The organism is Verrucomicrobiales bacterium (genome assembly GCA_016793885.1).
Lineage (GTDB): Bacteria > Verrucomicrobiota > Verrucomicrobiia > Limisphaerales > UBA11320 > UBA11320.
The window spans coordinates 115,343-173,013 of record JAEUHE010000042.1; the positions used below are offsets into that span (position 1 = coordinate 115,343).

A 57,671-nucleotide genomic window follows, 5' to 3' on the forward strand; every position below is an offset into this window, starting at 1 on the left:
CGACGATGTGGGGGGCACGATCAACGAGGCCGACGCCCGGAAGCTGTATCCGCAGGGGCATGGAGATTCCTGGGGGCATTACCTCATGGCCGTAAAGAACTATTACCGGCTGCTTCGCAACGACAACTTCAGCTGGGTGCCACGGACGGAGGCGGTGTTGGTGGGCGGTGTCCCGGTCTCGGTTGATTTTCTGGATGAGCGCAAATTCGCGGCGGCAGCCGCGGCTCGTGCGCGCACCGGGGCGGAGATTGTGAACCTCACCTATCGGTCGAAGTTCGTGGAGGATCCAGCCGGGCAATGGCAGGGGTATCAGGACACCAAGCCGGAGCGGGCCTGGGGACTATCAGAATGGGGATTACGCGCGGGGCAAGGTGCGTTGGTCGACTGGGTGGTGGCGAATGCGTTGCTTCCGAGCGTCGATGAAAATCCCGCGCACACGGGAATTCAAAAGATCGATCGGACGACCGTGCGCGAGTTGAACGACATCGCTAGCGCGTTTGTGGACGTCCAGGCCAAGGTGGACATGGCGGATGCCGGGCTGAATCCGTTGGGATTAGCGCAGAACGTGATTCCGTTCGATATCGATCCGACGGGGGTGGCCTCCGGCAAGACCCATTTTGAGCAGATCTTTGATCGTGCCGTGGGCGCCTTGAACAATGCCATCTCGGTCTTCAACCATGCCAACAACAGCTCTCAGCTGCTGCGTCGTCAGGCCGACAGCGTGACCGACTTTCAGGAGACCGTTGAAGCCCGGGAGTCCGATTTCACCAGCCGGCTCATTGAGGCGTTTGGGTATCCGTACACGGATGACATCGGACCCACTGGGGCGTATCCCACCGGTTATGATGGACCGGACATTTATCACTTTGACTATGTGGACGTGTCCGATCTGGCCGGAGTGGTGCCTCCGCTCACCCAGGTTCGGAACTTCCAGCTCACGACGGACGAGGTCAACCCTGACGGGAGTTTGACGAAGAGCACGCGCACGGTGAGTTTTCATATCGCGACCAACGCCTTTGGGTTGGTGAAACCTGCAAATTGGTCGGGTCGGCGGCGGGCACCGGGCGAGATCCAGCTGGCGCGTGGCGAGCTCATTCAGAGTCGGGTGCGGTTCGAGAAAGGGCTTAAGGAGTATGAGAACTTGCTGGCGCAGATCGAGGATCAGGCGCGCTTGGCCGAGGCTCAGTACGGGGTCGGCAACGAAGAGATCAAGATTCTGGATCGGAGCCGCAATACTCAGGTCAGTTTGAACGCGCAGCTGCTGGGTGCGCGTCGGCAGGCGGCGAACCTGCGGGCTATGGCCGCCTTTGCAGTTCTCTCCTCCACCTCCATGGCGGAAGCCATGCCGACCGACGTCGGGTTCGCGGTGGATGCCACTTCCTTCGCTCGTGGCGCCATGCGGCTCATTGGGGCGATCGCCTCGCAACAGTTCACCGCCGACGCGGACCAGCAGGAGGTGGCGGTGACGAGCTATCAGCTCAAGAAGGAGGAAGCGCAGGCCGAAACCAACATCGAGCTTACTGCGCTCAAAAACGACTTTGCGCTCCTGCAGCTGCTCGCCCAAGTGAAGCAATTGATCCGTCAGGAGACGGCCTTCCGGCTTGAGCTGTATGGACTTCGTGAAACCATCCAACAGAACATCAGCCGTTATCAGGCGGCTTTGGCCAAAGGGCAGCGGATTTTGGACGACCGGCTGCGGTTCCGCCAGCAGACGGCGGCCCAAACTCAGGCGTACCGATACAAGGACATGGCCTTCCGGATTTTCCGCAATGACGCGTTGCAGAAGTATCGGGCTCAATTCGATCTGGCTGCCCAGTATGTGTATCTTGCTGCCCGGGCCTACGATTTCGAGACCAACCTCAAGAAGGGTGATCCCCGGGGGCCCGGCAAGGATTTCATGACGAGCATCATTCGGAGTCGCTCGCTTGGCTTGGTTGAGAACGGTCTTCCTCACACGGGCAGCGGGCAGGGTGACCCAGGGCTGTCGGACCCGATGGCCCGCCTCTTCCAGAATTGGAATCTGGTGCTGAAGGGGCAGCTCGGGTTCAATAATCCGCAGACTGAAACCGGGCGGTTTTCGCTTCGATCCGAGTTCCTGCGGGTGCAGGCCGGATCGCAAGGGACAGCCGCTTGGCGCGAGGCGCTTACTCGCTTCGTGGTGCCCAATGTTCTCGAGTTGGAGGAGTTCAAGCGCTACTGCATCCCGTTCACTCCGCAGCTGCCGGTTGAGCCGGCCATCGTGATCCCGTTCAACACCACGATCAACTTCGGGGAGAACTTCTTCGGATGGCCGGCGGGCGGGGGCGACAACGATTATGACTCGACCCACTTTGCGACCAAGATCCGGTCCGTTGGCGTGTGGTTCGCCAACTACAACAATCTGGTGAACAACGGCATGATCAACACTCCGCGGGTTTATCTGGTGCCGGTTGGCGTGGATATCATGCGGTCCCCCACCGACAACACTGGAACGATTCGGGAATGGCGGATCGTCGATCAGGCGATGCCGGTGCCGTTCCCGCTCTCCCTGGGAGATCTGGCCGATCCGAGTTGGATCCCGGGCAACGACACTCTCTCCGGGCAACTGGCTGACATCCGGCGTTACCCGAGGTTCCGGGCCTATCATGACAGCGGGAACTTCGACCCGAGTCAGACCATCTCCGACACTCGGCTGATCGGACGTTCGGTGTGGAACACGCGCTGGCTGCTCATCATTCCTGGAGGGACTCTGCACAGCGATCGGAACGAGGGCATTCAGCGCTTCATCAACGGCAATCTCGTCGGGGTTCGACGCGATGGAAACGGGGTCTCGGACATCAAAGTGTTCTTCCAGACCTACGCCTACTCCGGAAATTAGGGTGCTGACAATGCAGCGGGCCCATCTCCGTCATTCGCATGAAACTGTCACCCTCAGCCTTGATAGGTCCCTCGAGCTTCCGTTGTTCCCGACGGAATGGGTGGGGCCGTTGGGGGGCGGTGCTTTTCGTGGTGTTTGGCGGGTGGGTGGCCGCTTGGGCAGCAGATAAGAGCGGCGTATCTCCCACGGCGATCTCGCTTCCCAAAGGCCCCGGTTCGATCGAGGGTTTGGGTGAGTCGTTTCAGCCAGCCCTCAACAGCGGTCAGGCTCAGTATTCTGTTCCCCTCAAACTCCCGGCCGGTCCGGCCGGGCGCGCTCCGGCTCTCGCCCTGCGCTATGAAGGGGGAGGTGGCAATGGAGTTTTGGGACCGGGGTGGAGCCTGCCTGTTCCCCTCATCCAGCGTCGATCCGACCACGGACTGCCCACCTATGGTGAGCCTGTTGGTTTCGAGCGCGACGATACCTATATCAACGAGGCGCGCGAGGAACTGGTGCCGCGTGGGGATGGCTACTTCCTGAGCAAGAACGAAGGCGCGTTCGTGCGTTACGAGTTTCAGGTGGATCATTGGGTGGGCACTCGACCGGATGGCACCCGGATGGAGTTTGGTCGGACTCCTCAAGGGCGGATCGCGGATGCCGGTCGTATCTATGCGTGGTTGCTGGAGCGGGTGGTGGATACCCGGGGTAACGAGGAGCGCTACCATTATGTTTCCTTTCCAGGCGTTGAAAACCAACGGCAGCGATATTTGCAGCGCATCGAGTATGGTGCGGGTGGCCCCCCGTGGGCTGCGCGCCATTTTGTTCAACTGGACTACGAGGATCGTCCTGATCCCACCGAAGACGCTCGGGCCGGCTTTGTGGTGGGCACGGGAAAACGCCTGCGCGCGATCTCGGTCGCGACGCAGGGGATTGCGCTGCCTGGCCATCAATCCGGAGATGTGGATGGCGACGGAACGTCGGATTCTTTGAATCGCCGGTATCTGCTGGAGTATCTCGCCGAGGCGGCGGCGGTGCCGCCCGTGTCCTTGCTAACCCAGGTGGCCATGGTCGGCGCTGACGGCATCACCCCGCTTCCTCCGCTTCAGCTGGGCTACGGCGTGTGCCGGCCGGCGGCCCGTTTGGATGCGGTTCCGGGCATCGTGGTCAGCAGCAACGAGCCGCCGGCCGTGATGGACAACCCGCTCGTCGAGTTTCTGGATGTGAACGGCGATGGCCTGCCCGATCTGATCAAAACGGATTCAGCGGGCGGGGCTCATCAGGCATTCCTCAATGAAGGCGAGACCACCTCGCTGGCGGGGCGCTCCGTTCGGTGGAGTGATTCTCAGGAGGTTGACGCTGCGTTGGGAGCGGCCTGGAACTTTCACCTGGGGCAGAACGAAACCCACCTGGCCGACATGGATGGGGATGGGTTGGCTGACCTGGTGCACCAGACTGCAACAGGCAGCGCTTTCTACTTCCTAAACCGAGGCGACGTGGGTTGGGGACTGCGTCAGGAACTCGACACCAGCGGCACCCCGCCACCCGCCCCTTTTGGAAGGACGGATGTGCGCACCGGAGATTTCGACTTCGATAAGCGCATCGACATCATTCAAAGCCTGCCCAGTGGGGGCGGGTTCGACTATCGGATCTGGTTCAACCTTGGTTTGCAGACCTATTCCCCTCCCATCACGGTTGCGCAGGAGAGCGGATACTCCCTGGCGGACCCAACGGTTCAGATAGCAGATTTGAACGGGGACCGGGTCCCGGACATCGCCCGCGTGCGGCCTGCGGTTATTGAGCTCACTTTGGGTTTGGGTTATGGGAGGTTCGATGCTCGGAAGGTGCTCGTGCTGCCTGACGGCCCGCTTACGGACGATCAGGTCAACCGTGCCAAGCTCACCGACCTAAACGGTGATGGGCTGGCGGATTTGGTCATTGAGCGGGCGGCGCCGGGGGAGTGCTGGTATTGGCTGAACGGGGATCACGGGCAGTTCGCGGAGCACCGGGTCATTGAGAATTTGCCGGCGTCGGTCGCGCAGAACGCCGCCATTCGGTGGGCGGACCTGAATGGTAACGGGTCGGTGGACCTGGTCTATGCCGACCGCGAGTCCGACCGCCGGCTGGTGGGTTTTGATCTCGCCTCGCTGTTCGCTTGCGCTCCGGCGCCCAATTTGCTCGTGGGGATCACCAATGGTTTGGGGCGGATCACTTCCATCGCCTACGAGTCATCCACCCGGTACTTGTTGGAGGACAAGATGAAGGGCATTCCCTGGCCGGATCGGGTGCCGTTTCCCGTGACGGTGGTGGCCGCGGTCACCACCGACGATAGTCTGGGGCACCTTTACGTCACGCGCTTCCAATATCATAACGGCTATTACGATCCGGTGGAGAAGCAGTTCCGGGGGTTTGCGCGCGTGGATCAGATTGAGGTGGGGGACACGAATGCCCCGACCCTGGTGACCACCTACGATTTTGACACGGGTCGGACAGATGAGGCCATGAAGGGGAAGATCCATCGTAAACGAATCGGTACTGCCGCTGGCGCGCTTTTCTCCGAGGACACGTTTCAGTGGGCCACCCCCGCCCAGGTGCTGGGGACCGCGCCCGATGGCCGGGAGATCCGCTTTGCGTATCCGATTGGCGATCGGCGGGATCTGGTAGAGCTGGGGAAGGGAACCACACGTCGGATGGAGACTTCGAGCACCTATGACGTTTATGGGAATCGCACTCGTTTCGCCGAGCATGGGTTGGTGGAGGCGGGTGATCGCAGCGCGGGCAACGACGAACGGATCACGCTCACGGAATACGCTTTGAACACCAACGCCTGGATTCTTCGCTTGCCGCGACGGACTTCGGTGAGGGATTTTTCGGGAAAGACCATTTCGCGCAGCGAGTTCTTCTATGACGACGAGACGTTTTCCGCCCAGGAAGCGCCTCCGACCATCGGCAATCTCACCTTGGAGCGGCAGTGGAAAAGTCCCGACGATGCGAACTCGGCGATCGCGGCGCGCCGCGCGAAGTTCGATGCCTACGGCAATCCGATCATGGAACTCGATCCCCTGGGAGTGGCACCCGGCGGCGTCGTTGATTTGTCGCGGGGTCATGTGCGGCTGATGGATTTTGATCCGGTGTTCCGCGCTGAGGTGGTGCGCGAGCGGGCTTATGCGGGCAACGAAGCGGATCCCCTGGAGGTCACTGCGGAATATGATCTCGGACTGGGGACCTTGCTGGCCTCGACCGACTTCAATGGCCATCGCTCCGAATTTCGTTTCGATCCTCTGGGTCGGCTTCAGGCCCTGATTCGCCCCGGGGACTCGGATTCCTTTCCTGGGCTCGAATATGAGTATCGGTTGGCGGTGCCGCTGTCCGGTGGGGGTGTGGTGAGCTACGTGGAGACACGAGAGCTGGATCGATCACCGGGCGAGGTGCCCGGTGATCGAGTGGCTCATTACCGGGTCTCGCGGCAGTATACGGACGGCCTGGGCCGTTCCCTTATGACCCGCAGCGAAGCGGAGTCCGAACCTGGAAGCCCAGGGTCTCGCGTGGTGGTGACCGGGGCTCGTCGGTTCAACGCCCGGCAACAATCCTTCGAGGTCCTGCAGCCGTTCTTCGCGAGCGGGAGCGGATCCCTCTCCGACCTGCTGGCATTCGAATCGATTGAGGCTTCGAGTTGGCGGGGCAGGTTCGAGCGGGGCGGGACGAGCGAGCTGCTGCCGTTAGCGGCGGCCCCGAGGACGATCACGCGCCACGACGCCCAGCTGCGACCGGTGGAAATGACCAATCCCGACGGCACTCGCCAGCGCACGGAGTATGAGCCGCTGCTGATTCGCGAGTTCGACGAGAACGATGCCGATCCGGCGTCGCCTCATCGCGAAACCCCCCGGGTGCGAGTTCAGGACGGGCTGAATCGGCTGATCGAGGTCCGCGAGATTGCGCGCCTGACCGATGATGGGTTGCCTGTCGACGAGACTCAGGCACGCAGCAGCCGCTACCGTTACGATGCCAACAGCCAGCTGGTTTCGGCCACCGATCCTTTCGGCAACGAGCGCAAGTTCTTCTACGACGGCCTCCGCCGGCGTATTCGGCTGGAGGATCCCGATCAGGGAACCTTGACGATCACCCTGGATGACGCGTCGAATATTCGTGAGACCCAGGATGGCAAGGGGCAGCGGAGCCTGTTCACGTATGATGGGCTGAACCGGCGACTCACGGAGCAGAGATTGGATGGAAGGGCTTTGCCTGGCTGGCGGGCGGTCGGAAGCCTGAGCGCGGAGGTGATTTACCACTACGACATTCCTGCACCTGGGGTAGACCAGGGGGACGGGACCGTCGCGACGGCTCAGAACACGCGCGGCCGACTGGCCTGGGTGGAAGATCGGTCCGGGGAAGAGCACACCTCGTTTGATTCTCGGGGGCGGGTCGTCTGGGTCGTGAAGCGTGTGCCGATGGATCTGCAGAGCGGAGGCGAGTTGGCGAGCTTTCGCAGCCGATTCGAATACGATCCCGCCGATCGGCTTTCCGGTGTGGGGTATCCGGATGGAGATCATATTACCTACCAGCACAGTCCTCGGGGCTTGATCGCTTCGGTGTCGGGTGGACAGGTTGGATCGATTCTTCAAGGACTGACCTATAGTCCCGCCGGCCATGCCAGCGCGTTGACCTATGGAAATGGCTGTCGCACCCAATATCAATACGACGATCGGCTCCGCATCACTCGCATCCAGGTTCGTCCGCCGGTGAGTGCGGGAGCGGGAGCCGGCCCTCTGTTGGATCTCGGCTACCAGTTCGATCCGGCGGCCAACATTCTGGCGGTTCACGACCTCCGAAGCGCGCAAGATCTTCCCTCGGGGGATGCCCGTCGAAATCATCAATCCTTCCGTTACGACGATCTCAACCGCCTGACCGAGGCGAGCTACTCCTTCGCGACAGCCCCCTCCGGTGGGGGGGCGAATCCTGATACGGAGCGACTGCAATATCGTTATGACGCCGTGGGAAATTTGTTGGAGCAGCGGGGTACACCTGGGTTGACCGGGGTTGACGGGCAGCCGGTCGATTTGGGGGCGCTTTCCTATGGTGGGGCGGGCGGGCGACGCGGCCGATCGGGACGTCGGGTCGGGGACTCGCCCGGACCGCATGCGCTCACCTCTGTCCAGCGCGGCTCCGCAAGCGGGGGCGAAGTGCTGGTTCCGTACGACGGCAACGGCAACGTGACCCGCGTCGATGCGACGGTGTTGACCTGGGACTTCAAGGATCGCCTGATCGCGGCCGAGAATGCGGAGATGCGGGCGGAGTATGTGTATGACTACTCGGATCGGCGGATCGTGAAGCAGGTGCTTCAGAAGCTGTCGGGACCGGCGAGCCTGCGCGTTGTGCACACCATCGACCAGTATTTCGAGCTGCGAGAGGGGCATCAGCCGGTGAAGCATGTGTGGCTGGGCAACAATCGGATGGCGAGGTCGATGACCGATCTCAATTCGTCTGTGCGCGGACGCGTGCAGCGCGTGCCGCTTCGCGCGGGATGGAATGTGTTTGCCTGCCAGTTATCTGGGAGGTGGCAGCCCGGGGCGGGGTCGATTGTTCCTGATCAGGCACTGATTTGGAATCGGGGGTTGGCCCGCTTTGAGCCGCTTCAAGTGGGCGATCCGATGCCGAGCGGCGCGGTTGTTTGGGTTCACACCCGGCGGGCGGGCATTTGGTCCCTGGCTGGAGAGTCGGGGCCTGAGTTTACTGGACAGTGGGGAGCCGGTCCTGACTTCGTGCCGGTGCCGTTGACGTGGACCCAGTCGACGTTGGCTCCGGACGGTTCATCGGTATGGATTTTCGATCCGGAGACACAGGAGTGGCGCACCTGGTCGAGCGGACCTGAGGGCTTGGTTTCCGATACGGCGGTTTCCCGGCTCCCGTGGTGGCGTGGCCAGGCGGCCTTTGTTCGATGGCCCCAAGCGGTCGACTGGCCGATGCCAACCGTTGAGGAGTCGACGGTGTATTACCATGCTGACCACCTAGGGTCGTCCACGGTCCTGACCGACGCCCGCGGTGGGGTGATCGAGGAGCGGGCCTACTATCCCTTTGGAGTGGAGCGGCAGGCGGTTTTGAAACGAGGCCAGCGGAGTCCTTACGGGTTTTCCCAGAAGGAGGTGGATGCGGAGACCGGGCTGACTTACTTTGAGTCGCGCTATTTTAGCAGCGCCTGGGCACGGTTTCTGCGGACCGATCCCTTGTTGACGACCGTGAAGGAGGACTGGCTCACGGATCCGCAAAATGCGAATCCGTATGCCTACTGCAAGAACCGTCCTCTGAACTGTGTGGATCCGGATGGGATGGAGCCCATTTCACTCGGGGGCGGGTTCAAGCTCGATCCGTTGGCGCCGAGCCTGTCCTTCGCTCGGGGCCCCTTCAGTGCATCGGCCGACACCGGCACGGGCAAGGTCGCCTACGATTTTGGCAAGTACAAGGCGGACTTGCTGTTCAATTACAACCTTTCGGGGGGTGGTGGGCTGATGAGCAAAGAGGGCGGCTTGCGTTTCAACGTGGACTTTAAGACCGGAAACTTCACCCTCAGTCCCAGCACACCTTGGTTGAACATGAATTTTGGGTACAACCCGCAGACCAAGGCGTTTTCGTTTGGTGCCTCGACCAAGATCGACAAACTGAGCCTGTCGGCTGGTCTCTCTACCGACAAGAGTTTCTCCGCGAGTGTGAGCTATGGAGCTCCGCTGGTCCCATTCGCCACATCCGACTCCTTCAGCAAATCGATTTATGATGCGGAGGGGGCAGGCCGGGATCTGCTGGGGCTCGCCGGTCGGTTCCAGGGGAACCCGATTGACTTCTACAACGCCAACAAGGATCAGATTACGGGTGGGATCGACAAAGTGAAGGCGGGGGTGGGCAATGTTCAGAAAGTGACGGCCCCAATGCAATTTGGTGCGGGATTCCAGATCCAGGGTAGTTCGAGTACGGGAGTCTCGGGCATTCTCGGCGGGCAGGTGGTGTTCTGAAGTGACGAGTGACGAGTGACGAGTGACGAGTGACGAGTGACGAGTGACACGCCAACACTCGACAATGCAAGGAATTTTAGAGCGTCAATAGCCGCTCTAGAGCGGGGACTGATCTTGGCTCTTGAAATCTGCCGAAGGTTGCTCCCCCTTTAGCGTGGTGCGCGGGTAACCCAGTCCCGTTTACAGGATCCATCCGGTTTGCGGAGATCTACGATGACCTTTGGACTCGTCATTCATCACTCGTCACTTAAAAACTTCCCTAGCCGTTTGACAGAAATCTGGCCTGTGCCACTGTGGGCAGCATGAGCCATCCGCACGACGGTATTCCGACGCCCGAGGAAATGCAGCGCCAGCTCCAAGGGATGCTCCGTCGCAACTTCTCCCCCACCCAATTCCAATCGGGGACTAGGATCAACGCTTCGGGTGACGAGGAGCCTGCCCCTGGATTTGAGGATGGCTGGGACTTCAACCGTCGGCCTCGTGAGGTGAAGGAGCATCTGGATCGATTTGTGATTCGCCAGGACGAGGCGAAAAAGGTCCTCAGCGTGGCGCTCTGTGACCACTATCATCAGGTGCGGTTGGCCCGGGCTGGCAAGGCTTCTCCTCACTATACCAAGCAGAATGTCATTCTGCTCGGACCGACGGGCGTGGGAAAGACGCATCTGATCCGCAGCGTTGCGGATCTCATTGGCGTTCCATTCGTCAAGGCGGATGCGACCAAATTTTCCGAAACGGGCTACGTAGGGGGCGATGTGGAGGACCTGGTGCGGGATTTGATTCGCAAGGCGGACGGTGATGTGGCGCGCGCGCAGTATGGAATCATCTACATCGACGAGATCGACAAGATTGCAGCGCTGGCGAACCATTCGGGACGCGACGTGAGCGGTCGGGGCGTGCAAACCAACCTGCTGAAGTTGATGGAGGACACGGAGGTTCCAGTTCGAGCTCCCAACGACATAGCAGGCCAGATGCAGGCCATGATGGAAGGGATGCGGCAAGGCAAGACGGGCCCCACGACCATCAACACTCGCCATATCCTGTTCGTTGTCAGCGGGGCCTTTGGCGGTTTGGAAAAAATTGTGCAAAAGCGGCTGCGGGAGGCAATGATCGGATTTGCCTCACCTTCACGGACTCTGGCAGGGGAGCAGCCGGCGTTGAATGAAGTGCAGACCCGGGACTTCATCGAGTTTGGTTTTGAACCGGAGTTTATTGGGCGACTACCGGTTCGAGTGATCTGCCATCCGTTGACGGTCGACGACCTATTTCAGATCCTTCGGACCGCCGAGGGCAGCATTATTCGCCAGTACGAACAAGCCTTCGGGGCCTATGGGATTGAGGTTCGGTTTCAGGAAAGCGGTCTGAGGCGTTTGGCTGAGCTGGCCGGGGAGGAGAATACCGGGGCACGTGGGCTGATGACCGTCTGTGAGCGAAGCTTTCGTGACCTGAAGTTTGAACTGCCTTCCACGGCGGTGAAGTCGTTCGAAGTTGACGCGGCCCTCGTCAATAATCCAGCGGCTGCATTGGGTCGACTGCGGGCCTTGCATGCCGATGAGGAGCAGAAGCTCAAGGCGCGTCAGGTGCATGAGTTTGGTGCCCAGTTCAAGGCTGAGCATGGGTTGGACTTGAGGTTTACTGAGAGTGCGGTGGAGTCGATTCTCGAGCGAGCGGCTCAGTCTGACCGGGCTCCGTTGACCGTGTGTCGGGAGTTGTTCAAGGATTTCCAGTTTGGCCTGCGCCTGATCTCCCGAAACACAGGCCAGCAGGAATTTGTAATCGACCGCGAGGCCGTTCTTAAGCCGGACCATGTTCTCAGCCAGTGGGTGGTGGCGAGCTACCGTCAGACACCGGCAGGGGAGTGATGAGGAGTGAAGAGTGAAGAGTGACCTCATTCAGGTGGCCATCCCAAATCGCAAATCCAAAATCCAAAATCTAAAATACTCCTCAATGACAGGCTTGCCCTGTTGAACTTGAAAAGACATTCTCGTCATCATGTCTGACATTCCCAAGCCTGGAAACAAGAGGAAGGCCTGTTTGGTGTACGGTTGTCTCGGCCTGTTTCTGTTCGCCATGATCGGCCTCGTTGGTGCTTACTTTGCGGTTCGGTATGTTCGTCGAGAAGTGGCTGGGGTGGTGGAAAAGTATTCTCAGGCGCAATCGATATCTTTGCCCGAGTTGACCCTGTCGGCCGAGGAGCGCAAGGCGCTCAAGACTCGGGTTGCTGAGTTCGGACAGAAGCTGCGTGAAGGTACTGCTGCGGGTGAGGAGTTAATCCTTACCGGGGATGAAATCAACGTGTTGCTTGCGGAGAGTCCGGGGCTTAGGCCGCTGGGCGATCAGGTGCGGGTTCGGTTGGAGGACACCCGGGTGCTCGGAACCATCAGTTTGCCCTTGTCTCAGTTTGGGCCATCCAAGATGGCCGGCCGTTACCTGAATGGGGAATCGGTCTTGAATCTTTCGTTATCCAATGGGTTGCCTCGGTTGTTTATTGAGGACCTTAAGGTTCAGGGGCAAACCTTGCCGGCGGGGGTGATGTTGGCGTTGCGAGGGGTTAATTTGGCGGAACGGATGGTGGAAAACCCGGAGTTTAAGAAAGTAACGGAGCGCTTTGACTCGGTGAGGGTTTCTGAAGGAAAGCTGATTCTGAAGTCGAAACCGTGAGGGGGGAAGGGGTGGTGGTAGGTGGTAGGTGGCTCGCTCCCCATCACCGAACTCGACGAAGTTTTCGACAAACTTCTTCATTTCGCATGAATCGACAGTTGACCCTTAACGTCGATGCTTTACTGTTCGCGAAACCACCTATCGGTTAACTATATGAACGAAAAACAGTCTTCCAGTCTCTCCGGAACGACCAATCGCCGGAAGTTTATCAAGAACTCCGCCACCGCGGCTGCTGCGGTGGCTGCAGTCAATGTATTTAAGACGCCGGTTTACGGTCAAAATCAGGCTCCGTCCACCGGGCGGGTCATCGGTGCGAACGATCGCATCGTGGTGGCCTTCGTCGGTGTGGGTGGCCAGGGCATGGCTCATGTTCGTTCGATCAAGGAGCATGCGGGCGCGAACAACGTAGCCATTGCGGCCGTTTCGGATGTCTCCAAGCACCGCGTCAGCGAGGCGCAGAAGTATGTGGGCGGCGACTGCCAGGGCTTTGAGGACTACAAGAAGATGATTGAGCGCAACGACATCGATGCCGTTTGCTGCTCCACTGTGGATCATTGGCACACGCGCGTCACCGTCGACTCCATGAAGAGCGGCAAGCACGTGTATGTCGAGAAGCCGATGACTCGCTATTTGGGCGAAGCGTTCGAAATTTACGACACCTGCAAGAGCACCGGCAAGTTGGTGCAGGTGGGTTCCCAAGGCACCTCCGATCTGAAGTGGCATAAGGCAGCCTCCATCATCAAGGGCGGCGGCATTGGCCAAGTCGTGATGAGCCAGGGCTCGTACATGCGGAATGCTCCCAAGGGTGAATGGAACTACGGCATCCAGCCGTGGGCGACGGCGGACGACATCAACTGGGAGAAGTGGATGGGGTCCCAGATCAAGACCCGCAAGTCCTTCGACGCAGACCATTATTTCCGTTGGCGCAAGTACTTCCCGTATTGCGGCGGTCTGCTGGGCGATCTTTTCCCGCACAAGCTTCATCCGTATATGCTGGCGACTGGCAATCCCCAGTTCCCGCTGCGCGTCGCGAGCGTTGGCAGCCGCAAGGTGGAGACCGACAAGAAGACTCCTGGCACCTACATGCGCGATGTTCGTGAAATCGTCCAGATGATCGCCGACTTCCCTGATGGTATGGTGATGCACATCACCAGCAGCACCGTTAACGAGATGGGTACCCAGGAGATGATCCGGGGTCACAAGGCGACTCTCACCATGCAGGGCAATAAAGTCGTTCTGACTCCGGAACGCGCCTTCTCTGAAGAGGTCGAGCAGGCCACATATACCGACATGAATGGCGCTCCGTTCATCGGTGAGCCCCTGCACGTCCACGAAAAGAACTGGTTTGACTCGATTCGCGCTAACAAGCAGCCGAACTGCGGTATCGATCTCGCCACGAAGGTTCAAACCGTCATTTCCCTCGCGGAGATGTCCGATCGTTTGAACGTCATGTGCTTGTTCGACGAGAAGACTCGCAAGATCACCGACGGCAGCGGTCGCGAGCTTGCCCCGATCACCTACGGTTCGATCGAGAATTCCTAGTTTTAGCCATTGAGACCCGTTGGCACACAACCGGCTTCGCCTCGTGCGGAGCCGGTTTTTTTGTCGGATGCCCCGCTCGTGCGCGTGGCTCGTCAAGCCATGGCCACCCGGTTCGAAGTGGTGCTGCCGGGTGCCGATGCGGTGCGGTTGCGCGCTGCGGCGGAAGAAGCGCTGGGGGAGGTGGAACGATTGGAGGAGATGCTTAGCCCGTATTTGGAGACGAGCGAGGTGGCGGGCTTGAACCGTCGGGCGTCGAGGGAACCGGTTCGGGTTTCCCCTGAGCTGTTTCGCTATCTGGAGCAGGCGGCCGCCTTGAGTCGGCTCTCTCAGGGCGCCTTCGACCTTACCGTAGGACCCCTGATGGCTGCCTGGGGTTTTGTGCTCGGGGTGGGAGCTGTGCCCGCAGCCGCCGTCCTGGAGGAAGCGCTTGCTCAAGTGGGCATGCAGTGGGTCGAGCTGAACTCTGCCAGTGGCACGGTTCGGTTTCATCGGCCGGGACTACGCCTTGATCTCGGCGCCTTCGGCAAAGGGATCGCCCTCGATCGGGCGGTGGAACGGCTTCGAGAAGCCGGTGTCACCTCGGCTTTGCTTCACGGAGGTACCAGTTCGATCGTTGCTTTGGGCGTTCAACCAGGCGGGAGCCCCTGGCGGATTGGCTTGGAAGGACCGACCTCACCCACGGATCCTACCCAGCGTCCGATCGAAGTGGTGGAGCTGCACGAAGAATCCCTCGCGGTCTCAGCGGTTTGGGGTCGCGTGCTGCAGACCGGAGCTGCTTCCTATGGACATGTGATCGATCCCCGGGATGGGCAGCCTGTGGGTCATACTCAGCTGGCGGCAGTGGTCCTGCCATCGGCCGCGGAGAGCGACGCATTGTCGACTGCCTTGCTGGTGTTGGGGAGGGATGGGCTGGCAAATTTGCAAGCCGCCCGTCCGGGGATGCGGTGTGTCCTTTTGGGGCGGTGAGGGGTGAATAGGGTGGGGCTTGGTCTGGCCGCGTCAGCGGCAAACCTGACACCCCAGCGAATCAGACCCTCTCGCTGCATGATCCCACGCGAGTCATAGCGCCTCCCCGTAATTGTAGTAGCCGATGAACATCTCCTCGTAGGTTTGTTCTCCGAAAGTGACGGGGACCTTGGGATTCGGGTTGTCCAGGTTTTGCGGCGAGTTGTCCCAAGCGCCGGTGCAGACGATTCGGGATCCGGCGGGCAGGAAGATGGGCTCGGCGAAGCGATAGAGCCTCTGCCAGTTGAAGACATAGCGTGGGATGCGGATCAGGGGTGTCCGCTTTCCGTTCGGAAGCTCGAGATCGTAATTGAACCACTTGCCGCGCAAATGTTGATGCGGGGAGATCTCGTAGAGCCATGAATTCTTGGTGAAGGGCGTCGAGCTGGCACTGGTGATGTGCTCGTTGGCTCCTGGAGGGATCTGGAAGAAGATATCGAACGCAGCCTTCGTTTGCAGCTTTTGCACCGGAGGCTTCTCGGCAAAATAGAGTCCCAGCTGGGTCTGATCAGTCTGCGGGGTGCCGATCGAAATGTAGTGCATCTGAAACGTAAGCTTGGTGCCCTTGGGGAGGAGTTTGGCGGTCCCCTCGGGAAACCAATCGGGGTCTAGTCCGGGGACATAGCCAGCGAAGTAGCCGGCCAGACCACCTAGAGCGCTCTCGCTGCCGCCCAGGAAGATAAGGCTGTGATGGACCACCGCGCGGTTGCCCGGACGCACGACCGCGGCCTTCAACCACAGGTTGCTGGTCGCCTTGGGATCGACGGTGAGGTAGCGATAGTCGATGTCTCCGAAGGCCGGGAGGGACTGAACGGGAATGGAAAGCACTAAGTCTGGCGGGCCCATCGGCCAGACGGCGGGCTCCTCGGCCACCTCGGTGAGGGCGTCGTCACCTTCACCCCGCGGCGCTCCGGCATCGATCCAGCGGATCAGCCGATCGGCTTCGTCTGGTGGAAGCGACCCGTCATTGGAGAAATGGCCGAGCTGCGGATCCGCGTGCCAGGGCGGCATGCGGGCCGACAGCAACTCATCCTTGATCAAGTCCGCATAGATTGAGACCACCTGGTGGTTGGTCATAGACCAGGGCGCGATGTCTCCCGGACTGTGACATTTCACGCAGCGGGCCTGAAGTAGCGGCACGATTTCCGTCGCGTAATCAGGCACCGATTGGCTATGGAGGTTCAGGTCAACTCCCAGCGGCCTTACTTGAGACGGGTTGGCCGGCTGGTTTTGGAGCACACTTTCGAGGGCCTTCTCCAAATAGGCGTGCACATCGGTTCCGGTATTCTCTGCAATCGCGCCCCGGTAGGTGATTTCAAACGTCCCGTTCTTGAGCACTACCACCTCCGGTGCCCGGGTGATTCCGTACTCACGAGTGACGATCTGTGCCGAGTCATGCAGGATGGGGAATCCGATTTTGAGTTGATCGGCCTCGGCGACCAGGGGCGCTCGATCCTTGCCTGCGAGCGAACTCACCATCCAGAACTTAGCGCCCTGAGGGCCGAACCGATTGGAAAGAGTGTTTAGCGAGTCGAGGTAGGGTAATAGGGAGGTGCAGCTGCTTCCTGTGAACAGCAACACCACGGCGGTGACCTTGGAATCGTTGAAGGAGTAGTAGAGCTCCCGGGCGGCACCTAAGTGGTCGATGAGGCGGAAATTGCGCGGGCGAACCGTGGGCGGGGGGGCATCGAAGCGGATGGCGCGATAGAAGCGTCGAGCTCTCGACCGGGCCTCGGAGTCACACCAGGATGTAAGTTCGGACGTGGTTGTGAACTGAACCATCGGCGACCAGGGCAGGGCTCCCTCTAAATCATCGGTTCCCTCGAGTAGGTAACTCGTCCCGGCTTCCCCGGAGACTCCCAGCCTGGGCAGCCCGCAAAAGGGGTCGAGAGTCACCGACAATGGCTCGACGGCTTGAGCTCCTACCAGGGCTAGGCTCGCCCAAAGCAGGCAGAGGGTTGCGGCGGCCGAACGCATCATGGTAATCACCCTGCTACCCTAGTCGAAATTTGCCACGCTGCAAGCGTCATCAAGGGACGGCGGCTGGGGTGATTGATGCCGGGTGAGGCGGAGAATTATCTGACGGGGGCCCCACTGACTGTTGTGCGCAAGGAGTTGATCGCGGAACTCCATACAAAGGACCGAGCCTCACCCGGAATTAATTACACCCGGCGGCCGGTGCCGTGTTTTTTGGTCGGGCCTTAGCGGGTGACTTGACCGCGGATTTCTCCGTTCACCCGACCGGTCGTGCGGAAGATCAGGTAGCTCACCACATCGTTAAGCGCTTCGGCGACTTTTGGTTCGATCGTGAGCGAGCCGGCGATCCCTCCGAAGGTTCCGAAGCTGCCCCCATTGAGCGAGCTCAAGTCGAGCAGGGAAGGGTTGACTACCGTGGTTGTGGAGGCGCGCCCGTGCAGTTGGAGAGAGGTCGCCGTCGTGGCCAGCTTGTCATAGCCCACCGCGAGATGGAGACGGTCGTAGGCTAGCAGGAGGGTGCCGGTCGAGGTCGCTGCGGTGGTGATGGCGCTGGGGCGCATGCTAGCCCCGTTCAGGCTGACCTTCATGACCGCCGGGACGAGTTGACCCCGGATCTCGCCCGCGGGGTTCGCGGGCGTATGGAAGTTCATATAGGATCTGCCATCACGGACCGCAGCCAGTTGGTTGGTAGCCAGATTGATAGAACCTGAGATGCCGCCGCTCAGGCCGTATCCACCTGCCAGGGGCGCGAAATCGATCAGGACGCCAGCCGTGTTGGTGGAGTTAGCAGATCCATGAATATGCGCTGCGGTGGGAGCGTTGGTGAAGCCCTGGTAGGAGAGATTGAAGGTGAGATTCGTTCCTTCGAGAAAGTAAATCCCCAGTCCGGAGGCGGGGCTATTGACGGCCGTCGGTTTCTCGCCTGCCCCGGTTGCCTTGGCGGTGAGAGGCAGGGCGGTGACCCGCGCGGTCAGTTGGCCGCGGATTTCGCCGGAACCGTGAGCGGCAGTGTGCAGGTTCAGGTAAGTGCTTCCGTCCGCTACAGCGGCGATTTGTGCAGGGGTTAAGTTCACCGAGCCGCCAAAGGCTCCGGAGCTTCCCAGGTCGCCCGCTTTGAGGGGCATCAAATCGACGAGCACGTCTGCATTGCCGTCCGGGCTGGCAGGGCCGTGGATATGAGCCGCCAGGGGAGCCCCCGACAGGCCGCTATAGGTAATGTTGAGGTAGAGCTTGTCTCCGATCAGGAGAGCGGTGGCGGATCCGACGGCGGGAGTGCTGACTGGCTCGGGACGTTGGTTTGCCCCGGACAGCGCTGCTGACATCGCGACGGGGGCAATCTGCCCGCGGATCTCGCCGGCTGGATTGGCGGCCGTGTGCAAGTTGATGTAAGTTTGGCCGTTCACCAGCGCGGTTTTGACTTCCGTCGACAGGGTTACTGAGCCGGAGAAGACACCCGACTTGCCGGCACCGCCCAGCTCGTTGGCATCCAGGCTTACGAGTACCCCGTTGGCCTCGTTGACGCTCGCCGGGCCATGAATGTGGGCTCCGGTGATGGGGCCGCTGAGTCCCGATGCTTTGATCTCGAAGAACAGTTTGCTTCCTTCCAAGCGGAGGAGGCCGAATCCGGAGGCATCGCCGGCAACGGGGTCAGGGCGTTGGGCAGCCCCGCTGAGCTGCACACTGAATGGGATGGTGGTCACTTTGGACAGGTCGGCGATTCGGAAAAAGGCCGCGTTCTCCGTGGCGGGGATCACCGTCTCCAAGCCGGAGACTGCCGGGCTATTCTGCCAAATCTGCTCTTCCAGACTGCTCTTCCGTTGGATCACAAAGGGTCCTGCGCCACCGCCTTTCCAGCCCAGTGTTACTCCGTTGGGGCTCGCGTCGGAGGCGACGAATCGCAACGGAGCCTCGGTTACTGTGACGGTGACTGCGGGCGACACTCCCGTGCCATTTTGGGCATCGGTAGCCTTGGCGAAGACACTAAAGGTGCCGGCCGGAAGGCTGGTAGTCAGGGTGTAGGGACTCACCGCCGACTCCCCGAGCTTGTTAGTCCCCGCGAAAAACTCCACGAGAGTGATCGTGCCGGTGGCTTCGACGTCTTGAGCGGTCGCGACCACAGTCAGCTGATCCTCCACCGTGATGGTAGTGGCTCCTGCTGGGCTGGTCAGCCGAGCGGTGGGCATCTTGTTATTAAGTGGGTTGCTCGCCGGATCTCCGGGGTTGGTGATGGTGGCGGGGGCTCCGACCGTCGTTCCGTCGCCCTCCGGGTCCCCGAGCTCAGCCCCGTTGCTGAACCCGTCTCCATCCGAATCGAGCGCCGCTAGGGCGGCCGACCAAAAGGCGACCTGTTGCGGCCCTCCCACAATCTCATTCACCTGCACCCCGAAGGCATTTCTCGCTCCGCCCCCGGAAGTGGTGGTGTGGCAAGTCAAGCAGTCAAACTTGCCGCCGTTGGGGCGGGGGAGCTGGTTCACGCGGAAATTGCGAGCTTGGCTCGACTCGGCGATGAACAGGACTGCGAGGCAGATCCACAAAGAGTGCCGACGGGAAGAAATGGTTAGCGAGCTCATGCGACAACGACGTTCTGATTAATTTACTAAGATGCATCATCAACGAGGAAGATGAAAGAGGATATACGGGTTTTCCCGTAGTTCCGGGCTTGAAGGGTGGCAAAATTGGGTTAGCCTGAGCCTGATGTATCGGTTGTGCCATTCCGACTGCGAGCAACTCTTGGAATTGACCGCTGATCTTTATTCCTGTCGGCTGGAGGAGGGTTGGCGTGGTCGGCTATTGCGGCGGATTCGGGCCTTAATTCCCTTTGAGTTTGGCGGGTGTCATTTGATCGAGCGGGATCAGCATCAGATCGACGCCTGCTACGAACCGTGTCGGCCTCCTATGCCAGCTGCTAACAAGGACTTCTGGCGGTTGGTCAAGACCCATCCGATGAACGGTCTGCTGTTCGGCCAGCCCCTTCAGTCCTGGAAAGTCAGCGATGTGATCTCGCGCATGGACTTCCGTCAGTCGGAGCTTTACCAAGCTTTATATCAACCACTTAAAGTAGATTGTGAACTGGCGGCGGCCGTACCTTTCCGTTCCAACCCACAGCGCCTCGTGCTGCTGACCCTGCATCGGTTTCGGGTCGATTTCACCGAGCGGGATCGCGCGGTGTTGAATCTCCTGCTGCCGCATATCGCCCGGCTTCAATGGTCCCAGGAAAGCCGAGCTTTGTGGGATCGGCCTCCTTGTGCTCAGGTGCTTCCGACTGAGTTGTTTGCGGCTACTGTCAGGCGGGAAACGCGGTGGTCCCTGACTCCGCGGGAGATGGAGGTCCTATTTTGGGTGCATCAAGGCAAGACCAACTCCGAGATAGGGAAGATTTTGGGTATCTCGGAACGGACCGCGGAGACGCATATTCTGAGGGCCTATCCAAAGATTGGGGTTGAGAACCGCCATTCAGCGATGGCGGTTCTCAACCGGCTAATTCGTTAGCGATGATCAGGCTGAGGCCTTGCAGGGAGGGAAACCGGCGCGGATCGTTCGCCATGGCTCCTCCGTCGACACGTCGACGATCCCTGGTTCGGCTGCCTTGGAAGGACTCAGGATGGCCAGGAAAACCAATTTCTCGTCGAAAGGGTTGTAGGTACCGTGCACCTCGCCCTTGGGAATGAGCACCATCTCACCGGGATGGAGAATGCGATGTTCCTTCCCACACCATTGCTCGGCTTGGCCTGAGATAATGTAGATAATCTCCTCGCGAGTGGGATGGGTGTGGAAGGGATGGCATCGCCAGGGATCCATGTTCGCCCGAACCAAGAGCAGTTCTTGGTTCGGGACGACGTCGGCGCGACACATCCATTCCTCAAGCGTCCAAGGAGAGGTGAATTGAACCGCCTCGCGAGCGGTGACAAAGCGACGTTCGGAAATCGACATGCAGCCTTTCGAATGGGTTATTTTCGTTTGCCGAATGCGCGCGCCGCCGGAGTTGGGATTTTCTTAAAGCGCCGCGTGATGTCCACCAGGGATTGCTCCACGCCCATTCGCTCCAGACTTGAGGCTCCGACGAATCCAACGCACTCGGTTTTTTCGTTCACCTCGGCCGCATCCTCCGGTGTGCAAATTGGACCGCCGTGGCTGAGGAAGAAGATGTCCTTTCTGACCTTCTTGGCAGCGTCGATGATCGCATTGGTCCGTTTGATGGCATCGGCCATGGTGACGACCGCCCCGGTCACGCCGATCGAGCCGCCCACCGTGGTGCCGACATGCGCGATGATGGCATCCGCTCCCGCTTCCGCCATCGCTTTAGCTTCGGCCGGCGAGGCGACATACACGATGGAGAACAAGTCCATCTTGCGTGCGAGCGCCACCATCTCGAACTCCTTCTTCACGCTCATGCCGGTCTCTTCCAGCACTTGGCGGAACTGTCCGTCCACAATCGTGTGCGTGGGAAAGTTGTTCACGCCGCTGAAGCCCATGTCTTTTACTTTCAGCAGCCAGTGCCACATGCGGCGGCGAGGATCGGTGGCATGGACGCCGCAGATCACGGGGATGTCCTCCACCACGGGCAGAACTTCATACTCGCCAATCTCCATCGCCACGGCGTTGGCATCGCCGTAGGCCATCAGTCCGCAGGTTGAGCCGTGGCCGGACATGCGGAAACGTCCTGAGTTGTAGATGATGATCAGGTCCGCTCCGCCGCGTTCGATGAATTTGGCACTGATGCCGGTGCCGGCTCCCGCCGCGATGATCGGCTGTCCTTTCTTGAGCGTGGCGCGCAAACGTTCGATGACTTCTTTGCGGGTGTAGGGATTTCCTTTTCCGGTCCAGGGATTTGGCATGATAGATGGAGATGGATTGAGTTAACGGTGAGTTTGAGTTGGCAAATTGGGCGAAGCGTTCGGCGTCGGCTTGATCTGGTCAAGTCAGCGATACTCGATCAACTCGGCCTTGGGGAATCGCACTTTCGCCAGGCTCGCGTATTTGTCGTTCCCAGCCCGATATCCGACCGGACAAAGTACCGCCGTGGTGAGGCCCCGCGGTGCCAGTCCCAGGATTTCGTCGTATTTGGCCTGCTCAAATCCTTCCATGGGGCAGGTGTCGAGTCCCAGCAGGGCTGCGGAAGTCATTAGGTTGCCCAGAGCGATGTAAGCCTGTCGGGTCGCCCACTCGGTGGAGATCTTCCCACGGGTCCCCTCGACCACATCGCCGATCATCATCTTTCGATAGCCTGCCATCGACTCGACGGGCACCTGTCGCGTGCGGGCGGTGTCCTGGAGATATTTGTCGATGTGCTCCACGGTCATACGAGTCATAACGGTCATAATGACTAGGTGCGACGCGTCGGCCACTTGGCGCTGGTTCCAGGAGTGGGGAACGAGCTGCGCTCGAAGCGCTGGGTCCTGAACCACCAGAAATTTCCAAGGCTGGAGCCCGAAACTGGAGGGGGTGAGAACGAGGGTTTCCTCAAGGGCGCTCCAGATGTCTTGGGGGATCTTTCGGGTGGGATCGAATTGCTTGGTGGCGTATCGCCAGCGAAGGGCGCCGAGAAGTTGGTCGGTAGTCAGGGGCATGGGGCCGGTGGTGGTGTGAAGGGTTTTGCTAGGTAGATGAGTGGGAAAGCTCCGGCTGGGACGTAGCCGGAGCCGGTGATTTGGGACGGAGGAAGCGCATCATGGAATCGCCATGCTTCATTTCCTTCATTTCGTCCCAGGCGGCGGTGAGCGTCAAGGTGTCGCGTTTGGTGTGGCCCAGGACCAGGAGGCCGTCGGGAGAGATCAACTTGGGCAGGTATTCGTCATCCAGCAGCCGCTGTGATAAGGAGGTGGAGCGCTTCCCGACATTCTTGTCGCCGAACGGCGGGTCGGCCATGATGAGATCGAACGTTCGCTGAGATTCGGCGAGCTGCCGCAGCACGACCAGCACGTCCTGCACGCGCAATTCGTGCCGCTCGGTTGGGAGTGCGGTCAGCTCGAGGTTTTGGCGGATCATGGACGCGTGGCGGCCCGCCTTTTCGACACTGAGCACACTGGCGGCACCGCGGCTCAGGCACTCGAGTCCGATGGCACCCGAGCCGGAAAAGAGATCGAGGACCCTGGCCCCATCGACCCGGCCGCCCAGGCTATTGAAGATGGCCTGACGAACGAGATCGGGGGTGGGTCGGACATCGTAACCGCTCGGCACCTTGATGAGGCGCCCGGCTGCTGAGCCACCAATGATTCGCATCCCCCCTAGTTGACACTGAAGAGCCTCTCGGGAGCAATAAAACTCAGCGGGCGGATTTCTGGAATTTCTCTCTGTAGCGCGGGCCGTGTCGGCCCATCACGCCCGGCCTCAGTGTGAAAAACGGCTGCTAGAGCTTCCTCGAATCCGACCGAATGCCAACGCACCCAATCCGAGCAGTGCCAAAACAGCAGACGATGGCTCAGGGACCGGAGTGTTGAAATAAGTCAGCCCGTTGGCGATGCTTCCTGTTCCCAGTTTGGGGCTTCCGTCCCGACCGACTCCTGCAAGCTCATGAGTCCAGAGGTTAGATGCACCGCGCTGGCCTGCGCCGTTGATGGCATCTACCCAGGTGTTGACCGTCTGGTTGTAGTTTTCCCAAACCCTGAGCTGCAGGGTCACTTTGTCCCCTCCGAACGTGCCCGGAATATCGAGCTTGGATTTGCCGTTGATGAGTCCCGCAGTTGCGCCGGTTCGGAACGTTACCAAGGAACCTGGTACCGGCTGTAGGGAGCCAGTATTCGGTGTTTCCCCTGGAGCCCACCAGAGCTCCGCGTAGAAACCCGTCCCCTCAAGTTTAGTGGCACTGGCATAGTCGGCCAGGGATCCTCCATGGATGGGCGTCAGGGGTGAGGCGGGATTGTATGCAAAGATGTATTTTTCCTTCCCGACGCCTAGCGTGGATTGATAGGTGACCGAGCCTTGGCCGAACGAGGTGAGGGTCTGGACGAGTAACAAGCCGGCTAGAACTGCGAGAGATCTCACAATGGTTTTCCTTGGTTGGTTGATGTGGAGTCACCTTACAGATTTGTGGCCGGCAGGCAATGCGAAAACCCTTGAAAACCGGGCCGTCGGAAATCGGTGCGGGGACTTACTGCCCACGGACGACGCGGACCACACGGATCGGAAGAAGGCGGTGCCGAGGACTTCTGACGTCGTCCCCTACAGTCCCGATTGTAGGAGCCGAGGTAATGGTCAGCGCACGTTATGTTTTCGAAGCAGGGCCAGGGGATAGAAGGTGTCGCGCCAACGAACTCCGCCTTGGCGCAGTGTTTTCCAGGTGGAGTTCACGAGCGAGTAGGTGAGGATCGGGAGGAGCCAGGGCGCGAGCAGTCCGCTCCAGGCGGTCCAACCCACCCGTCGCGCCAGCAGCGCGGCGGGGATCGACAGCGATTGACAGCTCAGGAATGCAGCCCAGCCACTCGGCGTCCCCATCCACGGTCCGACCCCAGCGCAACCCCAGAGCAGGATTGTCCCAACAATCGCTGCTATCACTCGCCCCACACGATAGTCTGCCAAGGCGAAATGGTTCTTCTCCAGGTTGTGGAGCAGTCCGCGAACAGTCGTTCCCCAGTGGCACATCGCATCCCTGGATCCCAGAAATGCACGCGTGCGACCGCCTGCGCGGCGTATGAGTTGGCCCAGTTTGACGTCGTCCACCACCGTGAGACGCAGGGCTTCGTAGCCCCCGCAGCGACGGTAAAGATCGCTTCGAACCAGATTGAACGCGCCGGCTCCGATGTAAGTGTAAGGATGTTCCCGATTCACCCGAGCCACGTGATTGGAGTAGGCCAAGACGAAGGAAGCTTGCATGGATCGAGTGATAAAGCCCTCCGGTTCCATTCCTGGCGCGAGCACCACATGGTTCGCTTGCTCACGCTCGGCCGCGTGAACTGCCCGAAGAACAGTGTCCTCCGTCAGCCAACAGTCGGCGTCGGTGAAGAGGATCCAGGCGCCGGTCGCGCGGTTCGCGGCGAGATGGCACGCATAACACTTTCCCAACCAGCCTTGCGGAAGCGAGTCGACCCGAAGCGTAACCAAGCGACGATCCTCTGCGGCAAGTTGCTCCAAGATCGCTTGCGTGCCGTCGCGTGATCGATCGTTGACCACGATGAGTTCGAGTTCGATTCCCTGCTGCCTGAGCAATCGTTCCAGAGTGTTGCGGATCCGCGCTTCTTCGTCGCGGGCGGCCAGGACGATGGACACCCGGATAGGGTTAGTGGATCCGTGCTGCTTATCCCGGGCGGAGTCGAGTGCCGGCAGCCGCCGAACCCAGCGCAGATGAGCCAGCGTCGCTAGGGTCATGAGTCCGAACAAGGCCGCCACGGTCCAGGAGAGGAGGGAAAAGAAGTGGCCCCAGTTCATTTCTGTGTTCGATGACGCATTGCGGCGCAGCATCGCCTAAAAACGGTGCTGTCATCAAGCCTGGGCTCTGCTTAGTCTCCGCTCATGAACACGCTCAGTATGATCCTCTGGATGGCCGCATTCAGCATTCTGGCCTGCGGTGTGGTTGCAACCGGGCGCGCCGAGGCCCCGGTGCCCACTGCGCTGGAATTGCTCCGGAGCAAACGTCCGCTGGTGATTGGTCACCGCGGCTACCCAGCCGTCGCACCGGAAAACTCCCTGCCTTCCTTTCGGCGGGCACTTGCGGCTGGGGCGGACTTGATCGAACTCGACTACCACCATTCGAAGGATGGAATCCCCGTGGTGGTCCACGACGGTACTTTGGATCGCACCACCGACGCGGTTCAACGCTGGGGTGGCAGCCATCACAAGCCGGGCGACTATACCGTGGGACAGCTGAAGGAACTTCAGACGGGACTTTGGTTCAAGCCACCTTATCCGGATGCTCCATTCCCCACCTTGAGGGAGGCCATGGAAGTCATTCAGAAGGGCAGTGTGACCTTGATTGAACGGAAGGGTGGTGACGCGGCGACCTGTGTCAAACTGTTGCGAGAGCAGGGGCTCATCAACCGAGTGGTGGTCCAGGCCTTTGATTGGCGATACCTCCGGGACTTTCGAGCCTTGGACCAGGCTCAGGTGCTTGCGGCGCTGGGTCCGCCGTACAGCCGCGATGGCAAGCGACTTGCAGATTCAGAGAAGGCTCTGAATGCGTCGTGGCTGGATGAGATCAAGTCGATGGGAGCGCAGGTGGCGGCCTGGAACAGTCAGGTCGACAAAACGGCGGTGCGGGCCGCGCATCGTCGAGGCCTGAAGGTTTGGGTGTATACCATTAACGACGAAGCGACGGCTCATCGGTTGCTCGATGCCGGGGTTGATGGGATCATTACCGACAATCCCGCGCTGCTGTGGAAGTGCCTGGCCATGCGGAGGTGAATCCGTGGAGCAGGGGGGGGGCAGCGGTTTGGGTTTGAAGTTTCGGGCGGGCGCCCTTTCAGGCTTTCCTCATCCCTCACACAAACGCTTGCACTCTTCCGGTGGCTCCCTAATTCTTACTGCCTCGTGTATGAACTATAAGATATCGCAACGCGCTGCAGCATTGGCTCCATCCCTGACCTTGGTCATTGACTCCAAGGCAAAACAGATGAAAGCGGCGGGCGAGGACGTGGTTGGCTTTGGCGCCGGCGAGCCGGACTTTGACACACCCCAGCACATTAAAGACGCTGCCTCCAAAGCGCTGGCAGACGGGTTTACCAAGTATACCGCCAGCAGCGGCATTCCCGAGCTACGGGACGCGATTGTGCAAAAGTTCAAGCAGGAGAACGGACTGACCTATAAGCCCTCCCAGGTCATTGTTTCCTGTGGGGGTAAGCATTCCTGTTACAACGTGATACTCGCGACCTGCCAGGAGGGCGATGAGGTGATCATTCCGGCGCCTTACTGGCTGAGTTATCCGGAGATGGTTAAACTGGCGAGCGCGACTCCGGTCATTTTACCCACCAGTGACCAGACCGAGTTCAAGGTGACGCCAGAACAACTACGAGCCGCCATCACTCCGCGCACCCGCCTGTTCATTCTGAACTCGCCCAGTAACCCGACCGGTGCCGTGTATACCCGCGAAGAGATCAAAGCCCTGGGGGATATTTGCGTCGAGAAGGGCGTGCTCATCATGAGCGACGAGATCTACGAGAAGTTAGTCTACGACGGAGCCAGCCACACCAGCGTAGCTAGCTTCTCCCAGGCGCATCTGGATCATACGATCATCGTTCACGGGTTTGCCAAGGCGTGGTCCATGACGGGCTGGCGGTTGGGATTTCTCGCCGCCCCGGAGCCGATCGCCAAGGCCATTGATGCCATTCAGAGCCACAGCACCAGCAATCCGAACTCCTTTGCTCAAAAGGGCGCGGTGGCGGCTTTGACCGGTTCGCAGGAACACTTGCCGAAGTGGCTGGCCGAGTATGCTAAGCGTCGGACTTACGCCCACCAGCGGCTGAGTGCGATGCCGGGGGTGAGCTGTGTGAATGCGAAGGGTGCGTTCTACCTGTTCCCCAACATCTCGAAGCTGGGGATCAAGTCGATCGATTTTTGTTCCCGATTGCTCGACGAGGAAAAGGTCGCCGCTGTGCCGGGGATCGCGTTTGGTGCTGAAGGGTATCTGCGAATCAGCTATGCCACCGGTCTCGCCAACATCGAGAAAGGCCTGGATCGCCTGGAACGCTTTGTGAAGCGCCTCGCTTAGGCATCCTGCTTCGCTGCCCAGCCGCCACTTGGATTCAGTTAGCTCTTATGTCGCAACATGCACTGGTCTGGCCTGAAGGATTCCGCGAGGTCTACGACCGAGCGGTGAAGTCCTATGAAGCGGGAGCCCAATCGGCGGATCGTCTGTTCTCGCCTTCCGAGGTTGCTTTTCTGGCATCGATTGGCTGCTCGGCCCAGGAACTCTTTGATTTTGTCGAAGATTATTGTCGCGGTGGGGAGCCTAGCTACGAATCGGTGCTCCTTGTGACCGCCTTGCGGCGGGAGTATTTTCTCAAGGTGCAGGGAGGGAAACCGAGCGGTCAGGTGGCCTCCTCCGCGGCGCTTCCCGCGAAGCAGGCGGCAGTGGCCGGGATCCCTTGGCTCCCGCGGATCATCGAAAAAGCCCGCATTAAGTTGCGAGGCGAAATGCCTCCGGAACTCATGTATGGATGTGGCGGCGACCGGCCGTTCCTCAAAAGCGTGGGTTTCGAGTTGGCGGATTTTTTACGCTTGGTCTGGGATGCGGGCGACAATACCGCTCAAATCGTTCGCACGGTGGTGGAACGGTCGAAGGAACTGCCCCGGTGATTTAACCAAATCCATGGCCTTTCTCCCTTCCTGGGGTGGCTTCCAAGGGCGTTATCATTAACGTCGATTCGATGGGTGAAATTGAACTTGGGATGGGCCTCGCGGTCTATTTGATGCGTGGGCAGTGATGGGATGAATCGTGGGGTGAACGACTTGTTTCCACTTCCCCCCAGAGGCAGACCTCACCTAACCGAGAATTGTTGTGTTGATGACTGCGTACTGGACGCCTTGGTGCAGATTCGCATAGGGTAGCTCGGTGTCAGGCACAACCAAACCAGTTTCTTCGTCCCCGAAGGCGGCCGATCCGGTCGTCTTTGAAGAGGCTTTGAAGAAGCTTGAGTCCATCGTGGACAAGATGGAAACGGGCGACCTTCCGCTCGATAAGATGCTGGCTCAGTATGAGGAAGGCGTGCGTTTGGGTCAAATCTGCCAACAGAAATTGGCTGAAGCCGAGCTCCGAATCGAAACACTGGAAAAGAATAGCGCTGGCGAACTGGTTTTGAAGCCTTCGTCGCACCTTAGCCCTGAAGATGAATAACAGCACGAGCGGTCGTTACTTGGACATGGTGGATCACCCTTCGCACGTCAAGAAATTGACGGTGGACCAACTGGGGCAACTGTCCTCGGAGATCCGGGAGGAGTTGATCACGAAGCTCGCCAAAAACGGGGGGCATCTAGGCCCCAATTTGGGTGTCGTGGAGCTGAGCGTGGCGCTGCACTACGTGTTCTCGACTCCGACGGATAAGTTCGTCTGGGACGTGAGCCATCAGGTCTACGTGCACAAGATTCTCACGGGGCGCAAGGACCGTTTTCACACCATTCGCACGACCGAGGGACTGAACGGCTTTGCGTTGCGCAGCGAGAGCGAGCACGATTGCTACGGGGCGGGGCACGCAGGTACTGCTCTTTCGGCAGCGCTGGGTATGGCCGCTGCCCGCGACCAAAAGAAGGGTGACGAGCATGTGGTGTGCATCTTCGGCGACGCCGCCTTGACCAACGGGATTTCATTCGAGGCGCTCAACAACATCCACCACACGACCAAGCGCTTCATTGGCATCCTTAACGACAATGAGTGGAGCATTGCCAAGAATGTCGGGGCCATCGCCACCTACTTGGGCAAGCTGACCACCAATCCTCGTTACAACAAGCTGACCCGAGATTTCGGTGCCTGGATCAAGCGGCTTCCGAAGGGCCAATTGGCCCTCAAGATCGGCCACAAGGCTGAGGAATTCATGAAGAGCGCCGCCACCGCGGTTTCGCTCGAACAAAACCCTGCGGCGATGGAGTCGGACGGGCGCGGGGGGCACGGAAGCAGCGTCTTGTTTGAAGAGATGGGCGTTCGCTACCTGGGCCCGATCGATGGCCATGACCTGCCTCTATTGATCAGCACCCTGGAGTTCGCCAAGACCTTCGACCAGCCAATCGTGATCCACATTCTGACGCAGAAGGGTCGGGGCTACGATGCTGCTTTGCAGCATCCTGAGAAGTTCCATGGACTCGGGCCTTACGATATTCGCACGGGCGATACGCCGCCTCCCAAGCCGGGCACTCCGCCTGCCTATCAAGACGTGTTCGGTCAGGCGATGGTGAAGCTGTGTCAGAAAGATGCCAGTCTGGTAGGGGTGACGGCCGCGATGCCGAGCGGCACGGGGCTCAAAGCCCTGGAAAAGGCCATGCCGGAGCGCTACTACGATGTGGGTATCGCGGAGGAGCACGCGGTGCTGTTTGCCGCGGGCATGGCCACCATGGGATTCCATCCGGTCGTGGCCATCTATTCGACCTTCCTTCAGCGTGGCTACGATTGCATCGTGCATGACGTGGCGCTCCAGGACCTGCCGGTGATTTTCTGTATGGATCGGGCTGGACTGTCGGCGAACGATGGTCCGACGCACCATGGTCTCTTTGACATCTCCTTCCTGCGCTGCGTGCCGAACATCATTTGCATGTCGCCCAAGGATGAAGACGAGCTGGTGGACATGATGTTCACGGCGTCGCACCAGAAGCATCCGACCTTCATTCGCTATCCGCGGGGGGCAGGAGAAGGGGTGCCCATCAAGGATCAGCCTAAGCTATTGCCGGTCGGCATGGCGGAAGTGGTGCAGAACTTTGCCAATAACCGGGCTCAGAAGATCTCTATCTTCGCGCTGGGGAACATGATGAAGATGGGCTTGGAGGCCGCCAGCCAGCTGATTGCTCAAGGCTTTGATGTGGCGGTGATTAACCCTCGGTTTACCAAGCCTATCGACGCTGAGCTGACCGCTCATTTTGGAAATGTGTCGGACGTGGTGGTGACCATGGAAGATCATGTCCTCATGGGCGGCTACGGCAGCACCGTTCTGGAGTTGTTCAGCGAGAAGCGCATCCATACACCGGTGGTCCGGATCGGGTGGCCGGATGCGTTTATTGAGCATGCCTCCTCGGTCGACTATTTGCGTGCTAAACACGGATTGACCGTCCAAAGAACCGTGGAGCTGGTCAAAGCCCAATTTACACTGGCACCGGTGGATTCTCCGTCGGCGACCAAGGCGGTTAATCCCGTCAAAGGATCCTAATTAAAGTTAGAGCTTGCAACCCGGCGCAGGGCAGATACCTTTTGCGCTCATTTTGACCGAACTTTTGAATTGTTATGGCGAGAATTTGCGAATTAACCGGTAAGCGTCCGATCAAAGGCAGCATCATCTGGCGCAGTGGTAAAGCCAAGAAGCAGGGGGGTATTGGTACCCACGTCACCGCCATCACCAAGCGGCGCTTCTTCCCCAACCTGCAGCGGGTAAAGGCCGTTATTAATGGTGAAGTGCGCTACATCCGGGTGACGGCTAGCGCCATCAAGAAAGGCTTGGTCACCAAGCCGCAAAAGCGGAACTGGAAGAAGCCGGAAGCCGCCAAGAAGTAAGGCTCCTCCCATCTCTTTCCCTCAGCGAGGCCCGTGTTTCACGGGCCTCGCTTTTTTTTGTCTCGTTCCCAGACGAGTGTCCCACGCCGCCCTTGGCATCAGGGCTGCTTAAAGGAACCGTCGGTGGGAGACGCAGGTTGGACCCGCCGGACCAAACATCGTGTTTGGGCTTAGGAACTGCACAGCGAGAAGGTCATGAAGATCACTACCGGCCAGAAACGGTCAAAAAGGGCAGCTTACACGCTGATTGAGATGATGTTTGCCATCAGCATCACCAGCGTGATGTTTTTCGCGGGAATGAGCGCCATCAGCTTCTCCAAAATTCAGCTGATCAAGGATAAGGAGCGTGCCATCATTTCGGACTTCGCTGTCCATTATCTAGAGATGCTCCGCGGATTGCCGTTCGACAGCATGGCGCCTGGCAATCCCATTAATCCCATCTTTGACGGAGTCAACGCCACCGAGTCGGGGAAGAAGTTTCAGGTGATCATCCCGGCCAACTCCAACTGGGTGGATTTGAACACGGCCAGCTACCAGCTTTTCTGCCCGGACTTGTCCACCATGAGCACGCGCAATCCGAAGATGAGCCTCGGTTTTTCTACCACCAGCTCCGGCGGTGTGGTTCGGACGCGCCAAGCCACGTTGAGTGTTTCCTGGGAATCCCCGCTCGGCCAAGGCGGCACCAATAGCATGCGCCTGGACCTCTTGCGGGTTCGAGACATCGAAGTTCGTCAATAGACTCGAGCAGCCCCACTCGATTCCACCTAGAGCATCCACCTATTATCCGATCGAATCAAAGTCACTATGAAGCTCAAGCTACCTTACTCCCGCTCCGCTCGACGGCTTCGCCGCGGATTCACCATTCTCGAAATGTGGATCAGCATGACGATTGGCACGATGTGTCTGGGGGCCGTTGGTGTGATCTACCTGGAGATGGCAAAAGCCCAACGCAGCGGTCTGGCCAACGCCGTCCTGGAGCAGAAGGCCGATAATCTTCAGGATCAGCTTACCGGCCTCTTCCGTACGATGAGCGCCACGACTTCGGCCACCCTGGGGGAGGCGAGCTCCAGCAATTCTGCCGCCTTTTACCGAGCAGTGGTGAGCAAGGGGGTAGGGCAGCCTCAGGAGAGTATCCGCTTTGTCCCCGCGAACAACTCGGTGCGTTACGATCCTAACATCAATGTGGGGGGCAACTCGCGAGCCGTTTGGACCAGCGAAGCCGACTCCGTTATACTCCGTGAATGCTATTTCAGCCTGGGTTTGAAGGCGGGAAATCGACCCGATGGCAGCTTGGTCACGGTCACCTTCCGTATGGACGATGACTACGCTGGGCGTCGTCGGTCGGGCGCTGCTTACAAGGTTAACGAAATCAACCGTCAGTTCACCATTCGTCTCCGCGGCCCTTAATTGGGCGGCCCGGCTCCACAACTCCATCGGTTCCATTTTTAGCTCAGCAATTTTATGAAGATTCAGATTTATCCCGAACGTTCAGAGGAGGGTTCCGCCCTCGGTCACTGTCTGTGGATGTCGATGCTGGTCGGCATGGGGGCCTACAGCCTCCTCGATCTCAGCACGACGCGAATCCGAGCCGCTCACAATCGGACGGATTTCAACGAGGCGTTCTATCACGCAGAGAATGTGCTGAATTGGGCCGCGACACAGATCGCGGACAATGCCAATCCAGAAGGGACATTCACCCTCACTTCCGGCAACTTAAGCCTCAGTTATCTCAGCGGCCTGAGCTATCCCGGAGTGAGCGGGTTCAAGGATGCGTCGGTCGTGATCTCACCTCTGAGCAACGGGGTGGCCAAGGTCTACACCGTCCAGGCTTCTGCAAAGGTGGGCAACAAGACCCGAACCCTTCTGGCGACAGTGCGCAAAGAGGCGCCTAGCCATGTGTTTGACTACGAGTATTTCTTGAACAACTGGGGATGGTGGTGGGGATCTTCCATTACCGGCAACGGCGACAACCGATCGAACTGGGATTTTGATTTCCGTTACAATCCGAGCGTTAACGGCATGGTGACTGCCACCGGGGAGATCTCAGCCAACGGCGTGCCGATGGATCCCTTCAACGCGGCCTCCGTTCCCTTAGCGGGGTTGGCCAAGAGCGATCCCTTGACCTATCTCAAGGACGGATCTGAGAGTCTGGCGATGCCCAATCTCAAGGACCTGACCCATTACACCTCAATGGCCACCAGCAAGGGCGGAAGCCTGAAGACCTCCACAACGACCATCAGTGGTGTGCACACGAACGCGGCCAAGCCTGGCCTCTACCTGGTGGGCACCGATACCGACCCCATCGTGATCGATGGACCTGTGGTTATCCCTGGGGATGTCGTCATCTCTGGCAAGATTACTGGCGTGGGCACGCTGTACGTCGGTGGCAATCTCTACATCGCTGGAGACATCTCCTATAAAAACGGCCCGGACTTCACCACGCCTCCTGAGACCATGGCTGCCGCCAGCCGTGATTCTTGGGTGTCCAATGCCGTGGATGCCAAGAAGGACTTGGTCGCGTTCGCTGTCCGGGAATCGGTGTTCGGCGGCAACGTGAACTCTTCCGAGTGGAAAGCTGCTTGTTTCGATCCTTCGAGCTACGGCCTCAAAAATGTGGGCGGCGAATCCAAGATCGGGGCAGACGGCATCCTCGGCACCCCGGATGACAATATTAACTATAAGGACACCAACGGGGACGGGTCACCGGACAGCGCCTGGTTCGACGCCGATGGAGATGGTGTGGTGGATGCAAACTATGTTTATGACAGCCTGAAAGTCGACGCCACTCGGGCGGCGACGATCGACGGCTATCCGGTGGATTCTTCATCGGGTGCGCCGGTTGATTTCAGCACCGTCGCCTCCAATAACTTCAATCGCATGGATGGGGTGTTCTACTGCAATCATGCCTTGGCGCTGAGGTCTACCAAGAGCGGATTTATCGGCAATGGAGCGGTCATCTGCCGGGATGAAGCGATGGTTTTCAGTGGATGGTTGAAGTTCAACTACGACCCTCGGATTCATAGCCGCTACTCGTCTGATCCGAACCGATTTGTCGATCTCGGATTGCCCCTGGCCAACTCCATCCAGGTGCTTTCGTTGACCGAGATCGTTGCTCCCATCGCCAGTAGCACCTCGACCACGGTTGTCTCGGGTTACTGAGAACAGTCGATCGCGGCGGGCTTTATTTTTGGGGAACCGGATTCTGTCTCGCCGGCTCGAGCGGGCCCTGGGCGGGGTCTGGTTCCCAAGAGTTTCGTGTCTAATCTTGATAGGATGGCATATGCAGAAGATCGTTTTTGGTTTGAGCGTATTGGTGGTTTGTCTGGGCAGCGGTCGAGTGATGGCGATCGATCCGCTTCCTCCGGAGATTGAAAAGGCTTCTCTTGAGAAAAAAGCGGCCTACTGGCAGAGGACCTCGCGCGAGTCGGGCGAACAGCGCGCCAAGGTAGCCCAGCAACGCTATGATGCGGCCTTGGTCTACAAACGCGCGCTGCTAAGCCATGCAGAGGAGCGGCTGCAGCGCGCCGAAGCCCGGTTCGAGGCGGAGACCAAGCCCTCCGAGGTTGTGGTGTCCGCCCCGGAAGGTTCTTCGGTGGGTTTGTATGTGCTCCTGGCCGGTGTTCTTGGAGCCGGTGCCTTTCTGATGCATCGCCAGATGAAAGAAGCGGACCAGCCCGTCTAAAGAATCCGATTGCTGCCCGGATGATGGCTCGATAAGCATTGTGGCTGTCACATGAGCCAAAGTTCCAAGCCGGTCGAGGTGCCGGGCCTGAATGTCACTCTGGATCGCCTGGTTTACCGCCACGCTCCAGAGATCTCGCCTGACCGGCCTCACTGTTTCGTCTATTTCCTCACCATCCACAACCGTTCGGCGCAGGCGGTGACGATCAAGGGGCGCAAATGGGTGGTATCCCATGACGATGGAAGCACGCTGGTGGTGGAGGGCGACGGCGTGGTTGGAAAGACTCCCACCATACCGCCGGGGGATGAGTTTTCCTACAACAGCCAGCATCTCACCGATACCCGTCACGCTGTCGCCGAGGGTAGCTACCTCGGTTTGGATAGCGACGGACGCAAGGTCCTGATCCGCATTCCACGGTTCGAACTGGCGGTTCCGGCCACTGAGTGAGGGCGTCGACGATTTCCTTTGTCTCCATGCGCCTCACCGAAGTTCTCCACGTTCACGACCTGTGCATCCGGCGCGGGAAAACCAAGATACTGGACTCCATCGAGTGGCGGGTTCAGAGCGGCGAGCATTGGGTTATTTTGGGCGCCAACGGGTCCGGGAAAACCTCGCTGCTCAGCGCTCTGACCGGATACCTCACCCCTACCTCGGGCGGCATGACTGTTTTTGGCGAGGTGTACGGTGAAACGGATTGGAGGTCCCTGCGATCTCACATCGGCCTGGTCAGTTCCTCGATTCGCCAGCTTATGCCGGAGCACGAGCCCGCTCTCATCTCCGTGGCGAGCGGCCGGTACGCCATGATCGACTTTTGGGGCGAACCCAACCGGCGTGATCGGAAGGCGGCCCAGTCCATCTTGCGACGGATTGATTGCGCGCATCTGGCGGATCGTCCTTGGCTTTATCTGTCGCAAGGGGAGCGTCAGCGCGTGCTCATCGGCCGCGCTCTCATGGCTCAGCCGAAGGTGCTGATCTTGGACGAGCCGTGTGCAGGCCTCGATCCGGCCGCGCGCGAGTCCTTTCTGGGGTTTTTGGATCAGCTGGGACGTCACCCAGGTGGACCCAACCTCATTTTGGTCACTCATCATGTGGAGGAAATCACCCCCGCCTTCACGCACGCGATGGTTCTGCGGGAGGGACGCATCAGCGCGCAAGGACCCATTCCTAAGGTGGTCACTTCAGCGCAGCTTTCGTCGGCCTTTGGAGCGCAAGCGCTGGTGCGGCGAGTGCAGGGTCGTTACACCTTGCGAATCCAGTCCCCGTCCCGCTGGTGAGCCGCCTACATCTCCGAGGTTAGGAGGTGATGGAGGAGCGCGCGGGTTTCGATCTCCTGGATCTTCTGGAGGGTGACTCTTTCAGCCACTTGGTGACGATCTTTGGACACGCGCTGGCAGGCGCTGATCACCGCTTCAGGATCCCATTGGCCCTTCTTGACCAGTTCGTGCAGCAAGGAGGGGTTTTCCTCCGCCGTGAGAAAGTGTTCCACTTGCCTGGCCAGGTGGGCGAAGCAGGCATGGGCGCCCACTCGATGGAACCAATACCGCGCGTTGCTATAGTCGGGCTCGCGCCGGTGCAGGATGGCATGGATCAAATTGCCGTCGGGAGTCTCGCAGTCCTGAACGATGGCGTGGGCGGCGTCGTGATGATCATTCCAGAGCAACAGCAAGGCGCGGATCAGCTCGGTGACGTCATGGGGTACTCCTACCCGCTCCAAGGTGTGATCAATCTCTGCGCGAGAGAGGATGTTCATCCGAGGTCCCGGCCCCAGATCGGCCATGCCCGGACGGTTGAGAACGTATTCCAGGGCTTCGGGAAGGTCGGTGCTATGCATGGCAGTCGGAGTTGGTAAAGAATTCTGATTCATGGAGCTGCTGCGGAGCGGCGGGCGTGGCCGCGCACCTGTTCAGGACGCCCGAGGCCCTCATGTGGGTTACTTGGACTGCGATAAAAACTCCACTAGGTTACGCAAGTCTTGTTTGCTCAGCATTTGGCGAAGTTCTTCGGGCATTCCTGACAAGCCCCGTTCGCGGCTGGTGATATCCGACTTCTTCACCTTCACAATACCGTCCTCGGGAGAGTTGATTTCCAGTTCGGTCTCTGTGTCGAGTTTGACCTGGCCCGCGTAGGCGCTGCCATCCTTCAAGGTGACGAGTACGGTTTCGAACCCGGCCGCTATTTTTTCGTTCGGAGCCACAATCGACTCCAGGATGTAGTTTCTAGCCTGGCGGGAGCCGATGCCGGTGAGGTCGGGACCTACTTCGCCGCCTTCAGCGCCGACTTTGTGGCAGCGCACGCAGGAGACATCGGCCCGCTCGATGAAGATTTTCTTCCCGAGCGCCGCATCGCCACCCTCCAGACATTCACGGTAGGCGGCGATCTTGTCGGTCTTGCTGCGGGATGCTTCGTACGTCGCCAAACGATCCTTGAGCGCGGGGGAAGATCGCTTCCCGGCCGATTCCAGCAGATCCAGGTGGAGATAGGCCGGGACCTTGCCTTCCGTCAGCCGATCGATCCACCGGGCCAGCACTTGCTCGGAGGCGCCGTCCTTCAGGCCTCCCAGCGCACTGGCGGCTGCCTGCTGCTCGCCTCGAGTGCCTTTTTCGAGGCTGGCTTCAATCGTGCGGAGCGCATCCTGACCTCCCGACTCACCCTGCAGCCGGGTGGCCTCGCGCTTAAGTCCCTCGGCGGCATCGGCTTTGGCTATCTCGATCGCTTGGTTCAGCCGGGCGTCCTTCAAATCGGCCAACGCCTTCAGGGCTTCACGTCGCGGCTCAATTCCAGCGGTGGTGTTGGAGAGAAGTTCCAGCAGCGAAGCTCCGGTGTCGGTTTGCTTCCAGGCTGCTGACAAGCGAGCGGATTCCACCTGAACCTCGGAACTCCCCGATTTGATCAGGCTAGGAAGATGGGGTGATAGGCCGGTGATGGCCTGCGTCGCAACTCGCGCCGGTAGGGGTCTCCAGAGTCCAGTGATGGCGTCACGTCGGGTGGGCTCTCCCCATTTCGCCAGCGACTGAATGGCTTGAACTCGGATGGCCGCTCCGAGGGTGCTATTCGTGGCGATCCGGACCAGTCGCTCGGCCGCTTCAGCGGTGCCGACGCGCAGTTGGGCATCGACCACGCGGCGTCCGAGCGGCGTGGAGGTTTCCGAGGTGAGTTCTATGGACGCCAGGTCGGGCATGGCCTGGTCGATCGGGAGATCATGGACAGCTCGTCCGGCTTCGACGGCAACTCGCGGGTCCGCATCGCGCAGAAAGCGGGAGATGCTCGGGCTCTTCAAGCGGCGCAGCCCGAGCACCGCGGTGGTGCGGACCTCGGAGGAAGGATCGGCGGCTGCGGCGAGGAGAGGCGCTTCTTCCCTGATTCCGGCGAGGCCTAGCACGGCTGCGTGACGGAGGTAGGGATCGCGGGCCGATTCGTTGTCTCGAGCCAGCTTGAGAAATGCCGAGGCCGAGGCGGGGACTTGAAGCTTGGCGAGTGCGATCCCGGCAAGCAGCCGGTTGCGGGGCAGGGGATCGTTCAGCATTTCCGCCAGCTTGCCCGCCGCAGGCTTCCAGCTCACCTCTCCCAGGCACTTGGCGGCTTGGGCGGCCACTTCACGGTCCGAGTCGTTCAGGAGCGCCAGCAGGGCATCCAGGGAAGCTCGCGATGGCGCATCGTTGTTGCGCTGCCGCAGCACCTGCCCGAGACCCCAAATTCCATGAACTCGGGCCAGGAGCCGATCGCCTTGGCGCGCGGCATCGCGCAGTGCTACCTCGCCCGCGGTTCCCTTGTCGGCCAAAGCGAACTGACTGCGAAGCCGTACCCGCTGATCCTGATGTCCCAGGAGCGGCACAAGATCAGATACCGGTCGCAGGCTGAGATCCTCGCCGATGAGTTGCTTGGTTTCCTTGAGCAGGGGATTGTCTTTCTGATTGGGATCTGAGATCCGATAGATCCGTCCCTTCCCGGTCTTGTCCCATCCTTGAACCCAATCTGACACATAGACGCCACCGTCGGGGCCAAATTCAACATCGGTGGCGAGAAGGTCGGAGATGAGATGATCTCGGTCGACGAGCTCAAAGCCCGCGCCTTTGGGCTTTACCGCAAACGAGTGCACGCTACTGCCTTTCCCGCCGGTGAAGTCCACCAGGAAGAAGTGGCCTTGATATCTTTCTGGCAAACCGGTTCCGGGATAGTGAGCGAGCCCGGAGGGACCGCTCGTGATGTTCGCCACCGGCGGAATGAGGTAGGCCGGCTGCTCCGGGCTGGGAGGATAGCACATCTTCTCTGAAATCCAGGGGCCTCGAGAGTTCGGTTTGTCGATGAACTGATAACCAATGTGCCACCCAGAATCCCCGCCCTCCAGCAGATAGACCCAGCGGGCGGGATCCCCGCCGTCGGAATTGTTGTCGCCCGTGAACCAGTTCCCTAAATCATCGAAGGCTATTTCCTGGGGATTTCGCAACCCCTGAGCAAAGATCTCCAAGCCGCTGCCATCCGGATTACAACGATAGACCGCCCCCGTCTCCGGATTGGAGATCGTGCGGCCGTCCGCGGTGACTACATGGCCGCCTCGATCGCCCACGGTAAAGTAGAGCCTGCCGTCGGGCCCTACGATCAGTCCGTGCAGGTCATGGCCCAGAAACCCGGTTCGAACTCCGAAGCCATGCAGGAGGGAATTCTTTCCTTCGGCCACACCGTCGCCATTGGCGTCGCGCAGTTCCCAAAGGTGGGGAATGTTGGCGAAATAGACCCGTCCTTTCCAAGCCAACACGCCCGAGGCAAGCCCGTCTTCGATGGCGTTATATCCATCGCTGAACACCGTGGCCTGGTCCGCATAACCCTGTCCTTTGGAATCCCACACTTTGCGCACCCGATCCGAATACTTGGTGTACCAGTCGAGCCGCCCCGCTTCATGCTTCTTGATGATCGCGATACGGTCATCGACCGACCGCGAAGCCAGTTCCTCATCCAGCCAGCCCATGTGGCCGCGGATGTCGGTGACACCGGCCGAGTGACGGAAAGTTTCCACGACATAGCAATTGCCCTGGTCATCGAAATTGAACGCAACGATGTTTGCCACCAGAGGTTCGGCCGCCCACAGCTCGGTTTGGAGGCCCGGGGCCACTCGGAATTTCTTGATGGCCATCTCGCCCTCTCGGCTGGCCGGCATGACGTTGCCCCCCGTTTGAGGCGCGTTCCCGAAGGATTCTTCGGCGGCTTTCAGATCCGGACTCAGAGCTAGAAACGGGACTGCAAAAAAAAGAGCCCCTCGCAGGGCTCGAACAACATATGCCTTCATCATCGTATCAACCATTCGTTGTGCCGCAGTTGTATAGACGGCGCCAGGGAATGGTTATATTCGATATGAGTCTCGCTCTCAAGCCGCGAGTTTTCGAATCTAGGGCAGGACGATCAAGGAATTGTGAGATCCGAACGGATTCGGCGCCGTGAGCGGGCAGTGCGGATCTTCCTTCCAGACACCATCCACCACCAAACGGTATTCATGCTCGCCCTCCGGAAGGGTGATCTCCTTGGCCCAACGACCATGGCCCAAATCGACCATCTCGGTAACCTGAGGATGCCACTCGTTGAAGGTACCTGCGATATTGACCTGCTTTGCGGTCGGATCAAAGTATTCAATGTGAACAACATGGGTGCGGACACGGGAGGATGGCTTCACTTTGTTCTTATGAGATTCTTTAGTGGTGTTCATGGTTGAGGTGTCGAATGGTTCATCGTTTTTTAACTCGCGGCGAGGCCAACAAACAGCCGGCCAGGAATTCCGCCAGGCCTACGTTGGCTGAAAGGTGCCGGATTTTGTTTCGGTACCGAGGGAGGTGATTGTTTCCGGGTAGGGACGCATCCGCGCCGGCGAGCATTCCCGACTCCGTCGTGTGATTGACACCCTTTGAGCCAGGAACTACGGTCGCGACGCTCTTATGCAAGCGTTGCTGGACACTCTGTTAGAACTCATTCGTCGCACATCCGCCGAGATTCCGGACGATGTGCAACGCGCGATCATCGGCTCCCTCGAGAACGAAAAGAAGGGGACGATCGCTGAATCCGCCCTCAAAATCATCGAACGGAACATTGAGCTGGCCAAACGCAAGTCCCAGCCGATTTGCCAGGACACCGGGAGCATCATCTTCTATGTCGATTGCCCCATCGGCTTTGATCAGATCACCTTCACGGAGGCGGCTCGGCAGGCGGTGACACTCGCGACCAAGAAGGGGTATCTGCGCCAGAACTCCGTGGATTCACTCACGGGCAAGAACGACGGCACCAATGTGGGGCCGGGCGCTCCGACTCTCCACTTTCACCAGCATCGATCAGCCGAGACGGAGGTGCGCCTGATCTTGAAAGGGGGCGGATGCGAGAACGTGGGGGCCCAATACTCACTGCCGGACGAGAGCCTGCACGCGAACCGGGATCTGAAGGGCTGTCGCGCGGTAATTCTGGATGCCATTATCCAAGCACAGGGCAAGGGGTGCGGGCCGGGAATCCTGGGCGTTTGCATCGGGGGCGACCGGGCGACCGGCTACGAGTTTTCCAAGCAGCAGTTCCTCCGATCCTTGTCAGATCGCAACCCTGTTCCCCAACTCGATGAGCTGGAGCAGGAAATTCTTCAGACTGCGAATGAGCTAGGCATTGGTCCCATGGGATTTGGAGGCAAAACCACTCTGCTCGGCGTTAAGATATGTGCGGCCAACCGGTTGCCGGCCTCGTTCTTTGTGAGCGTGAGCTACATGTGCTGGGCCTATCGGCGTCAGGGTATTCGACTGGACAATGCTTTCAGCATCGCCCAGTGGCTTTATTGAACTGAACTGAACCGAACCGAATCAAACTGCTATGATTTCTCTGTCTGCTCCGTTCACGGCCGAAAAAATCAGCGCCTTGAAGGTTGGTGATGCGGTGGAACTCACTGGCGTTCTCTATACCGGTCGAGATGCCGTGCACAAGTACCTTCATGAAGGTGGAACACTGCCACCTGAGGTCAACCTGCGTGATGGAATCCTCTATCACTGTGGTCCGGTGGTGATCAAGGATGCCAATGGTGAATGGAAGGTCACCGCAGCCGGTCCGACGACTTCGATTCGCGAGGAACCATACCAATGGCAGGTCATTCGTGATTTTGGCCTGCGCGGGGTGATTGGCAAAGGAGGGATGGGGGATCGCACACTGGAGGCGTGTCAGAAATACGGGTGTGTCTACCTGCATGCCATCGGAGGCGCGGCGCAGGTCCTGGCGGAGTGCATTAAGAAAGTGCGCAATGTCTACTTGCTGGAGAAGTTTGGCGCACCGGAGGCCATCTGGGAGTTGGAAGTGGAACGGTTTCCAGTGGTGGTGACCATGGATTCCCATGGAGGATCGCTTCACGACCGCGTGTTGGCCGACAGCCGGAAGGCTCTCGCCAGCCGACTGTAGTTCGTGGTGAAAACGTCTGAGTTGCTGAGGATGGTGCTCTGTAGATGGAGTTCCGCCTTTAGCCCAATCCATGCCGTCGTTCAGCACGCGTTTGCTTGATCTTTTTGCGAAATTCTTCGTTGTTCGTCGCTTACGTATTTCGCTCAATACGCTCGCTCCTCACGCCTCGGTTTTCGCAAAAACCTGCGGCGCAACCGCAGGCCGCCCTACTGCATGGATTGGGCTTTAGGCGGTTCCCTGGGTGGCGATGCCTCGTGATGATGAGGTGGATTCTGATCCTGTGCATAGCCAACCCATGACTCGCACCTGCATTATTTTTAATCCGACCGCCCGCGGTGACAAAGCAGCCAGCTTTCGTGCTCAGTTAGACTCCTTATCGGTGCGGTACACCCTTCGGCCCACCGACGCAGCGGGCGCTGCGCGACGTATGGCCCGTGAGGCGGTTCAGGAGGGCTTTGAGGTGATCGTTGCGGCGGGTGGTGACGGCACCGTGAACGAGGTGGTCAATGGGATCAGCGACCACCCGGATGGTTGGGTGCGGGCTTCCTTGGGTATTTTGCCGCTCGGGACGGTCAATGTTTTTGCCAAGGAGTTGGGTATTCCAGCGGATATTTCCGGAGCATTGGCACTGCTGCGTGAGGGGCACCTGAGCGAGCGCGATTTGCCTTTGGCCGAGTTCTCGACGTCGGCGGGGATTGAGCGTCGTTGTTTTGTGCAACTCGCCGGCGCGGGGCTTGATTCTCGGGCGATCGCCCGTGTTCGCTGGAATCTCAAGAAGCGTCTTGGCCCCCTTGCGTATGTGATTGCGGGACTGGGAGCACTACGCGAGAACACTTCGCCCATCCAGGTGGCTTCGGCGGAAAAGCAGATGGAAGGAGGGCTGATCTTGATCGGTAAGGGACGCTACTATGGCGGGCGTTACATCCTTTTTCCACAAGCGGTGCCGGATGACGGCTATCTGGAGGTGGTAGTTTATCCTCGGGTTGGGCTCGCCCAGTTGGCAGGTTTCGGGTTTGGATGGTTGGCCGGTAATCTGCACCGTTTCACTGGCGCCGTGCGTTGGAAGACCCGTGCTGTAACTTTGAGTTGTCGGGCTAACATGCCCTTTGAACTTGAAGGTGACAATGTCGGAGACCTCCCTGTGACATTCCGTTCTGCCGGGAGGCGGATGCGTGTGTGGGGGGTGCGGACTTAGCATTTCAGTTCATTCCGGAACGATTCAGATTTGACCCTCTCCTCGACGGGTTTTTCTCGTGGATTGCCACCTCGGACGAGCTGCAATGGAGTTGAACTGACACCAATTCTCCCCTGCACATCCTCTCAAGTAGTGTTGCGTACGCGACACTACTTGAATCTGGTTACTGGATGAGTTGCCCAGCTTTCGCAAGAACACGCCCCCTTTCCTTCCATGCTTCCCCTGTCTGTAGGCGCAGCTCTCGATGGATTCGGTCAGATTTCGAAAGGTCGGCCGAGTCAATCTGTCCTAGAGCCCGCGCCAGATCGTTTCGAGAGCTAGGACCGAATAGGCGGTCACGAGATTGGAATCCTTCTCCCACCACCGGGGGCTGGAATTGATCCAGGAGCCGTCCCGCTGCTGCAAGGTCATCAAACGCATCGCTACTTCTTTTCTCCACGCGACGCGACGCCCGTCCTTCAACACCAACTCGTCGACACCCGCCGCAGTCAGGCCTTTGGTGAGCAGGTGCAGATAGTAGTAAAGGCCTTGCTGCCCCATTCCGGGATTTTCCTCGAGAGTGTAATTCGAACGCAGCCACTCCATCACGGCCACCACGCGAGGATCCTCCTTCTTGAGATCGGCGTAGATGTAACTCAGCAAACCGGCGTAGCTGATGCTCCCGTAGGAGCGCAGCGCGATCTTGCCAGTGGTCGCATTCGTTTCTCCGCCAGCCATGCTACGGCCGGGATGGTAGATAAAACCTCCCCGGTCTTGCGGGTAGGCGGACACATAGGCCTCCCGATTCCGATCCGGTAGGTTCTGGCACTTCTCCAGAAAGTGGATCGCGGCCGCCCAGTTGAGGTCCTTGTCAGCCTTACCCCCTCGGTCTTGGATCAGGTGACGACTGTGATACAGCGCCTGGAGCGCCGTGTAGGTATTGTTGACGTCTGGATCCTTCTGGATCCCGCCATAGCCAATGCCTCCATCGAAAGGGGTGTCGAGCTGGCCGAGGCGGCCGCGATCGTCCTGCAAGCCGACCAGATATCCTCTCGCTCGCGTTAGGATGGAGTCGTAGTCCCCCCCTGGTGCGGTCAGCAGTGCCATCATCGACAAGGAAGTGTTGTAGCTGGTCAGTTCGCGGGTATAGATGCCTCCGTCCGGCTTGGCCGATTGGGTCAGAAACGCGTATCCCTTGCTCAGTTCCGGCGTTGGTTTCTTGAAGCGACCGGTGGGCTCCCCGGCAAACGCGGTAAGCGCCAGAGCTGTGACCGCCGGATGATCCGGGGTTGACCACCAGCCATTGCTATTCTGCTGAGCTTGCAGCCAGGCCAATCCCTGATCCAAGGAGCGCTGGACCTCGTTGCGGAACGAAATATCGGCTCCGAATGACCTACCCGACTGGATCGCCAACATCATTAGCAGAAGCAGCAGCGAACACCGGCCGCGGGCCTGGAAACGGGCCTTGCCGCCAATGAAGCTTGGGACTTCCTCCGAGGGCAGGAATCCTTGCTGCAGGGATTTATTCATACGTTCGAAATCTAGGTCGCAGATCAGGAGACTTCCAGACCGAATTTCGCGCGGCCGAGGAGCACTCTTCTCGATTCAAGGGGGCAAAGCTGGCCCTGGCAATTTATTGCCGACGTGATCGCTGTGGAGGCAGCTTTTGCCGTCTTTCCAGATACTCTACGAAGGCAATTGTCGCAAATTGTGGCCCAATTCTCTTTGTATTTGCTGGGCTAGGAGGGGAAGACTACGGCCGGCTCCGGTTTGGGCACGGAAAATGTTTTTCATCAGAGTCTGCTGAATTTTTATGACGACAAAGCCTCTCTCGAAAACTGAGTTGAACGAACTGGTCTCCGGCCTCAACAAGCTCGCCCGCAACCTTTGGTGGACTTGGAATCAAGAGGCTCAGGAACTCTTCCAGGAACTGTCACCCCGCGGCTGGCAAAACCTCTACCATAATGCCGTCGCGGTTCTCCACGAAGTCTCGGAGTACGAACTGAAGGTCCGTCTTCAGGACGCCGACTTCGCGGACCGCGTTCGGCGGGTGCTGTCCACCTTCAAGCTCTACATGGACGAGAAGGAAACCTGGGCAGCCAAGAGCGCGCCGCAGCTCAAGGACCGTCCCGTTGCTTACTTTAGCGCTGAATTTGGTTTCCATGAGACCTTGCCCATTGCCGCCGGCGGTCTGGGCATTCTGGCGGGCGATCACGCCAAGTCGGCCAGCGATCTAGGGCTGCCGTTCGTCGGCATCAGCCTCTTTTATCGCGAGGGCTACTTCCAGCAGGCGGTGAACCAGGAGAACTGGCAAACCGAGTATTACACGTTGTTACATCCCGAGAACCTGCCCATGGAGCCCGTCCTCGACGCCCGGGGACAACCGCTCGTTTGCAAGATTCGCATCGCTCTCAATGAAGTCTATTTCCAAGCGTGGCGAGTCAATGTCGGCCGTAATCCGGTCTATCTGCTGGATACCAATCGGCCGGAGAACGAGCAGCACTATCGCGACCTGACCCTCCGGGTTTATGGCGGCGACAGCACCACCCGCATCATGCAGGAGATCCTGCTAGGCGTCGGGGGCGTTCGCCTGCTTCGCGCTCTGGGACACCATCCCTCGGTGTTTCATATGAACGAAGGTCACGCGGCTTTCCTCACGCTGGAGCTGACTCGCGAGAAGGTGGCCAAGGGCAAGTCCTTTGCCGACGCGTTCGCGCGCACCAAGGAGGAATGCCTCTTCACGACGCACACTCCGGTCGAGGCCGGCCACGATCGGTTCAGCAGCGATCTTGTCAACTATGCCGCCAGCAAGTTTTGCAGCCAGCTGCGCATCTCTCACGACCAACTGATGGACCTGGGGCGGGTGACAGCGGGCAATACCTCTGAACCCTTCTGCATGACGGTGCTTGCGCTCAAGTGCTCCCGCGCGGCGAACGGCGTGAGCGAGTTGCACGGCCAGGTGAGCCGCGAGATGTGGCAATGTCTCTATCCGAACAAGCAGGTTGCCGAGGTGCCCATCGGACACATCACCAATGGGATCCATTTGCTCGGCTGGATGAAGGGACCCGTCCGACGCTTCTGGCGCCGCAAGCTCAGCAAGGACTGGAACACCTCCGGTGAGACGGAGACGACCCGGTTCTGGAACAGCAATACGGGCCGCAACTGGGAATCGGTCATCAACTCCACGGAGTTCTGGGCCAACATGGCGGATCCCTCGTTCATCTCCGACGAGGAGATCTGGGCGCTACGCTTCCGGCTTCGCCGCGAGCTGATCGAGTTTTCGCGACGTCGCCTGCTGCTTCAGGGCCAAAGCTTCTCGCAGGGGTCTTTCATCATCTTTGATCATTTGATGAACCCCGATGCGCTGACCATTGGATTTGCCCGTCGTTTCGCCACCTACAAGCGCGCCCCGCTGATCTTCCAACAATTCGAGAAGATCGTTCGGCTGTGTCATGATCAGGCTCGACCGATCCAGTTCGTGTTCGCCGGCAAGGCTCATCCGCGCGACGACGATGGCAAGCGATTCATTCAGCACATCATCCACCTCAGCAAGTACAGTGATCTCAAGGGATCTCTCTTCTTCATCGAGAACTATGATGTGCATGTGGCGCGGCAAATGGTCTCGGGCTGTGATGTCTGGCTGAACAACCCGCGCCGTCCGCTCGAAGCCTCCGGAACCAGCGGTCAGAAGACCTCGGTGCATGGCTGCTTGAATCTCAGTATCCTCGATGGATGGTGGCGCGAGGGCTATGATGGGACCAACGGCTTCGCCATCGGCGATGATTCGCATCCCTCCAGCATCGAGGAGCAAGATCGACTGGACAGCGAGAACTTGTTCTCGGCCCTCACCGAACAGGTAATTCCGTGCTTCTACAATCGGGATGCTGACGGGATTCCTCGCGAGTGGATTAAGAAGATCCGCCGAGCGATGGTGACTTTGGTGCCCAAGTATAACACCTGGCGCATGGTTCAGGAATACACGACGAACTACTACACGAAGTCCTAAGCTTCGCCCTGCATCTTTCACGAACAGCCTCTCCTGGTTAGCCAGGAGAGGCTGTTTTGTTTAGCGCCATGGGGTGGAAGAAGTCTCGCGACTCGACAACGGGGGCGACAAGCCTTAGTTGCGGACGAAGTATCTGAGGGGAGTGCTTGCGTGAAGGAGCAGCGGTGTCGTGCCCTCATCTTTACCTCCAAAATGGGGACGAAACAAGTCGGGCAACGCCGTGCTTCGTCGGCTGAGTTCCTGGATCCGCGGTGGAGAACCCGCAGGGTTCAAAGAGATAAGCCGGGGCGTGGAGCACAGCGACATCCCCCGGTCTGCCCGTTCCCAGTTTTACAGCACCCTGGAAGGCGTGCCACCCGTCGGGGAGTAAGCCGACCCACGATCAGGATCCTTGAGTAGGGGTATGCAAGCCTCAGAAAGCGGTGGCATCGCTGCGCGATGCTCCGTAACTTTCAACGGTTCCGGGGGTGCCGGCACCCCCGGCTATTCTCTTTGAACCCTGTGGGTTCGGGTCCTGCCACCCAGGTGAGAAACGCCAGTAACAGCGGGGGCTAGGCGTGCTTGCTTAAGAAGTCTTCGTAGGCTAATCGGATCCCTTGATCGAGTGGAATGGTGGGCTTCCAACCGAGGGCGAAAAGGCGCGAACTGTCCATGAGCTTGCGTGGGGTGCCGTCGGGCTTGGTGGTATCCCACACGATCCTTCCCTCGAAGCCCACGATCCGGGCTACCGTTTCCGACAGCTTCTTGATGCTAACCTCGCTGCCGCTCCCGATGTTGATAAACTGCTCTTCGCTGTAGTGCTGCATGAGATGGATGCAGCCGCGGGCCAGATCGTCGGCGTAGAGAAACTCCCGCAGCGGCGACCCGGTTCCCCAGCAAGAGACGGTTTCCTCTCGGCGCTGCTTGGCTTCGTGGAACTTCCGGATGAGCGCGGGAAGCACATGAGACGTGTTGAGGTCGTAGTTGTCGTTCGGCCCATACATGTTGGTGGGCATGGCGCTGATGAAGTCGCAGCCATGCTGGCGTCGGTAGGCCTGGCACATCTTGATCCCGGCGATCTTGGCGACGGCATACCACTGATTAGTTGGCTCGAGGGGGCCGGTGAGCAGATGCTCCTCCTTCATCGGTTGCGGCGAGTGCTTGGGATAAACACAGGAGCTGCCCAGGAAAAGCAGCTTCCGGACCTTCGCGGCGTAGGCTCCCTGTATCAGGTTGTTCTGGATCTGCAGGTTTTGATAGAGGAAGTCCGCCGGCTGAGTATCGTTGGCGTGAATGCCCCCTACCTTGGCGGCGGCGATGATGACGAACTCTGGCTTCTCGCTCGCGTAGAGGGCCTTCACGGCTGCGCCATCGAGAAGGTCCACCTCCGCCCGCGTGCGCCCGAAGACGCCGGCGTATCCTTGCTTCTGGAGTTCCCGATAAATCGCGCTACCCACCAGTCCCCGGTGGCCTGCGACGAAGATCTTGGATGATCTGTCCATGGTCATCATGGTTGGGACGTTATCGCATGGTGCCCGGATTACCAGCCATTTGGGAGACATCACAAGTCCGACAGGCTCTCCATGAACTCCTTCCTCTCCGCGCCTCCGCGAGAGATTCCGGCAGTCCTTCCGAGTCAGGGGAGGGATCTTTTGTCGCGGAGACGCGGAGAACGCGGAGGAGCACTAAATCAGTGAGAACCGAAGGATCAAAGCTAGCTCCCCTCCATGAGAAGAGCAGCAGCGTCAGTCGGCCCGGCTCTAGCAAGTCCCTGTTCAGATCCGTGTGAGCCGCTTGGGTAAAGTGTCCCCGCTCCCAAAGCTTCCGCACCTCACAACAGTCGTACCATCTTGGCGGCGGTAGATTCTGCTAGGGTTTGCGGCCAAGAAGGGGTGATTCTTTTGCAGTTCTGGTGAAGTGTTGCCCCGGCCCCCTCGCGAATATCTTGAGTGTGAAAGCAGTCGGAAGTATGACGCAAGAAACCCTTTACCTTTGGCGAGTGATGAACCGAACAAGCCTACTTCGACGTCTGACATCCGGTGTCTTGGTCTTGGTGGCCACGAGCTTGGCCGGGGCGGAGACTAAACCGGCGGGGAGCATTGATTTCGCTCGGCAGATCCGTCCGATTCTCTCCGACCACTGCTTGAATTGCCATGGCCCCGACGAGAAGGCGCGCAAGGGCGGCTTGCGATTGGATCGCCACGAGGATGCGCTCAAGGCTGGGAAATCGGGCCAGCGGGCAATCATTCCCGGAAACGTTGAGGAGAGCGAGTTCGTGAAGCGCCTGCTGACGTCGGATCCGGATGACATCATGCCACCGACCAAGACTGGCAAGACCCTGACCACCGCTCAGAAGGACCTGCTGCAACGTTGGATCAAGGAGGGTGCCACCTGGGTGACACACTGGGCCTACGATCCGGTCAAGCGTCCCGTGCCGCCTGCGGTGCAGCAGCAGGACTGGGTGCGGAACGAGATCGATCGGTTCGTTCTGGCTCGCCTGGAGAAAGAGGGGCTTAAGCCGTCGGTTCCCGCCGACAAAATCACCCTGATCCGGCGAGTGACCCTGGATTTGACCGGCCTACCTCCCAGCCCAGCAGAGGTCGATGCTTTCGTGGCGGACTCCAGCGATCAGGCATTTGAGCGGTTAGTGGATCGTTTGCTCCAATCGCCGGCCTACGGCGAGCACATGGCGAAGTATTGGCTGGATGCAGCGCGTTACGCGGATTCGCATGGATATCATATCGATGCAGAACGGAATGTTTGGAAGTATCGAGACTGGGTGGTGTCGGCCTATAATCGCAACCTGCCTTTCGACCAGTTCACCATTGAGCAGCTGGCCGGCGATCTATTGCCGAATCCGACCCTGGACCAGAAGGTGGCCTCCGGCTATGTCCGCTGCAACATGAGCACGGGAGAGGGCGGAGCCATAGTGGAGGAGTATCAGGCGAAGTATTCCTTCGATCGAACTGAGACGCTGGGCACAGCCTGGCTGGGGCTCACTTTGGTCTGCGCTCGATGCCATTCCCACAAATACGACCTGGTCTCGCAAAAGGAATACTATGGGCTGGCCTCATTCTTCAACAACTTGAAGGAGTCGGTCATGGATGGAAACGCTCCCAATCCGGAGCCCTCCATTCAAGTCCCCACGGCGGAACAAACGGCCCGCTTGGAGGACCTCAGAAAATCGATAGCCGAGGGTGAGAAAGCCATCCTGGCGCCTTTGCCCGAGTTGGATCGGGAGGAAGTCGAGTGGAAAAAGGAATGGTCTCGACGTCTGGGCCAGCAGTGGACGGTGATTGAACCCACGGGATTTCAATCCTCGAGCAATGCTCAGTTCCGGGTTGGACCCGATCGCACCATTTTGGTGAGCGGCCCCAACCCGCCGAAAGACACGTATCGGCTGACCTTTCCGTTGGAGCCCGGCGTGCTGGCGGGATTGCGCCTGGAGACTTTGCCGGATGACTCCCTGCCACAGAAGGGCAGCTCGCGTGCCGACGATGGCAAGTTCCGGCTCTCGGAGATTGAAGCGGAGTGGGTGCTGCCGGGTGTCGACGGGAAGGAGGCGACGGTGAAACCGATCAAATTTGCCCGAGCGATCGCCGATGCTGCGATCAAGGATCGTGAGGTCGAGAAAGCCATCGATGGAAAGGCGGAGACGGGATGGCAGCCTACCGATCAGCCAATGGTTGAGCGCCACACAGCCCTGTTCCTTCTGAGCGAAGCGCTGACCGTGCCTGGTCGCGGGGAGTTGCGGGTTCGGTTGAAGTCGGAGGCATCGGTGAATCGGCGCGCGATCGGGAAGTTTCGATTGGCGCTCGCACGGGACGAAGCCCTCGTCACTGCGTTGGCTCCCGCCAAGCCGGCACCCTGGCACGTGCTGGGCGCTCTGAAGGCTGGGGCTGTGGAGGAAACGCTCTCCAAGGTTTTAGAACCAGAACAGGCGATCGACTTGGATCTGAAGAAGACGTTCGCAGGTGCGCGGGAGGATGTTAAGTGGTCGGCGCGTGGGGATCTGGAGGACGGTAAATCCCATGTCCTCGTCAGCAGCCTGCACGGGGTTCATGGCGTCTACTACCTTTCTCGCAAACTGGTGGTGCCGATGGATCAGCAGGTGGCTGTCTCGGTGCGCGCGGATGATGTGTTTCGAGTCTGGCTGAACCAGCAACTGGTGGGAGAGCGTCGTCAAAGTGAGAGGGCAGGGGAGGGGCCGCTCAAGCTCGTCCTCCAGCTCAAGAAGGGGGAGAATACCTTGCTGATCAAGACGGTGAATGTGCAGGGTGACAGCCGCTTCAGCTTCGAGATGAATCCGTTGGATCGATCGGTTCTGCCGTCGGATTTGGCGGTCCTGTTCGCGGGATTGGACCAGTTCAACGCCGAACAGAACGCTCGCCTTCAGCGCTACTTTAGGCGCGTGAGTTCGCCCGAATGGCGGAAGGAGGAGAACCAAATCGCGCTATGGCGTGAAGAGGAGGCAGGGCTGAATCGCAGCATCCCCACGACGATGGTGGCGAAGGAGGATGAGGAGAAGATGCGCGACACGTTCCTGCTCATGCGCGGGGAATACGACAAGCTCGGCGATAAAGTCACGCGGGGTGTTCCGTCCATCTTTCCGGCGTTCCCGTCGGACGCGCCCACGAACCGTCTGGGATTGGCGAAGTGGCTGATGCTTCCCACGCACCCGTTGACCTCCCGGGTCACGGTGAATCGTTATTGGCAGCAGTATTTTGGTGTGGGCCTGGTCAAAACCTCCGATGATATGGGGGTCCAGGGGGAGCCACCGTCTCACCCAGAACTCCTGGATTGGCTGGCGGCGGAGTTCATTGGGTCGGGATGGGACATCAAGCGGATGCAACGCATGATTGTGCTGTCCGCCGCTTATCGGCAGAGCTCAAAGCAGAGCCCGGAGCTTCGGGCTCGCGATCCTGAGAATCGTCTGGTCTCGCGCGGCCCTCGGTTCCGGGTGGATGGAGAAGTGGTGCGGGACTCGGCCTTGTTCATTGGCGGGTTGTTGCAGGGTGAGTTGGGCGGTCGCAGCGTGCGGCCTTATGAGCCACCCGGCCTGTGGGAAGCCGTGTCGTTCAACAACTCCCAGAAGTACATTCAGGATGCGGGGTTGGCGCAATACCGCCGGAGCCTGTACACCCATTGGAAGCGCCAGAGTCCGCCTCCGAACATGCTGCTGTTCGACGCCCCAACCCGGGAATACTGCGTCGTTCGTCGTCCCCGAACCAACACTCCCTTGCAGGCGTTGGCGCTGCTGAACGACCCTCAGTTTGTGGAAGCCTCGCGCGCTTTCGCCGACCGAGTTCTGCGCGAAGGCGGTGCCTCGGATGCCGATCGATTGACTTATGCCTTCCGGTTGGCCACGGCACGCAAACCGAGCGCTGACGAACTGGGTGTCCTGAATCAGGTGCTCAGCGAACAGCGTGCGCACTACAGCCAGGACGCGGAATCGGCTCAAAAACTCCTGAGCGTGGGTGAGTATCACCCCACCTCGAATGCGTCAACCGCCGACCTGGCGGCGTGGGCAACGGTGGCCAGCATGATCCTCAACCTGGACGAAACGGTGACCAAAATCTAATTCGAGCTGCTTATGAATCCCTGGACTGAACACGCCCTGCTGCAGAACCGACGCCAGTTCTTCGGCCGCACCTCAACCGGGATCGGTGTTGCCGCGCTCGGATCGCTGCTCAATCGTGGCTCCGCCATGGCATCCACGCCTGCTGCGCCTGCTCCGGCCTATCCGCTTTCGGTGCTGCATCATGCCCCTAAAGCCAAGCGAGTCATCTACCTGTTTATGGCGGGTGGCCCGTCCCAAATCGACCTGTTCGACTACAAGCCGATCTTGGAAAAGTACCATCAACAGGAGCTGCCCAGCTCGGTTCGCATGGGCCAGCGTTTGACGACGATGACCAGCGGGCAAAGCGGCTTCCCCGTCGTCGCCTCCATGTTCAAGTTCCAGCAGCATGGGAAAAATGGCACCTGGCTGAGCGAGCTGATCCCACATACCGCGAGTGTGATTGACGACATGGCCCTGATCCGGACCGTTAATACCGAAGCGATCAACCACGATCCGGCCATCACCTATATCCAGACCGGATTTCAGCAGCCGGGGCGGCCTTGCATGGGCGCGTGGCTCAGTTATGGCTTGGGCGCGGCGAACCAGAACCTCCCGGCTTTCATTGTGATGATCTCCAGCGGAAAGGAGAGTGACCAGCCGCTCTACACCCGGCTGTGGAGTTCCGGTTTTCTCCCGTCGGAGCACCAGGGGGTGCAGTTTCGTGGAATGGCGGATCCCGTGTTCTATCTGTCCAACCCCCCGGGGGTCGATGCCACCACCCGGCGGCGGATGCTTGACGGTTTGTCGCGGTTGAACCAGAAGCAGTTTGAGGACTATGCCGATCCGGAGATCAACACCCGCATCGCTCAGTACGAGATGGCGTATCGGATGCAGACCTCCGTTCCTGAGCTAACGGACGTTTCGAAGGAATCGCAGTCGACATTGGATCTTTACGGTCCCGACGTGAAGAAGCCCGGTTCCTTCGCCTATAATTGTTTGCAGGCGCGTCGCATGGCCGAGCGGGGAGTGCGATTTATCCAGCTCTATCATCGTGGGTGGGATCAGCATGGCAGCTTACCGCGACGCATCCGTGAGCAATGCAAGGACACCGATCAGCCGAGTGCTGCCTTGGTGAAGGATCTGAAACAGCGCGGCCTGCTTGATGACACGCTAGTCGTATGGGGAGGCGAGTTTGGTCGGACGGTGTACAGCCAGGGAAAGATCGAGAAGACCGACTACGGCCGCGATCATCATGGCCGTTGCTACTCCGTCTGGATGGCGGGAGGCGGTGTGAAGGCGGGAACGGTCTTCGGGGAGACTGATGACTACTGCTACAACGTGGTTCGCGACCCGGTGCACATTCACGACCTCAATACGACCATCCTACATTGCCTGGGCGTGGATCACACTCGGCTCACCTATCGGTTTCAAGGACGTGACTACCGGCTGACCGACATCCATGGGGAGTTGGTTAAGGGTGTGCTGGCCTAGCCGCAAACACCGCTGGCGCGATGGCCGGCGGTTTTGAGGTGGAGAAATATCATGCCATCGCGCCAGCGGTGTTTGCGGCTAGAAGGCACTGCGTGCGGCGAGATGGACAAGTCGTGCTCTTCAATGTCATGGGTAGTGGGGTGGCGTTGTGGAGCGCGGAGACATGTCTCCGCTTTTCCTCCACGCGACGGAGTAACTGAGGGTGTCACTGGTAAATGCAGGTGTTGAAGGCAATGGCGTAGCGCCAAGGAACAGCGGTGTCGTGCCCTCATTTTTACTTCCAAAAATGGGGACTAGACGAGTTGGGCAACGACGGCGTTTCTCACTTTGTCGGCAAGGCCCGAACCCGCAGGGTTCCAAGAGATTTAGCCGGGGGTGCTCGCACCCCCGGAACTGTTAAAAATAAGGAGCATCGCGCAGCGATGCCACTGGCTTCTGAGACTTGCGTCAACCGCTTCGAGGAACCTAATTAGTTTGTCAGTCCATTGGACGAGTGGTGGCACGCCTTTCAGGGTGCTGTTTATTTGGGGGCCGAGAGACTGGGGGTGTCGCTGCGCTCCACGCCCCGGCTATTCTCTTTGAACCCTACGGGTTCTCGGCTTCGGCAGCAGGAGCTCACGCGAACAAGTGAGGATCCCCTACAACTTGTCTAGTCCCCAATTTTCGAAGCAAAGATGAGGTCGTGCCACCGCGATCCAGAGGGCGCTCCCGCCAGAGTAGGAAACCCCTTATTCTCCTCAACGCTCAGCGGCTCCACCACAGCAAACCAGTGAGCACGAGGGCTGCGTAGCCGGAGGCTAGCACATCATCCAGGGTGACACCCAGTCCTCCATCGAACCGTTGGCTCTGGCGCACCGGCCAAGGCTTCCAGATATCGAAGAGGCGGAACAACGCAAAGCCGGCGAGGCACAGGCCGCCGTTCCAGTGGCTAAGCAGCTCTATTGGCGATGGGACAGATCCTACACCTTTTAGATTCCACCCGACCCAGGGGAGAAAACAGAACGGGAGGGCAATGATTTCGTCGAGCACGATTGATCCAGGATCGTGCTGTTGGAGGATCCGTTCCGCACGACCGCAGAGCCAGACCGAGAGGAGGACTCCACACGCGGATCCCAGCAGGTAAGCCGGGAAGCTCTGCGGAAGGAGAAGCAACCCCGTCCAAGCGATGCCGAGCAACGAGCCCCAAGTGCCGGGAGCCTTCGGGATCCGACCGATGCCGAAACCCTGAGCCACCCAGACAATGGCGCGTTCCGCGTGGTTCACGGGATCAGACATCCTGTAGATACAGCCCTCGGTTCCTCCAGAGGTAAACCACCCCCGAGAAGAGCGTCAGTCCGACGGCTGTCCATTTGGCGATCGCCGCAAAGCCGGCTACCCAAGGTATTCCGAGGATGGGGAAACCAAAGACCGCGCGCCCCACGCTCCCCCACTGCTCATAGCTCACCAGCACGAGGATCGCGATAATGGCGACGATCTGGGAGATCGTCTTGTGTTTGCCGAAGCGTTCGGCGGCCAACACGAGGTTCTTCGAAGCCGCCAGAAGGCGTAAACCGGTGATCGCGAGTTCGCGGGCGACGATCACCACCACCATCCAGGCGGGTAGATAGCCGCTACCCACAAACGCAATGAAGGCCGAACAGGTAAGAATTTTGTCGGCTAACGGGTCCATGAGGATGCCAAAATTCGTGATGAGCTGGTACTTTCGGGCCAGCGCGCCATCCAGCCAATCGGTGATGCTTGCCATCACGAAGAAAACCAAAGCGACGGTCTTGTTGTACGGAAAGGTAATAAACATCGCTGCCAGAAAGGCGCCGGTCAGGACGAACCTTGAAACCGTAAGCTGGTTGGGAAGATTCATGACCCGTTCCCGCGCTGCACGGCTTGGCCGATCAGATCATAGTCCGTGTGGCCGATGATCTTGATCTGGGCGAACCGTCCGGGGTTGACATTACCCCGGATGTAGATGCGTCCATCGATGTCGGGTGCGTCGGCTTCACCGCGGCCGATCCAGTAATCACCTTTGAGCTGTTTGAGGTCGGCATCCTGTTCGCGAATGAGCCCATGTTCCCAGGAACTGACATTCGCTTTCTTGAGATCGCGGGCGCTGGCCTGGCCTTCGATCAAGACTTTTAGGGTGCGACCGACAAAACTCTCGCTGACCGAACGGGCCACCAGGTGCTGCTCTGCCATCGCCGCCTCCCGGCGTTTCGCCTTCACGCGCTCGGTGACCTGCTGCTCCATCTTGCCGGCGCGCGTGCCTTCCTCCTTCGAATAGGTGAAAACTCCCAGGCGCTCGAATCGGGTGTCGCGGATGAAGCCCAGCAGGGACTTGAAATAGGCATCGGTCTCGCCGGGGAATCCCACGATGAACGTTGTGCGCAGGGTAACGCCCGGGATGCCCGCTCGAATGCGGGTGATCAGCTCCTCAATATAGGCGCGCGAGGTTTCGCGCCGCATCCGCTCGAGCATCACGTCGTGGATGTGCTGCAGCGGCATGTCGATGTAGCGGGCCACCTTAGCACACTCCGCGATGGTTTGGATCAGCTCATCCGTCCAGTGGGCCGGATGGGTATAGAGCAGGCGGATCCAAAAATCGCCCGGGAGGGCGTTGAGTTCGCGCAGGAGGCTGCCGAGGGTCGTGGAGTCTGTCCTGAGGGAGCGAGTCGCGGCGGTGAACTTCTCGGGAGAGGAGATGGCCCGACTGTGGCCGGGGCGCAGGTCCAACCCGTAATACGTGGAATCCTGCGAGATGAGGTTCAGCTCTTTGACTCCTTCTGCCAGGAGTTGCTTCGCTTCCTTGACGATGTCCGACTGGACACGGCTGCGGTGCGATCCCCGCATGCGTGGGATAATGCAGAAGCTGCAGGGATGGTTGCATCCCTCGGCGATTTTGACATACGCGAAATGCTTGGGAGTCAGCCGAAATCGCGGCGTGGCGTAGTCGGGAATGTAGGTCGGTCGGACGTGGACATCCATGATCGCCGCGCCGGGCGCGGCGGCCGGTGCTGGCTCGAGCACTGTGCGGGTCCTGCCGGCCGAGCCGGGGGGCGCGTGATCTTCGGTGTGGCCGTGATGATGATCGGGGCCGGCTTTGCGATCCAGCTCTTCCAAGCGGGCGCTGATCTGTTTTTTGCGGGAGCCGGCGCGAGATTTGGCGCCGGCTGCTTGGTTGTCCAGTTTCTCGCGTCGTTGTTCAACCGCCTGGCGGACGAGCTCCGACACATTTTCCACCTGGTCGAT

The 57,671-nt window shown here is 59.4% G+C and carries 41 protein-coding genes (2 of these 41 running past the window's edge); 25 read left to right on the top strand and 16 right to left on the bottom strand.

The genetic code is table 11. The features are described 5' to 3' along the window. From JNN07_05490 to JNN07_05515, 6 genes are all read left to right on the top strand, one after another. Positions 1-2,857, top strand: the 3' end of a protein-coding gene (locus JNN07_05490; GenBank protein ID MBL9167172.1) for a hypothetical protein. The gene continues 3,824 nt to the left of window position 1, outside the view; the window shows 2,857 of its 6,681 coding nt (coding positions 3,825-6,681); the start codon falls outside the window, past its left edge; it ends in the stop codon at positions 2,855-2,857. Positions 2,858-2,895: 38 nt separating this feature from the next. After that, positions 2,896-9,834 (top strand): VCBS repeat-containing protein, encoded by a 6,939-nt coding sequence (locus JNN07_05495; GenBank protein ID MBL9167173.1) that lies wholly within the window; start codon positions 2,896-2,898, stop codon positions 9,832-9,834. Between the two features lie 302 nt (positions 9,835-10,136). Next, positions 10,137-11,693: an AAA family ATPase gene (locus JNN07_05500; protein ID MBL9167174.1), complete on the top strand. Its 1,557-nt coding sequence runs from the start codon at positions 10,137-10,139 to the stop codon at positions 11,691-11,693. Positions 11,694-11,823: 130 nt separating this feature from the next. Further along, positions 11,824-12,492 (top strand): hypothetical protein, encoded by a 669-nt coding sequence (locus JNN07_05505; protein ID MBL9167175.1) that lies wholly within the window; start codon positions 11,824-11,826, stop codon positions 12,490-12,492. Positions 12,493-12,645: 153 nt separating this feature from the next. Further along, the gene (locus JNN07_05510; protein ID MBL9167176.1) at positions 12,646-14,034 is read left to right on the top strand and encodes a Gfo/Idh/MocA family oxidoreductase; all 1,389 of its coding nucleotides are present in this window, start codon (positions 12,646-12,648) and stop codon (positions 14,032-14,034) included. 78 nt (positions 14,035-14,112) lie between these two features. After that, positions 14,113-15,000, top strand: coding sequence for an FAD:protein FMN transferase (locus JNN07_05515; protein ID MBL9167177.1), 888 nt, complete (start codon positions 14,113-14,115; stop codon positions 14,998-15,000). A 93-nt stretch (positions 15,001-15,093) separates the two neighbouring features. On the opposite strand, the gene JNN07_05520 is transcribed toward JNN07_05515, so the two are convergent. Then, complete coding sequence (locus JNN07_05520) at positions 15,094-17,019, bottom strand: redoxin domain-containing protein (GenBank protein MBL9167178.1); 1,926 nt, start codon at positions 17,017-17,019, stop codon at positions 15,094-15,096. Positions 17,020-17,240: 221 nt separating this feature from the next. After that, positions 17,241-19,586 (bottom strand): CHRD domain-containing protein, encoded by a 2,346-nt coding sequence (locus JNN07_05525; GenBank protein ID MBL9167179.1) that lies wholly within the window; start codon positions 19,584-19,586, stop codon positions 17,241-17,243. A 124-nt stretch (positions 19,587-19,710) separates the two neighbouring features. Here JNN07_05525 and JNN07_05530 point away from each other — a divergent pair, with 124 nt between their 5' ends. After that, positions 19,711-20,505 (top strand): hypothetical protein, encoded by a 795-nt coding sequence (locus tag JNN07_05530; protein ID MBL9167180.1) that lies wholly within the window; start codon positions 19,711-19,713, stop codon positions 20,503-20,505. Between the two features lie 6 nt (positions 20,506-20,511). On the opposite strand, the gene JNN07_05535 is transcribed toward JNN07_05530, so the two are convergent. The 6 genes from JNN07_05535 to JNN07_05560 form a co-directional block, all read right to left on the bottom strand. Continuing rightward, entirely contained in the window at positions 20,512-20,946 is a 435-nt protein-coding gene (locus JNN07_05535) for a cupin domain-containing protein (protein ID MBL9167181.1), read from the bottom strand. Between the two features lie 17 nt (positions 20,947-20,963). Continuing rightward, on the bottom strand, positions 20,964-21,851 hold the full coding sequence (locus JNN07_05540; GenBank protein ID MBL9167182.1) for a phosphoenolpyruvate hydrolase family protein: 888 nt from the start codon (positions 21,849-21,851) through the stop codon (positions 20,964-20,966). A gap of 84 nt (positions 21,852-21,935) precedes the next feature. Continuing rightward, positions 21,936-22,583 (bottom strand): NAD(P)H-dependent oxidoreductase, encoded by a 648-nt coding sequence (locus JNN07_05545; GenBank protein MBL9167183.1) that lies wholly within the window; start codon positions 22,581-22,583, stop codon positions 21,936-21,938. Positions 22,584-22,611: 28 nt separating this feature from the next. Then, complete coding sequence (gene rsmD / locus JNN07_05550) at positions 22,612-23,235, bottom strand: 16S rRNA (guanine(966)-N(2))-methyltransferase RsmD (protein ID MBL9167184.1); 624 nt, start codon at positions 23,233-23,235, stop codon at positions 22,612-22,614. Positions 23,236-23,343: 108 nt separating this feature from the next. Continuing rightward, entirely contained in the window at positions 23,344-23,997 is a 654-nt protein-coding gene (locus JNN07_05555; protein ID MBL9167185.1) for a PEP-CTERM sorting domain-containing protein, read from the bottom strand. Positions 23,998-24,207: 210 nt separating this feature from the next. Next, the gene (locus tag JNN07_05560) at positions 24,208-25,377 is read right to left on the bottom strand and encodes a glycosyltransferase family 2 protein (GenBank protein MBL9167186.1); all 1,170 of its coding nucleotides are present in this window, start codon (positions 25,375-25,377) and stop codon (positions 24,208-24,210) included. An 84-nt stretch (positions 25,378-25,461) separates the two neighbouring features. On the opposite strand from JNN07_05560, the gene JNN07_05565 reads away from it, so the two are divergent. The 12 genes from JNN07_05565 (at position 25,462) to JNN07_05620 (ending at position 36,088) form a co-directional block, all read left to right on the top strand. Beyond that, positions 25,462-26,349, top strand: coding sequence for a glycerophosphodiester phosphodiesterase (locus JNN07_05565; GenBank protein ID MBL9167187.1), 888 nt, complete (start codon positions 25,462-25,464; stop codon positions 26,347-26,349). A gap of 130 nt (positions 26,350-26,479) precedes the next feature. Further along, complete coding sequence (locus JNN07_05570; protein MBL9167188.1) at positions 26,480-27,652, top strand: pyridoxal phosphate-dependent aminotransferase; 1,173 nt, start codon at positions 26,480-26,482, stop codon at positions 27,650-27,652. A gap of 47 nt (positions 27,653-27,699) precedes the next feature. Further along, the gene (locus JNN07_05575; GenBank protein ID MBL9167189.1) at positions 27,700-28,239 is read left to right on the top strand and encodes a hypothetical protein; all 540 of its coding nucleotides are present in this window, start codon (positions 27,700-27,702) and stop codon (positions 28,237-28,239) included. Between the two features lie 256 nt (positions 28,240-28,495). Continuing rightward, positions 28,496-28,777: an exodeoxyribonuclease VII small subunit gene (locus JNN07_05580; GenBank protein ID MBL9167190.1), complete on the top strand. Its 282-nt coding sequence runs from the start codon at positions 28,496-28,498 to the stop codon at positions 28,775-28,777. After that, positions 28,770-30,791, top strand: coding sequence for a 1-deoxy-D-xylulose-5-phosphate synthase (locus tag JNN07_05585; GenBank protein ID MBL9167191.1), 2,022 nt, complete (start codon positions 28,770-28,772; stop codon positions 30,789-30,791). The genes JNN07_05580 and JNN07_05585 overlap by 8 nt, the downstream gene beginning before the upstream one ends. 74 nt (positions 30,792-30,865) lie before the next feature. Next, a complete protein-coding gene (rpmB, locus tag JNN07_05590) occupies positions 30,866-31,132 on the top strand; it encodes a 50S ribosomal protein L28 (protein MBL9167192.1) in 267 nt (88 codons plus the stop codon). Between the two features lie 195 nt (positions 31,133-31,327). Next, positions 31,328-31,870, top strand: a complete 543-nt coding sequence (locus JNN07_05595) for a prepilin-type N-terminal cleavage/methylation domain-containing protein (protein MBL9167193.1) — start codon at positions 31,328-31,330, stop codon at positions 31,868-31,870. 66 nt (positions 31,871-31,936) lie between these two features. Then, positions 31,937-32,539 carry a hypothetical protein gene (locus JNN07_05600; protein ID MBL9167194.1) on the top strand — a complete coding sequence of 201 codons (603 nt, stop codon included), beginning with the start codon at positions 31,937-31,939 and terminating at the stop codon, positions 32,537-32,539. 54 nt (positions 32,540-32,593) lie between these two features. After that, positions 32,594-34,291, top strand: coding sequence for a hypothetical protein (locus tag JNN07_05605; protein MBL9167195.1), 1,698 nt, complete (start codon positions 32,594-32,596; stop codon positions 34,289-34,291). Between the two features lie 121 nt (positions 34,292-34,412). Further along, entirely contained in the window at positions 34,413-34,814 is a 402-nt protein-coding gene (locus JNN07_05610) for a hypothetical protein (protein MBL9167196.1), read from the top strand. A 51-nt stretch (positions 34,815-34,865) separates the two neighbouring features. Beyond that, on the top strand, positions 34,866-35,261 hold the full coding sequence (locus JNN07_05615) for an ApaG domain (protein ID MBL9167197.1): 396 nt from the start codon (positions 34,866-34,868) through the stop codon (positions 35,259-35,261). A 26-nt stretch (positions 35,262-35,287) separates the two neighbouring features. Further along, entirely contained in the window at positions 35,288-36,088 is an 801-nt protein-coding gene (locus JNN07_05620; GenBank protein MBL9167198.1) for an ABC transporter ATP-binding protein, read from the top strand. A gap of 5 nt (positions 36,089-36,093) precedes the next feature. Here the strand turns inward: JNN07_05620 and JNN07_05625 are convergent, their stop codons facing one another. The 3 genes from JNN07_05625 to JNN07_05635 all read right to left on the bottom strand — a co-directional run bounded on the left by JNN07_05625 (position 36,094) and on the right by JNN07_05635 (position 40,509). Beyond that, a complete protein-coding gene (locus JNN07_05625) occupies positions 36,094-36,645 on the bottom strand; it encodes a hypothetical protein (protein ID MBL9167199.1) in 552 nt (183 codons plus the stop codon). 99 nt (positions 36,646-36,744) lie between these two features. Next, a complete protein-coding gene (locus JNN07_05630; protein MBL9167200.1) occupies positions 36,745-40,098 on the bottom strand; it encodes a HEAT repeat domain-containing protein in 3,354 nt (1,117 codons plus the stop codon). Positions 40,099-40,194: 96 nt separating this feature from the next. Next, positions 40,195-40,509, bottom strand: coding sequence for a glycogen-binding domain-containing protein (locus tag JNN07_05635; GenBank protein ID MBL9167201.1), 315 nt, complete (start codon positions 40,507-40,509; stop codon positions 40,195-40,197). A gap of 226 nt (positions 40,510-40,735) precedes the next feature. Here JNN07_05635 and JNN07_05640 point away from each other — a divergent pair, with 226 nt between their 5' ends. The 3 genes from JNN07_05640 (at position 40,736) to JNN07_05650 (ending at position 43,416) form a co-directional block, all read left to right on the top strand. Continuing rightward, on the top strand, positions 40,736-41,614 hold the full coding sequence (locus tag JNN07_05640; protein MBL9167202.1) for a fumarate hydratase: 879 nt from the start codon (positions 40,736-40,738) through the stop codon (positions 41,612-41,614). 31 nt (positions 41,615-41,645) lie between these two features. Beyond that, positions 41,646-42,221 carry a fumarate hydratase C-terminal domain-containing protein gene (locus tag JNN07_05645; GenBank protein ID MBL9167203.1) on the top strand — a complete coding sequence of 192 codons (576 nt, stop codon included), beginning with the start codon at positions 41,646-41,648 and terminating at the stop codon, positions 42,219-42,221. 295 nt (positions 42,222-42,516) lie between these two features. After that, positions 42,517-43,416 (top strand): diacylglycerol kinase family lipid kinase, encoded by a 900-nt coding sequence (locus JNN07_05650; protein ID MBL9167204.1) that lies wholly within the window; start codon positions 42,517-42,519, stop codon positions 43,414-43,416. 288 nt (positions 43,417-43,704) lie between these two features. Here JNN07_05650 and JNN07_05655 read toward each other — a convergent pair whose 3' ends face one another. Continuing rightward, the gene (locus JNN07_05655; GenBank protein MBL9167205.1) at positions 43,705-44,925 is read right to left on the bottom strand and encodes a terpene cyclase/mutase family protein; all 1,221 of its coding nucleotides are present in this window, start codon (positions 44,923-44,925) and stop codon (positions 43,705-43,707) included. A 283-nt stretch (positions 44,926-45,208) separates the two neighbouring features. Here JNN07_05655 and glgP point away from each other — a divergent pair, with 283 nt between their 5' ends. Continuing rightward, positions 45,209-47,401, top strand: coding sequence for an alpha-glucan family phosphorylase (glgP, locus tag JNN07_05660; protein ID MBL9167206.1), 2,193 nt, complete (start codon positions 45,209-45,211; stop codon positions 47,399-47,401). 551 nt (positions 47,402-47,952) lie between these two features. Here the strand turns inward: glgP and JNN07_05665 are convergent. Beyond that, a complete protein-coding gene (locus tag JNN07_05665; GenBank protein ID MBL9167207.1) occupies positions 47,953-48,882 on the bottom strand; it encodes a GDP-L-fucose synthase in 930 nt (309 codons plus the stop codon). A 467-nt stretch (positions 48,883-49,349) separates the two neighbouring features. On the opposite strand from JNN07_05665, the gene JNN07_05670 reads away from it, so the two are divergent. Together JNN07_05670 and JNN07_05675 are read left to right on the top strand one after the other, a co-directional pair. Next, positions 49,350-52,961 carry a PSD1 domain-containing protein gene (locus tag JNN07_05670; protein MBL9167208.1) on the top strand — a complete coding sequence of 1,204 codons (3,612 nt, stop codon included), beginning with the start codon at positions 49,350-49,352 and terminating at the stop codon, positions 52,959-52,961. Positions 52,962-52,973: 12 nt separating this feature from the next. Further along, positions 52,974-54,431, top strand: a complete 1,458-nt coding sequence (locus tag JNN07_05675; protein ID MBL9167209.1) for a DUF1501 domain-containing protein — start codon at positions 52,974-52,976, stop codon at positions 54,429-54,431. 744 nt (positions 54,432-55,175) lie between these two features. On the opposite strand, the gene JNN07_05680 is transcribed toward JNN07_05675, so the two are convergent. The 3 genes in view from JNN07_05680 to rimO are tightly spaced (each overlapping or abutting the next) and all read right to left on the bottom strand, a layout consistent with a single transcriptional unit that may run on beyond the window. Further along, complete coding sequence (locus tag JNN07_05680) at positions 55,176-55,706, bottom strand: phosphatidylglycerophosphatase A (protein ID MBL9167210.1); 531 nt, start codon at positions 55,704-55,706, stop codon at positions 55,176-55,178. Beyond that, positions 55,699-56,289 (bottom strand): CDP-diacylglycerol--glycerol-3-phosphate 3-phosphatidyltransferase, encoded by a 591-nt coding sequence (pgsA, locus tag JNN07_05685; protein ID MBL9167211.1) that lies wholly within the window; start codon positions 56,287-56,289, stop codon positions 55,699-55,701. Before pgsA ends, JNN07_05680 begins: the two co-directional genes overlap by 8 nt. After that, a protein-coding gene (rimO, locus tag JNN07_05690) for a 30S ribosomal protein S12 methylthiotransferase RimO (GenBank protein MBL9167212.1) crosses the window boundary here: on the bottom strand, positions 56,286-57,671 show its 3' portion. 330 nt of this gene lie beyond the right edge of the window; only the last 1,386 of its 1,716 coding nucleotides appear in the window; its start codon lies off the right edge, out of view; the stop codon is at positions 56,286-56,288. The genes pgsA and rimO overlap by 4 nt, the downstream gene beginning before the upstream one ends.

Bases quoted from the DNA above. Each gene is read 5' to 3' on its own strand.
- JNN07_05595 (MBL9167193.1), top strand. From the start codon at position 31,328: ATGAAGATCACTACCGGCCAGAAACGGTCAAAAAGGGCAGCTTACACG.
- JNN07_05655 (MBL9167205.1), bottom strand. From the start codon at position 44,925: ATGAATAAATCCCTGCAGCAAGGATTCCTGCCCTCGGAGGAAGTCCCA.
- JNN07_05645 (MBL9167203.1), top strand. From the start codon at position 41,646: ATGATTTCTCTGTCTGCTCCGTTCACGGCCGAAAAAATCAGCGCCTTG.
- JNN07_05495 (MBL9167173.1), top strand. From the start codon at position 2,896: ATGAAACTGTCACCCTCAGCCTTGATAGGTCCCTCGAGCTTCCGTTGT.
- JNN07_05610 (MBL9167196.1), top strand. From the start codon at position 34,413: ATGCAGAAGATCGTTTTTGGTTTGAGCGTATTGGTGGTTTGTCTGGGC.
- JNN07_05665 (MBL9167207.1), bottom strand. From the start codon at position 48,882: ATGGACAGATCATCCAAGATCTTCGTCGCAGGCCACCGGGGACTGGTG.
- JNN07_05640 (MBL9167202.1), top strand. From the start codon at position 40,736: ATGCAAGCGTTGCTGGACACTCTGTTAGAACTCATTCGTCGCACATCC.
- pgsA (MBL9167211.1), bottom strand. From the start codon at position 56,289: ATGAATCTTCCCAACCAGCTTACGGTTTCAAGGTTCGTCCTGACCGGC.
- JNN07_05630 (MBL9167200.1), bottom strand. From the start codon at position 40,098: ATGATGAAGGCATATGTTGTTCGAGCCCTGCGAGGGGCTCTTTTTTTT.
- JNN07_05525 (MBL9167179.1), bottom strand. From the start codon at position 19,586: ATGAGCTCGCTAACCATTTCTTCCCGTCGGCACTCTTTGTGGATCTGC.
- JNN07_05635 (MBL9167201.1), bottom strand. From the start codon at position 40,509: ATGAACACCACTAAAGAATCTCATAAGAACAAAGTGAAGCCATCCTCC.
- JNN07_05650 (MBL9167204.1), top strand. From the start codon at position 42,517: ATGACTCGCACCTGCATTATTTTTAATCCGACCGCCCGCGGTGACAAA.
- JNN07_05560 (MBL9167186.1), bottom strand. From the start codon at position 25,377: ATGAACTGGGGCCACTTCTTTTCCCTCCTCTCCTGGACCGTGGCGGCC.
- JNN07_05565 (MBL9167187.1), top strand. From the start codon at position 25,462: ATGAACACGCTCAGTATGATCCTCTGGATGGCCGCATTCAGCATTCTG.
- JNN07_05615 (MBL9167197.1), top strand. From the start codon at position 34,866: ATGAGCCAAAGTTCCAAGCCGGTCGAGGTGCCGGGCCTGAATGTCACT.
- JNN07_05500 (MBL9167174.1), top strand. From the start codon at position 10,137: ATGAGCCATCCGCACGACGGTATTCCGACGCCCGAGGAAATGCAGCGC.
- JNN07_05600 (MBL9167194.1), top strand. From the start codon at position 31,937: ATGAAGCTCAAGCTACCTTACTCCCGCTCCGCTCGACGGCTTCGCCGC.
- JNN07_05575 (MBL9167189.1), top strand. From the start codon at position 27,700: ATGTCGCAACATGCACTGGTCTGGCCTGAAGGATTCCGCGAGGTCTAC.
- rpmB (MBL9167192.1), top strand. From the start codon at position 30,866: ATGGCGAGAATTTGCGAATTAACCGGTAAGCGTCCGATCAAAGGCAGC.
- JNN07_05605 (MBL9167195.1), top strand. From the start codon at position 32,594: ATGAAGATTCAGATTTATCCCGAACGTTCAGAGGAGGGTTCCGCCCTC.
- JNN07_05570 (MBL9167188.1), top strand. From the start codon at position 26,480: ATGAACTATAAGATATCGCAACGCGCTGCAGCATTGGCTCCATCCCTG.
- rsmD (MBL9167184.1), bottom strand. From the start codon at position 23,235: ATGCGAATCATTGGTGGCTCAGCAGCCGGGCGCCTCATCAAGGTGCCG.
- JNN07_05585 (MBL9167191.1), top strand. From the start codon at position 28,770: ATGAATAACAGCACGAGCGGTCGTTACTTGGACATGGTGGATCACCCT.
- JNN07_05540 (MBL9167182.1), bottom strand. From the start codon at position 21,851: ATGCCAAATCCCTGGACCGGAAAAGGAAATCCCTACACCCGCAAAGAA.
- JNN07_05545 (MBL9167183.1), bottom strand. From the start codon at position 22,583: ATGCCCCTGACTACCGACCAACTTCTCGGCGCCCTTCGCTGGCGATAC.
- JNN07_05520 (MBL9167178.1), bottom strand. From the start codon at position 17,019: ATGATGCGTTCGGCCGCCGCAACCCTCTGCCTGCTTTGGGCGAGCCTA.
- JNN07_05670 (MBL9167208.1), top strand. From the start codon at position 49,350: ATGACGCAAGAAACCCTTTACCTTTGGCGAGTGATGAACCGAACAAGC.
- JNN07_05675 (MBL9167209.1), top strand. From the start codon at position 52,974: ATGAATCCCTGGACTGAACACGCCCTGCTGCAGAACCGACGCCAGTTC.
- JNN07_05505 (MBL9167175.1), top strand. From the start codon at position 11,824: ATGTCTGACATTCCCAAGCCTGGAAACAAGAGGAAGGCCTGTTTGGTG.
- JNN07_05625 (MBL9167199.1), bottom strand. From the start codon at position 36,645: ATGCATAGCACCGACCTTCCCGAAGCCCTGGAATACGTTCTCAACCGT.
- JNN07_05530 (MBL9167180.1), top strand. From the start codon at position 19,711: ATGTATCGGTTGTGCCATTCCGACTGCGAGCAACTCTTGGAATTGACC.
- JNN07_05535 (MBL9167181.1), bottom strand. From the start codon at position 20,946: ATGTCGATTTCCGAACGTCGCTTTGTCACCGCTCGCGAGGCGGTTCAA.
- JNN07_05680 (MBL9167210.1), bottom strand. From the start codon at position 55,706: ATGTCTGATCCCGTGAACCACGCGGAACGCGCCATTGTCTGGGTGGCT.
- JNN07_05510 (MBL9167176.1), top strand. From the start codon at position 12,646: ATGAACGAAAAACAGTCTTCCAGTCTCTCCGGAACGACCAATCGCCGG.
- glgP (MBL9167206.1), top strand. From the start codon at position 45,209: ATGACGACAAAGCCTCTCTCGAAAACTGAGTTGAACGAACTGGTCTCC.
- JNN07_05620 (MBL9167198.1), top strand. From the start codon at position 35,288: ATGCGCCTCACCGAAGTTCTCCACGTTCACGACCTGTGCATCCGGCGC.